The sequence below is a fragment of the Bradyrhizobium sp. KBS0727 genome (genome assembly GCF_005937885.2).
GTDB lineage: Bacteria > Pseudomonadota > Alphaproteobacteria > Rhizobiales > Xanthobacteraceae > Bradyrhizobium.
The window spans coordinates 57,672-115,342 of record NZ_CP042176.1; the positions used below are offsets into that span (position 1 = coordinate 57,672).

Here is a 57,671-nt window from a genome sequence, read left to right on the forward strand (position 1 = left end):
ACTGCTGCAGATTGCGGATGCGGTCGCCCGCGAAAAATCGATCGATCGCTCGATCGTGATCGCCGCGATGGAAGACGCCATCGCCAAGGCGGCCCGTGCCCGCTACGGCAGCGAGACCGACGTTCACGCCGAGATCGACGCCAAGAAGGGCGAGCTGCGGCTGTCGCGCCACATGCTGGTGGTCGAACTGGTCGAGAACTCGTCGAACCAGATCTCGCTGGCGGACGCGCAGCGCGCCAATCCCGGCGCCCAGGTCGGCGACACCATCGCCGACACCCTGCCGCCGCTGGAATATGGCCGCATCGCCGCGCAGTCGGCCAAGCAGGTGATCGTGCAGAAGGTGCGCGAGGCCGAACGCGACCGGCAATATCAGGAATTCAAGGACCGCATCGGCGACATCGTCAACGGCGTCGTCAAGCGCGTCGAATATGGCAGCGTGATCGTCGATCTCGGCCGCGGTGAAGCCATCGTGCGCCGCGACGAAATGCTGCCGCGCGAAGTGTTCCGCAACGGCGACCGCGTTCGCGCCTACATCTTCGACGTCCGGCGCGAAACCCGCGGACCGCAGATTTTCCTCTCCCGCACCCATCCGCAGTTCATGGCAAAACTGTTCGCGCAGGAAGTGCCGGAAATTTATGACGGCATCGTCGAGATCAAGGCGGTGGCCCGCGATCCCGGCTCGCGCGCGAAAATCGGGGTGATTTCCCGGGATTCCTCGGTCGATCCGGTCGGCGCCTGCGTCGGTATGCGCGGTTCGCGCGTGCAGGCAGTGGTCAATGAACTGCAGGGCGAGAAGATCGACATCATTCCGTGGTCGCCCGACATCGCGACTTTTGTCGTCAACGCGCTGGCGCCTGCCGAAGTCGCCAAGGTCGTGATCGACGAAGAACGCGAGCGGATCGAGGTCGTGGTGCCCGACACCAACAACCAGCTTTCGCTGGCGATCGGCCGTCGCGGCCAGAACGTGCGGCTGGCCTCGCAGCTGACCGGCTGGGACATCGACATCCTCACCGAGCAGGAAGAATCCGAGCGCCGCCAGGCCGATTTCGAGAACTCCACGCGGGTGTTCATGGAAGCGCTGAACGTCGACGAAGTGGTCGGCCAGCTGCTGGCCTCGGAAGGCTTCACCTCGGTGGAGGAACTCGCGCTGGTCGACGCCAAGGAACTGGCCGGCATCGAGGGTTTCGACGACGAAACTGCCAACGAGCTGCAGAGCCGGGCAAAAGAATATCTGGAACAGCTCGAGACGGAGCTGGAAAACAAACGTAAGGAACTCGGTGTGGATGACGCTTTGAAGACAGTGCCCGGCGTAACCTCGAAAATGCTGGTGAAATTCGGCGAGAACGACATCAAGTCGGTCGAGGATCTGGCGGGCTGCGCCACCGACGATCTGGTCGGCTGGACCGAGCGCAAGGAAGGCGGCGAGCCGACCAAGCACCCCGGCATTCTCGATGCCAACGAGATCTCGCGCGACGATGCCGAGCGCATGATCATGCAGGCGCGCGTCATTGCCGGCTGGATCACCGAGGCCGACCTCGCCAAGCAGGCCGAGACGGCCGAAGCCGCTGAAGACGAAACGGCGTAGGGCGGGTGTTCCGCAACGCCATATACCGTTGCTGCGCACAGCCCGTGCGCAGATGACTGGAGTGACCAGACAGGCATGCTCGCTTTGGCTGACCCCGATCTCGACAATGGGCCGCGGACCGACAGGTCCGCGACCATGCGGATGTGCGCGGTCAGCCGCGAGGTACGCCCGATCGACGAGCTGATCCGGTTCGTCGTCTCGCCCGCGGGCGACGTGATCCCCGACCTCAAGCGCAAACTGCCCGGCCGCGGCCTGTGGGTCTCGGCGTCGCGCCGGACCGTTGCGGAAGCGGTGCGGCGTAACCAATTTAGCAAGGGGTTCAAGCGCCAGGTCCGGGCGGCGCCGACCCTCCCCGCCGATACCGAGGCGTTGCTGGTCCGCAGCTGCACCGATGCGCTGGCCATGGCCGCCAAGGCCGGTCAGGTGGTTTCCGGCTTCAGCAAGGTCGAGGGCGCGCTCCAGCATGGGCAAGCCGCGGCCCTGGTCCACGCTTCCGACGGCGCCGCCGACGGAATCCGCAAATTGGACGCGATCGCCGGGCAGAGAGGCGGAAATTCCGGTGAATCGCCGGTTTTCCCGATCGTTACTGTTTTAGCGTCCGAACAATTGGATTTGGCACTGGGGCGGTCAAATGTGATACATGCTGCCCTGCTCGCGGGCCCGGCGAGCAAGACGTTCCTGTCGCGCTGCCAAATCCTGGTCCGATACCGGATGGCCGATGACGACAAGACCGCCAATGCGGCCAGAAATTCTGACTAACGAAGACAGCTTCAAAGACTGTGCGGATACGCACAACGCAACAAGATTAGGACTGCTGAATGGTTGATACCAAAACGCCTGGCGACAAGACTTTGAGTGTCAGCAAAACCTTGACGCTCAAGCCGCGTGTCGAGACCGGCACCGTCCGCCAGAGCTTCAGCCACGGCCGGACCAAGCAGGTCGTGGTCGAAAAGCGCGGCAAGCGCCGCGTCGGCGGCGACGCGCCGGCGACCGAAACCCATGCGCCCGAGCCGGTCGCGGCCGCTCCGAAGCCCATGCCCGCCAAGGCCCCGCTCTCCCGCCCCGCGGCACCGGCCGCGCCGCGCGGCGGTTCCGGCGTCGTGCTGCGCACCCTGACGGAAGACGAGCGTTCGGCGCGCGCCAGCGCGCTGGCCGACGCCAAGCTACGTGAAATCGAAGAGCGGCGGATTGCCGAGGAAGAGGCCAAGCGCCGCAGCAGCAAGGAAGGCATCGAGCAGGCCGAGCGCGAAGCCGCCGAAGCCCGCCGCAAGGCCGAGGAAGAGCGGCACCGGCTGGAAGAGGAAGCCAAGCGCAAGGCGGAAATCGAGGCCAAGAAGCGATTCGGCGAGGCCGAAGCCAAAACGGCCGCGGCCGCCGCTCCGGCGACCGCCCGTCCCGGCGCGCCCCGCCCGGCCGGCGCCCGGCCGGCCACGACCGCGGCAACGCCGCCGGCGCGCGCCCCCGGCGTCGCAGCCGACGCCTCCGACGAGGATGAAGGTCCGCGCCAGATCCGTCGCGGCCCCGGCGGCGCCATGCGCCCCGCGGTCCCGCCGAAGACGACCCACAAGCCCGGACCGCAGAAGGACCGCGGCCGCCTGACGCTGGTCACCGCGCTCACTGCCGACGACGTGCGCGAGCGTTCGATCGCCTCGTTCCGTCGCCGCACCCAGCGCCTGAAGGGACACGCCGCCAACGAGCCGAAAGAAAAGCTCATTCGCGAAGTGACGATCCCGGAAGCCATCACGATCCAGGAACTCGCCAACCGCATGACCGAGCGCGCGGTCGACGTCATCCGCCTGCTGATGAAGCAGGGCGCGATGCACAAGATCACCGACGTGATCGATGCCGACACCGCGCAACTGATCGCCGAGGAAATGGGCCACAGCGTCAAGCGCGTCGCCGCCTCCGACGTCGAAGAGGGCCTGTTCGACATCGTCGAAGATGCCAGCGATACCGAGCCGCGTTCGCCTGTGGTTACCGTGATGGGCCATGTCGACCACGGCAAGACCTCGTTGCTCGACGCGCTGCGCCACGCCAACGTGGTCTCCGGCGAAGCCGGCGGCATCACCCAGCATATCGGCGCCTATCAGGTGACCTCGCCGGAAAGCGGCAAGAAGATCACCTTCATCGATACGCCCGGCCACGCCGCGTTCACCGCGATGCGTGCGCGCGGCGCCAAGGTCACCGATATCGTGATCCTGGTGGTGGCGGCCGATGACGGCGTCATGCCGCAGACGATCGAGGCGATCAACCACGCCAAGGCGGCGAAGGTTCCGATGATCGTGGCGATCAACAAGATCGACAAGCCCGACGCCAAGCCGGAGCGCGTACGCACCGAACTGCTGCAACATGAAGTGCAGGTCGAATCGTTCGGCGGCGACGTCGTCGACGTCGAGGTGTCCGCCAAGAACAAGACCAATCTCGACAAGCTGCTCGAGATGATTGCGTTGCAGGCCGAACTGCTCGACCTCAAGACCAATTCGGAACGTCCCGCCGAAGGCACCGTGATCGAAGCCAAGCTCGATCGCGGCCGCGGTCCGGTCGCGACCGTGCTGGTCCAGCGCGGCACACTGAAGGTCGGCGACATCATCGTCGCCGGCGCCGAAATGGGCCGCGTCCGCGCGCTGATTTCCGACCAGGGCGAGAACCTCACCGCGGCCGGACCGTCGGTCCCGGTCGAAGTGCTCGGCTTCAACGGCCCGCCGGAAGCCGGCGATCGCCTGGCGGTGGTCGAGAACGAAGCCCGCGCCCGTCAGGTCACGAGTTATCGCGCCCACCAGAAGCGCGAAAACGCCGCCGCCTCGATTTCCGGCATGCGCGGCTCGCTCGAACAGATGATGTCGCAGCTCAAGACCGCGGGCCGCAAGGAATTCCCGCTGATCGTCAAGGCCGACGTGCAGGGTTCGCTCGAAGCAATTTTGGGATCGCTGGAGAAGCTCGGCACCGACGAAGTCGCCGCGCGCATCCTGCATGCCGGCGTCGGCGGCATCTCCGAGTCCGACGTCACGCTGGCGGAAGGTTTCAACGCCGCGATCATCGGCTTCTCGGTTCGAGCCAACAAGGAAGCCGCGGCCGCCGCCAAGCGCAACGGCATCGAGATCCGCTACTACAACATCATCTACGATCTCGTCGACGACATCAAAAAGGCGATGTCGGGCCTGCTCGCGCCGACGCTGCGCGAAACCATGCTCGGCAATGCCCAGATCCTGGAAGTGTTCAACATTTCCAAGGTCGGCAAGGTCGCCGGCTGCCGCGTCACCGACGGCACCGTGGAACGCGGCGCCAATGTGCGCCTGATCCGCGACAACGTCGTCGTGCACGAAGGCAAGCTCTCGACGCTGAAGCGCTTCAAGGACGAAGTGAAGGAAGTGCAGTCCGGCCAGGAATGCGGCATGGCGTTCGAGAATTACGGCGACATGCGTCCCGGCGACGTTATCGAGTGCTATCGCGTGGAAACCATCCAGCGCAGTCTGTAAGTCCAAATCTTACGGGCGCTGGATATTTCGAACTAAACCGTCATGCCCCGCGAAAGCGGGGCATCCAGTAGTCACCGCAATTAATTTGAGCCCGGAATGCTGGATCACTCGCTTTGGCGGGTGATGACGACAATTGGGATTTTGACAATGCCCCGTCACCACAACAAGAGTTCCGCCCCCGGCGGCTCGCAACGGCAATTGCGCGTCGGCGAGACCGTACGCCATGCGGTCGCCGATATTCTGTCGCAGGGTAACGTCCACGACCCCGATCTCGAAGGCCACATTATTACGGTTCCCGAGGTACGAATGTCGCCCGACCTGAAACTCGCCACCGTTTACGTGATGCCGCTCGGCGGCCGCGACACCGACGTGGTGCTGGCCGCGCTCGAACGCAACAAGAAGTTCCTGCGCGGCGAGATCGCGCACCGCGTTAACCTGAAATTTGCCCCTGATCTTCGCTTCCGCACCGACGAACGATTCGACGAAGCGGAACGTATCGAGAAATTACTGCGAACACCTGCGGTGCAAAGAGACCTCGCACCCGATTCGGACGACGAATGATGATTGTGACGACCGCCGACAGCGTGATCGGTTCGGAAAACGCCGAATCGCATGACGTCTCCAAAAATATTTTTACCGATCCATCGCGCGGCGACGAGGCGCGCCGCGGCAACAACGATCCGCGCCAGGATTCCCGTCAAGGCAAGCAGCCGCGCCAGAACAACCAGCCGCGGCGCGACAAGCGCGACGTCCATGGCTGGGTGATCCTCGACAAGCCGATCGGCATGACCTCGACGCACGCGGTGGCCGTGCTCAAGCGGCTGTTCCAGGCCAAGCGGGCCGGACATGCCGGCACCCTCGATCCCTTGGCCTCCGGCGGCCTGCCGATCGCGCTGGGAGAAGCCACCAAGACGGTTCCCTTCGTGATGGACGGCCGCAAACGCTACCGCTTCACGGTCGCCTGGGGCGAGGAACGCAATACCGACGACACCGAAGGCCGGGTCACCCAGACCTCTGCCGAGAGACCGTCCGCGGACGCGATCCGGGCACTCCTGCCGCGCTTTACCGGCCTGATCGAGCAGATCCCGCCGCAATATTCCGCGATCAAGGTGCAGGGCGAGCGTGCCTACGACCTGGCGCGGGACGGCGAAACCGTGGAGCTGAAGCCCCGGCCGGTCGAGATTCACGAATTAACCCTTGTGGAACACGGAGATAACGGCCAGTCCGTGTTCGAAGCCGAGTGCGGCAAGGGAACCTATGTGCGGGCCTTGGCCCGCGATATGGGCCGGATTCTGGGCTGTTTCGGCCATATCTGCGCGCTGCGGCGGACCCTGGTCGGGCCATTCCGCGAGGCGGACATGATTCCGCTGGAACAGTTGGAGGCTTTATGCAATAGAGCCGCGTCGGGCGAGGGCAGCCTCGCCGACGCGCTTTTGCCCGTTGAGACCGCGCTGGACGACATCCCGGCACTGGCCGTCACACGGGCTGATGCGGCAAGGCTCCACAGGGGCCAGGCCGTTTTGTTGCGCGGACGGGATGCGCCCAATAGTAGCGGCACAGTCTATGTCACGGTGGCAGGCCGGCTTCTGGCCCTCGCCGAAATTGGCAATGGCGAACTCATCCCCAAGCGCGTGTTCAACCTGACCGGACTGACTGCCAGTTCCGGTCGCAACAACGAGAGAGTTTGACGATGTCGATTACCGCCGAACGCAAAGCGGAAGTCATCAAGACGAATGCCAACAAGGCCGGCGACACCGGCTCGCCCGAGGTCCAGGTTGCGATCCTGTCGGAACGCATCAACAACCTCACGGGCCACTTCAAGACCCACGTGAAGGACAATCATTCACGCCGCGGCCTACTGAAGCTCGTGTCGACGCGCCGTTCCCTTCTCGATTACATCAAGAAGAAGGACGAGGCGCGGTACAAGGCGCTGCTCGAAAAGCACAATATTCGTCGTTGATCAGTTCACGCGCGCAAGGTTTGCGCGCGTTTTCGCGTGGTCTTCCGGAAACCGGACTCCAGATTTCCTGGAGACGATCATGCGCAAGAACGTCCAGCAGCAATCCGGCCGCTGGGCGGGGCAAGATGCCCGTGACTACCGAGAGGATGGACGCCATCCGAAATATAAAGACCATGGCAGGATCGCCGGACGCTGATCTCGATAATCGCGATCAGCGCCCCGCAATCTTGCGCATGGTCTTTGTGTTTTGAGGGCGCCGGTCTCTCGTGAACCCATGAAAGAAGACCACTATGTTTAATGCTCATTCAGTCGAAATCGACTGGGGTGGACGTCCCCTCAAGCTTGAAACCGGAAAGATCGCGCGTCAGGCCGACGGTGCCGTGATGGCGACCTACGGCGAGACCATCGTGCTCGCGACCGTGGTTGCCGCCAAGTCGCCGCGCGAAGGCGTCGACTTCCTGCCGCTCACCGTCGACTATCAGGAAAAGACCTACGCCGCGGGCCGCATTCCCGGCGGCTATTTCAAGCGCGAAGGACGGCCGACCGAAAAGGAGACGCTGGTCTCCCGCCTGATCGACCGCCCGATCCGTCCGCTGTTCGTCGACGGCTGGCGCAACGAAACCCAGGTGATCGTCACCGTGCTGTCGCACGACATGGAGAACGATCCCGATATCGTCGCACTGGTGGCGGCGTCCGCCGCGCTGACGATTTCCGGCGCCCCGTTCAAGGGCCCGATCGGCGCCGCCCGCGTCGGCTTCGCCAATGACGAATACGTGCTCAACCCGACGCTCGACGAAATGGTCGACACCCAGCTCGACCTGGTCGTCGCCGGCACCGCCGATGCCGTGCTGATGGTGGAATCGGAAGCCAAGGAACTCAACGAAGACATCATGCTCGGCGCCGTGATGTTCGGCCACCGTCACTTCCAGCCGGTGATCAAGGCGATCATCGAACTGGCCGAGAAGGCCGCCAAGGAGCCGCGCGAAGTCAAGGTCATCGACGAAAGCGCGCTGGAAAAGGAAATGCTCGGCCTGATCGAGCAGGACCTGCGCGCGGCCTACGCCATCCCGGTCAAGCAGGACCGCTACGCCGCGGTCGGCAAGGCCAAGGAAAAGGTGATGGCGCACTACTTCCCGGAAGGGCAGGAGTCGAGCCACAACAAGCTGCGCATCGCCGCCGTGTTCAAGGAACTCGAAGCCAAGATCGTTCGCTGGAACATCCTCGACACCGGCAAGCGCATCGACGGCCGCGACAGCAAGACCGTGCGCAACATCGTCGCCGAAGTCGGCGTGCTGCCCCGCGCCCACGGTTCGGCGCTGTTCACCCGCGGTGAAACCCAGGCGATGGTCGTGACCACGCTCGGCACCGGCGAGGACGAGCAGTACATCGACGCGCTGTCGGGAACCTACAAAGAGACGTTCCTGCTGCACTACAACTTCCCTCCCTACTCGGTCGGTGAAACCGGTCGCCTCGGCGGCACCAAGCGCCGCGAGATCGGCCATGGCAAGCTGGCCTGGCGCGCGATCCATCCGGTCCTGCCGCCGCACCACGAATTCCCCTACACGGTGCGCGTGGTGTCGGAGATCACCGAATCCAACGGCTCGTCGTCGATGGCGTCGGTCTGCGGCGCCTCGCTGGCGCTGATGGATGCGGGCGTTCCCTTGAAGCGGCCGACCGCGGGCATCGCGATGGGCCTGATCCTGGAAGGCTCGCGCTTTGCGGTTCTGTCCGACATTCTCGGCGACGAGGATCATCTCGGCGACATGGACTTCAAGGTGGCCGGCACCGAACAGGGCATCACCTCGCTGCAGATGGACATCAAGATCGAGGGCATCACCGAGGAGATCATGAAGGTCGCCCTCGGCCAGGCCAAGGATGGGCGTATCCACATCCTCGGCGAGATGTCGAAGGCGCTCACCAACGCGCGCGCCGAGCTCGGCGAATACGCGCCGCGCATCGAGACCTTCAAGATCCCGACCGACAAGATCCGTGAAGTGATCGGCACCGGCGGCAAGGTGATCCGCGAGATCGTCGAGAAGACCGGCGCCAAGGTCAACATCGAGGACGACGGCACCGTCAAGGTCGCCTCCAACGATGGCGAGGCGATGAAGGCCGCGATCAAGTGGATCAAGTCGATCGCCTCCGATCCGGAGATCGGCCAGATCTACGAGGGCACCGTGGTCAAGGTGATGGAGTTCGGTGCGTTCGTGAACTTCTTCGGCGCCAAGGACGGCCTGGTCCACATCAGCCAGCTCGCTTCGGCGCGCGTGCAGAAGACCTCCGACGTCGTCAAGGAAGGCGACAAGGTCAAGGTCAAGCTGCTCGGCTTCGACGATCGCGGCAAGACGCGTTTGTCGATGAAGGTGGTCGATCAGGCGACCGGCGAGGACCTCGAAGCCAAGCAGAAGGCGACGGAAGCTTCCGCCCCGCGCGAAGCCGCCGGCGAGTAAACCTCAACGTCATCAAGAATAGAGAACAGCAAAGGGCGGCCGAAAGGCCGCCCTTTTTGTTTGTCGTCTTGCGCACGCCAGGTGGAGCGCGACCGTAGCAGCCGATTGAAATTGAGAGAGCCCTCGCGATAGGATCGCGAGGGAATCTTACTCGCGCCGTGGACCTGCCGATGCCGCCGCCGACCATCCGCCCCGCCCGCTCGGACGAATACGACGAGGTCGCCCGGATCTGGATGGAAAGCTGGGCATCCACCGGGCTTGAGGCCGCCAGCAATTTCCTGCTGGCCAAATTGCGCGCACGGGTCCCGATGGAGGTCGAAAACGGCTGGAGCCTCTACGTCGCCGACGACAACGGAAAGTTGGCGGCGATGCTCGCGATGCATCTGCCCAAGCGCTATCTCGACCAGTTGTTCGTCGCGCCGCAATATCAGGGCCGCAGCGTCGGACGCCAGTTGCTCGCCTTCACGCGGCAACACCTTCCCGATGAAATCTTCCTGCGCTGCGTGCGCGAGAATGAAAAGGCCTGGCGCTGGTACGAGCGCGAGGGGTTTGTCTTCGAGCAGGAGCAGGTCGAGCCGATGACTGGCTTTACGATGAAGTATTATCGCTGGAAGAAAGACCGCGCGCACGAAGCATCTTCGTCTTGCACATGACAGTCTTGCACATGACAACGGCACGCTCTAGTTTCAAATATTATTGATACCTCCCGTACAGTTCCCGAGTCCCATGCACCGAGTCTTCGCCGTCGCAATTTTCCTGTCATGCTTCGCCATTTCCGCAACGGCGCAAACCCAATCCCCGCCGGGAACGACACCACAGGCCGGAGCCCCGACGGCAAAGCCCGCCGCTAAGAAAGCTGCACCCAAAGCCAAGACGAGCGCCCGGCCGGTGGCGCTCCCCGAGAGCGGTCCCTGCAGGCTCGGCGTGATTTCCGCCGTCGGGGACCGCTTTGCAGTGCAGAAGTTTGGCCTTACGGTTTTTGAGACCGAGGAGAGTGAAGTCCCGATCGACTGGGGGCTCGACGATCTCATCCTCGCGCGGGTCCGCGCAGCGACCGGCGCCGATCCGTCGGTCCGACGGATCGCTTACCCGAAGGATGTATCCGAGCCCTTCTACCATCCGACATCGCGATTCCTGCCCGATCCCCGCGAGGGCCTTCCGACGATAGTCCGAAGCATCACGCCAAATGCGAACTGCGAACGTTATCTCATCGTGACGCGGTTCAAGGGGCAGCTGCCAGGTACCAATCTGATGCTTGACGGCATCGGAACATATAACCGCGGCTTGGGATCTATCATCCGGCATTCGCAGCTTTTTGCTAACATTGCGGTCAGTGTGCTCGACGGAAGGACTTACGAGAGGATTACGCGACCATTCGCAAACTTCGGCGCAAGGCTCGCCGAAGGCTTACGATTGACGGAAGACCCGCTCACCAAGCTCGATAATTCGTTCTTTCCGGAACCTGCGGCGGCCGCGGCGAGCAGCACACCCCTCCGCGAAAGAACCCGCGCGCTGGTTACTGCGAGGGTCGATCAGATGCTGCCAAACTATCTCAAGGAGGATTGAGCCAAGCCGCTCAATTCAACTGGACACTCCCACAATTCTTCGGCCAGTGTGCATGCTGGCCGGACTTCCGGCTCGCAACGGGATATTTCCGATGATGCAACTCTACTGGTCGCCCCGCTCCCGCTCGTTCTCGTCGCTGTGGCTGATGGAAGAAACCGGACAGCCCTATGAACGCGTGCTGACCGACATTTCCACCGGCGCGCAGAAGCGGGTCGAATATCTCGCGATCAATCCGATGGGCAAGGTTCCGGCGCTGAAGGACGGCGACACGGCGCTGGCGGAAGCCGCCGCGATCTGCGCCTACGTCGCCGAGCGTTACCCCGAGGCAAAACTGGCGCCGCCGCTCGGCGATCCCCTGCGCGCAAGGTATCTCTACTGGTTGTTCTTCGGCCCCGGCTGCATCGAGCCGGCGATGGTGCAGATCGCGACCAAGATCGAGATGAACCCGGTCGCCGCCGGCTGGGGCGACGCGCAGCGCGTCATCGACGTGCTCGACAACGCGCTGGAGAAAGGCCCGTGGATTCTCGGCGAGACGTTTTCGGCGGCCGATATCGTGATCGGCTCGGGCCTGAACTTCGCGGTGCGGCTGTTCAAGATGATCCCGTCGCGGCCGTCGTTCGACGCTTATATCGCCCGCTGCGCGGCGCGGCCGGCGTTCCAGCGCGCGGAGAAGATCGCGGCGGGGTAGAGCACGATGGGGTGGCTCTGACACAAAATAACGAAAACAACCCCATGCAAAGTAGAAACGAGCCCCCGCCCAGCGTTGCGTCCGAGCCGCTTTAGCCCGGGACGACGCGGGGATCGACGTCCTGCGCGTAGTCGACGCCGTCGATGCCGAATCCGAACAGGCGCAGGAACTGGCTTTTGTATTCGCCGAGGTCGGCCAATTCACCGAGCGTTTCGGTGGAGAGCAGCGGCCATCGCCGCGACACTTCTTTCTGAACTTCTGGCGAGAGCTCCCAGTCATCAAGCCGCAGCCGCATCGCCTCGTCGATCGCGGCATCTTTACCCAGCCGTGTCCGGAACAGGCGATCGATCTGTTCGATACATCCTTCGTGCAGGCCGAGTTTCTTCATGACCTTGAACAGCACCGTCCCATAGAGCGGCACCACCGGAATCGCCGAACTCGCCTGGGTGACCACGGCCTTCAGCGCCACGACGCGGGCCGCGTCCGCACCGAGCCGGCCCCGGATCGCCTCCGCCTTGCGGTCGAGATCGACCTTGGCGCGACCCAGCGTGCCGTTCCAGTAGATCGGCCAGGTCAGTTCGCTGCCGATATAGGTGTAGTTGAATGTCCGGAAGCCCGGCGCCAAAACACCGGCGTCGGCGAGTTGGTCGATCCAGCGCTTCCAGTCATCGCCTCCCATCACTGCGACCGTGGCCGCCGCTTCGTCCTCGCTCGCCGGCGCAATGGTGGTCTCGAAGACCTCACCGGTTTCAGTGTTGAGCGTCTTGATGTCGACGGGGGCGCCCAGCGGCTTGATCGCCGAGCGATAGGTCTGGCCCGTGTCCGGGTCGGTGCGAACCGGCGCGGCCATGCTGTAGACCAGCATGTCGAGCTGGCCGAACCGTTCGCGCACACGGTCGATGAAGGTTTTCTTCATGTCGTGGGAGAAAGCGTCGCCCTCCAGCGTGAGGGGAGACCGGCCGATCTTCTGAGCCTCGATCTCGAATGCGCGGTTGTTGTACCAGCCGGCGCTGCCCGATTTGGTTGCCGTCGGCTCGCGCTCCAGCGACACGCCGATGGTCTCTGCGCCCCCGGCGAAGGTCGCAACAATGCGGCTCGCGAGGCCGTAGCCGGTCGAACATCCCAGCACGGCGACGCGCTTCGGGCAGTCCGGGATCGATCCCTGACGGAGAACATAGGCGATCTGTTCGCGGACATTTGTGGCACAGCCGACCGGATGTGCCGTCGTGCAGATGAAGCCTCGCACGCGCGGTTCGATAATCATGCCCACCCCATTCCGGATTGTTGCAAAGTCCCCATTCGCTGCCTGCCGACCTCCCGCCGCGAGCGAGGAGGGGTTAAGAGCGAACTACGCATCCATCCGCTTGAACACCAGCGTGGCGTTGGTGCCGCCGAAGCCGAAGGAGTTCGACAGCACGGTACCGAGCTTGGCGTTGTCGATGCGCTTGCGCACGATCGGCATGTCGGCGAACACCGGATCGAGCTCGGTGATGTTGGCGCTCTCGCAGACGAAGCCGTTGTTCATCATCAGCAGCGAATAGATCGCTTCCTGCACGCCGGTGGCGCCGAGCGAATGTCCGGTCAACGCCTTGGTCGCCGAGATCGGCGGGCACTTGTCGCCGGTGCCGAACACTTTTCGGATCGCCTCGATTTCCGGCGGATCGCCGGCCGGCGTCGAGGTCGCATGCGGGTTGATGTAGTCGATCGGCGTCTTCACGGTTTCCATCGCCATGCGCATGCAGCGCTCGGCGCCTTCGCCCGACGGCGCCACCATGTCATAGCCATCCGACGTCGCGCCGTAGCCGACGACTTCGCCGTAGATGCGCGCGCCGCGCGCCTTGGCGTGCTCGAGCTCTTCCAGCACCACCACACCGGCGCCGCCCGCGATCACGAAACCGTCGCGGCTGACGTCGTAGGGGCGCGAGGCGGTAGCGGGCGTCGCATTGTATTTCGAGGACATCGCGCCCATGGCGTCGAACAGCACCGACAGCGACCAGTCGAGTTCCTCGCAGCCGCCGGCGAAGATGATGTCCTGCTTGCCGATCTGGATCGTTTCATAGGCATTGCCGATGCAATGATTCGAGGTCGCGCAGGCCGACGAGATCGAGTAGTTCACGCCCTTGATCTTGAACCAGGTCGCCAGCGTCGCCGACGCCGTCGACGACATCGCCTTCGGCACCGCGAACGGTCCGACTCGCTTCGGTCCCTTGCTGCGCGTGATATCGGCGGCCTCGACGATGGTGCGCGCCGACGGTCCGCCCGAGCCCATGATGATGCCGGTGCGAACGTCGGATACTTCGGTCGGCGTCAGTCCGGAATCCTGGATCGCCTGCTCCATCGCGATGTGATTCCACGCCGCGCCCTCGCCGAGGAATCGCATCGCGCGCCGGTCGATGACATCGGCGGGATTGAGCGTCGGCGCACCCTGCACCTGCGAACGGAAGCCGAGCTCCGCGTATTTTTCTGCCCGCGTGATGCCGGACTTCGCCTCGTGAAGGCTCGCCAGCACTTCCTGGGTGTTGTTTCCGATGGACGAGACAATCCCCATCCCCGTGATGACAACCCGCCTCATGATCGCCTCGCCTTGCAGTTATGTTCTTCTGTGATGAAGTGGTTGACCGCGCTGCTCAATCGGGAGCGGAGCCCTGCTTGAACAGCCCGACCTTCAGGTCCTTCGCCCGATAGATAATCTCGCCATCCATGGAAAGCCAGCCGTCGGCAACGCCGAGCACCAGCTTTGAGCGCATCACCCGTTTCATGTCGATGTTGTACACAACCTTGCGGGCTTGCGGCAGCACCTGGCCGGAGAACTTCAATTCACCGAGACCGAGCGCCCGGCCGCGTCCCTCGCCGCCGATCCACCCCAGATAGAAGCCGACCATCTGCCACATCGCGTCGAGGCCGAGACAGCCCGGCATGACCGGATCGTTCTTGAAATGGCAGCCGAAAAACCAGAGGTCCGGCTTCACATCGAGTTCGGCGCGGATCAGGCCCTTGCCGAACTCGCCGCCTTTCTCGGTAATTTCGGTGATGCGGTCGAACATCAGCATCGGCGGCAGCGGCAATTGCGCATTGCCGGGGCCGAACATCTCGCCCCGGCCGCAGGCCAGCAAATCCTCGTATTCGTAACCGCTGCGCCGCTCCAACATCGTATTCAGCCTCTGTTAGATATCCCGATGGAGCGCTTTCGAGTGAACCGGACCCGTTTTCCCACGGGAAGCTTCCTTGTTTCCCGCAAATTGGCGCTACTTAGGGTGCTATCGGCTATTGTCCCTGCCGAAATCGCATATGTGGTCCGCGCGCTCTGTAACATAGGCCTTGCCGGGCGGCAAAGCGCCGGAAACGGCTAAAACGCCGCGTCGCCATGCGGTTCCTGCCTTGACCTTGGGCTCGTTCTAGTTGCGAAAAACTTGCATCTACTGCGTTTCCCCTTATATTGCCTAAGAATATTACCCGAGTTAGCGCGTAACGGTGCCCGAAGTGGACATGAACGACCAGGCCTCGACCTTGAATGACGACACCATTGACCCTGCCGCCCGCGGCGTGGGTCACCAGCCGGCGCTGACCGGCTGTCCCTGGCATGACGTCAACGAAATGCTGCAGGCGGCCGGCCTGCGGCCGACCCGGCAGCGCATGGCTCTCGGCTGGCTGTTGTTCGGCAAGGGCGCGCGCCACCTCACCGCGGAAATGCTGTACGAGGAAGCGACGCTAGCCAAGGTCCCGGTCTCGCTCGCCACCGTCTACAACACCCTCAACCAGCTCACCGATGCCGGTCTGCTGCGCCAGGTCAGCGTCGACGGCACCAAGACCTATTTCGACACCAACGTCACGGCACATCATCACTTCTATCTCGAGAACAATCACGAGCTGGTCGACATTCCGGATCCGCACCTGGTGCTGACCAAGATGCCGGATGTGCCCGAAGGCTACGAGATCGCCCGCGTCGACATGGTCGTGCGGCTGCGCAAGAAGCGCTGAGCGCTTTACATTTCCGGAAAATTCGTAGGGTGGGCAAAGGCGCATTTGCGCCGTGCACACCATCTATCCCGAACGGCGCTTGTAGGTGGTGGGCACGCTTCGCTTTGCCCACCCTACGAATGACGTGCGAGTGTTACCTCACTCCACCTTCTCGTCCGCATAAACGCCCCACAGCCGCTGCTGCTCGATCCAGCCGTCAAAGCCGTTGCCGATGACGCGGCACCAGCCGCTGGTGCATTTCTTGACTTGGGCGACGACGCCGGCCTGAAGGCGGGCCGCGACCGCGCTGCCGGGATCGGCGCGATCGTAGAGCGGCGCGAGCTCGTCCTTGGTCTTCATGGTGACGACAGCGGTGCGGCGGCCGGACAGCAGGGAATGATAGACCCAGCCCTCGGCGCCCTCGGAGTCGCGTACGCGGCGCCAGTTCTCGAATTCGGCGGTGATTTCGACCGGCAAGCCCGAACGGGTGTAGACCCAGGCGACGTCGTTGTCCTTGGTCGGGCCGGCCCTCACATTCACATGATCGGATTTGAGGCTGACGTAGCGCGGCACCGGCAGGCCGCTGCTGGTCGTGGCCGTATCCTTGGCCGCAAATCCTGTGCTGACCGATGCGCCCAGCCAGCACGCCGCCAGCACCGCCACCGAACAGAAACGCCCCAACGCCATCAACCCGTCTCCTGCCGCGATATTCCCAACTCGATTCTTCGAGTTGAAACGCCCTGCTTATGCCCGAAAACCCCAGACCCCCGTGCCTCGCTTGGTCGTTCCCCGGACTGTGTTTCCGAGGGGTTCTTGTCTTGGCCCGGCCTTCTGATAGAGAGGACGGAACGATCTAGAACCAGAACGCCCGGATTTTCCCTTGGAAACCCCAGGAAACCCAAGAGAACCTGGAGGCTTCGGGGGAACCCAGGGAAACCGGGATCGCGCGGCAACCGCAGTGTCGAACAACCGGGTTAATGAGGTCTGAACGGCTGACCCAAGACCGACTACAAGACCACCAGTTACAAGAGCTCCAAGAGCTAAAGGTCTGAAGAGCCATCCCCTCATGAGAGCACAACATGTCGGCTAAGAAAAAACCGCTCGTCGTCGTTACCCGCAAGCTGCCGGACTCGATCGAGACCCGGATGCGCGAGCTGTTCGACGCGCGGTTGAACCTCGACGATACGCCGATGACCCCGGAACAGATCGCCGAAGCGGTCCGCACCGCCGACGTGCTGGTGCCCACCGTTACCGACTTGGTCAACGAAGAGATCCTCAAGCAGCCCGACTGCAAGCTGCGCATGATCGCCAATTTCGGCAACGGCGTCGACAATATCGACGTCACCGCAGCGCATGCGCGCGGCATCACCGTGACCAACACGCCGAAGGTTTTGACCGAAGACACCGCCGACATGACCATGGCGCTGATCCTCGCCGTGCCGCGGCGCATGATCGAGGGCGCGGCGATTCTGACCGAGGGCAAGAACTGGCCGGGCTGGTCGCCGACCTGGATGCTCGGCCATCGCATCGGCGGCAAGCGCCTCGGCATCATCGGCATGGGCCGTATCGGCCAAGCCGTGGCACGCCGCGCGCGCGCCTTCGGGCTGCAGATCCACTATCACAACCGCCGTCCGGTCGCGCCTGTTATCGCCGAAGAACTCGGCGCAACCTACTGGGAAAGCCTCGACCAGATGCTGGCGCGGATGGACATCATCTCGGTGAACTGTCCGCACACGCCGGCGACCTATCATCTGCTCTCGGCGCGACGTCTGAAGCTGATCCGCAAGGAAGCCTACATCGTCAACACCGCGCGCGGCGGCGTGATCGACGAGGACATGCTGATCAAGTTGATCGAGGCCGGCGAGATCGGCGGCGCCGGTCTCGACGTCTACGAACACGAGCCCGCGGTCAATCCGAAACTGGTGCGGCTGGCCAGGGCCGGCAAGGCGACGCTGCTGCCGCATATGGGCTCGGCCACCATCGAAGGCCGCGTCGAAATGGGCGAGAAGGTGATCATCAACATCCGCACCTTCCTCGACAACCACAAGCCGCCGGATCGCGTGCTGCCGAGCATGCTGTGAGACTGGAGCGCTGACGCTTACCCTTCCCTGGAGGGCCCGCAAGCGGGAGAGGGGGTGGGGGCAGCCACACGGGGACTCTATGCTGCGTGCGCGCTCAGATCGGTGATGGTGGGCGCATCGCCATTGAGCGGGTTGGCGGGATCGCGCGCATAGCGCAGGGTTTCGAACCGCATCGCGCGCGCATCCACCATCACCAGCCGCCCGACCAGGCTGTCGCCGAAGCCGACGATTTCGCGGATCGCTTCCAGCGCCATCATCGACCCCAGAATGCCCGCCAGCGCGCCCATCACGCCGGCTTCGGCGCAAGCCGGCACAGTGCCCGGCGGCGGGGCTTCCGGAAACAGGCAACGATAGGTCGGATTGAACCCGCCGTCGGCGCCGCGCTCATGCGCGCGGATCGTCGTCAGCGAGCCGTCAAACTGGCCGAGTGCGGCCGTGATCAGCGGCTTGCCGGCGAGATAGCAGGCATCGGACACCAGATAGCGGGTTTCGAAATTGTCGGAGCCGTCGAGCACGAGGTCATAGCCGCCGATCAGCGACATCACATTCTTTGCATCGAGACGCACCGCATGCGCCTCGAAATGGACATGGGGGTTGAGCGCGTGAATCTGATCGGCCGCGCTGTCGACCTTGCGCCGGCCGATATCCGGCGTGGCATGAATGATCTGGCGCTGCAGATTGGACAGCGACACGATATCGTCATCGACAGCGCCGAGCCTGCCGACGCCGGCAGCCGCCAGATACATCAGAACCGGCGCGCCAAGCCCGCCGGCGCCGATCACCAGCACAGAGGCCTCCTTCAGCGCCGCCTGGCCGGGGCCACCGACGTCGCGCAGCACGATATGGCGGGCGTAGCGTTCGAGTTCGTCGGCCGTCAGCATGGTCCGTCTCGTCCTTGCGTGGTTCCGTGAACCGGCGCGCTGTTGTTGCCGACCAAGCAGATGTGCTTAGTTGGCCCGAGGTCAATGATCGCTCCAAACATCTGCCGGGATTTGTCATGAGATCGGTGCTTTCAGCAACATGGATGATCGCGGCCTCGATCTTGACGGTCTCGGCGGTATCCGCGCAGGCGCAGTTGACGCCGCCAACGACCGCCGGCGCCAAGCCGAAATCGGTCACGACCGTGCCGATCCGCCCCGCGCTGCAAAAGCCCGAGGACACCGCGAATGCGATGGCGCAGGCCGAGCGGCTGGCGCTGCAGTCGGACCTCGCCTGGGTCGGGCAGTATAACGGCGCCATCACCGGCGACGTCAGCGAGCGGATGGTCAACGCCATCAAGGAATTCCAGAAGTCCCTCGGCGGCAAGCAGACCGGCGTGCTCAATGCGCAGGAGCGCGGCGTCCTCGCCGACACCGCGAAACGGCGGCAGGAGAATGTCGGCTGGAAGATCGTCGCCGATCCCGGCACCGGCGTCCGGCTCGGGATTCCGACCAAGCTCACACCGCAGCAGACCAGCGACGCCAATGGCGCCAAATGGACGTCCCCCACCGGAACGATCCAGATCCAGCTGGCGCGGCGCAAGGAAGCCGATCCCACCACGGCCAAACTCGCCGAGCGGGAAAAGAAGGAGACCGGCCGCAATATCGACTACACGGTCGTGAAGCCGGATTTCTTCGTACTGTCCGGCCTGCAGGGCCTGAAGAAGTTTTATCTCCGCGGCACCTTCAGGGGTGACGAGGTTCGCATCCTCACCATCCTCTACGACCAGGCGACCGAAAATACCGTGGAGCCGGTGGTGATCGCGATGTCGAGCGCGTTCAACGCGTTTCCATCCGCCGCGCAGGCTGCGGGGCCGCCGCCGCGCAAGGCCGTGGAATACGGTACCGGGGTCGTCGTCAGCGACGACGGCACGATCATTGCCGACCGGCAGATCACCGATGGCTGCGTTGCGGTCACGATCGCGGGCTTCGGCAATGCCGATCTGGTCGCCGTGGACAAGGATCATGATCTGGCGCTGCTGCGCATCTACGGCGCACGCGGGCTGAAGGCGCTCGATCTCGCCAACGCCGCGACCACGACCGCGCTCGATCTCACCGGCATTTCAGATCCGCAGAACCAGGGTGGCAATGCCGCGGTGAGCACCGTCAAGGCCTCGGTGGCCCAGCTCGGCGGCGGCAGCGACGTCGCGCTCTCGCCGCCGCCGTCGCTCGGCTTTTCCGGCGCGGCCGCGCTCGACAGCGACGGCAAGTTCGCCGGCATCGCGCTATTGAAACCGGTGCTGGTCGCGGGGCCCGCGAATGCCACACCCGGAGCGCAAGCTGTGCTTGTGACGTCGGACACCGTGCGTGATTTCCTCAAGGCCAATGGCGTCAACGCGAGCGGCGGATCGCCGGATGCGAAATCATCCGTGGTGCGGGTGATCTGCGTGAGGAAGTAGCTCCAGCTGTCGTCACCCGCCTTGTGCGCAATTGCGCACTGGGGCGGATGATCCAGTATTCCAGAGACGACAGCGATTCAGCGGAGGGGTCGCGGCGTACTGGATACCCGCTTTCGCGGGTATGACATTTGTCGGTTTGGCGCAGCGCTATGGCTTCACGCCAGCCCAAATCTCACCCCGGCGCGCGCGAGGCCGCCGGCGATGGCGACCGGCGTGCCGTCGGCGCGCCAGCAGGCCGCGCCCGACATGCGGCCATCGTCGTGAAACTGGATACCGTTCATGCCGCCGGCGATGGTCGGCACCGCCAGCACCTTGTGGCCCATTGCCGTGAGCTTGGCGCGAACGCCTTCGGGCACGGCGAGTTCAACCTCGAGCGCATTGCCCTCGGTCCAGACCCGCGGCGCCTCGACCGCTTCCTGCAGGCTCATGCCGTAGTCGATCAGGTTGACCAGCGCCTGCATGGCGCTTGGAAAGATCCGCTTTCCGCCGGGCAGGCCGAGCGCGTAAACCAGTTTGCCGTCGCGCAGCGCCATCATGGGCGACATCGAGGTGGTGACGCGCTTACCCGGCGCCAGCGACAGCGCGTGGCCCGGCCGGGGATCGTACAGGTTCATGTAATTGTTCGGCACGGTGCCGAGGCCGGGGATCAAGATCTTGGCGCCGAACAGGTTGTTGATGGTCTGCGTGGTCGCGACCACGTTGCCGAACGCATCCGCCGCCGTCATGTGCGTGGTGTGGGCGCTTTCGAGCTGGGCAATGCCGGCGCCCCATTTCTGCGCGCGGTTGGAATCGATCGCGCGGCGGCGTTCGTCGGCATAGGCCTTCGAGGTCAGCCGTTCCACCGGCACGTTGATGAAATCCGGATCGCCGCTCGCGGCCGCGCGATCGGCAAAGGCGATCTTGAGCACTTCGGCGAGATAATGGATCGTCTCCGCCGAGCCGAAGCCGAGGCCGGTGATGTCGTAGCCTTCGAGAATGTTGAGCATCTGCGCGATGTGGACGCCGGATGCCGCCGGCGGTGGCGGCCCCAGGATTTCCCAGCCGCGGTAGTCGGCGCGGATCGGCTGGCGCTCGACGGTCTTGTAGGCTGTGAGATCTTCGCGGGTGATGAAGCCGCCGTTCGCTTTCATGTAATCGACCAGGATGTCGCCGAGTGGCCCCTGATAGAGCGCCGCCTCGCCATGCTGCGAGATGGATTTGAGCGTTTCCGCATATTCCGACTGCACCACGCGCTCACCGGCTTTCAGTGGCGCACCGTCAGGCAGATAGATCGCCGAGATTGCCTTGTCCTTCAGCATCTCCTCCGCGCCGTCGCTGATGCATTCGTGCAAATACGGCGTCGCCGCGTAGCCGCGCGAGGCGTGCTTGATCGCGGGCTGCATGACATCGGCGAGACTCATGGTGCCGAACCGCTGCAGCGTCTCGCACCAGGCCTTGAGCGAGCCCGGCACCGCGACCGCTTTCGGGCCGTTCAGATTTTCATCGCCGACGGTGTCGAACACGTCATGCGCCGAGCCCGGTTTCGATGTGTAGGTGTCGGGGCGAACCGCCGCCGGCACCGTGCTCTGGCCGTCGATGAAACGATGGCTGCCATCGGCGAGCCTGATATGCGCCATGCCGCCGCCGATGATGCCGACCATCATCGGTTCGACCACCGTCAGCGTGAACAGCGTCGCGATCGCCGCATCGACGGCGTTGCCGCCGGCCGCCAGCATCTCGGCGCCCGCAGCGGAAGCCAGCGGATGATTGCTGACGACCATGCCGCGGCTCCCGGACGCCGGCTGCTTCAGACATTGAAAGGTGGTGGCCGCGCGATCCCGCCAGTTGCCGCTCATGTTTGTTCTCCCGATCGTTTTTCTATTTCTGGCATTTCGGGCACCAGAACGTCGAGCGGCCGTTCTGGACGAAGCGCCGCACGATGCCGCCGCAGCCGGCGGTCTGGCAGGTCTCGCCCTCGCGGTCGTAGACCCTGAACGAGTGCTGGAAATAGCCGAGTTCACCCGAGGTCAGGCGATGATCGCTGATCGAGGAGCCGCCGGCCTTGATCGCCTGGTTCAGCACAGTGTGGATCGCGCTCACCAGACGTTTGGCGTGATCGGTGGGTTCGGCGGTTTTCTTGGCGGCCAGCGTCGCGGCCAGCCGGCGCGGCGACAGTTGGGCGCGAAACAGCGCCTCGCAGACATAGATATTGCCGAGACCTGCGACCACGCGTTGGTCGAGCAGCGCCGCTTTCAGGCTGGTCTTCTTGTTGGCGCAGGCGCCCGCCAGCATCGCCGCATCGAATTCGTTGCCGAGCGGTTCGGGGCCGAGACCGCTGAGCAGCGGCTCGTCCTCCAGCGCGTTGCGGGCGATGATCTTCATGTAACCGAAGCGGCGCGGATCGTTGAAAACCACCGCCGCTCCCGACGACATGTGGAACACGACGTGGTCATGGGCGCGGTCTTCGCTGCGCGGATGGTGGAATTGGCCGGGCGTGTTGCCGGTTTTGCCTTCAGGCATCCGGCCCTCGATCACCCGGAACGAACCGGACATGCCGAGATGCATCAAGAGCACGTCGCCGGAAGCAAGATCGGCCATCAGATATTTGGCGCGGCGGCCGAGGCCGGTCACAACCTGGCCTTCCAGCCGCGCGATAAAGTCTTTTTGAAAGGGAAACCGCAAATCCTTGCGCCGGGCTTCGGCTTTGAGGATTTTTGACCCCTCCATGGCGGGCTGCAGGCCGCGGCGGACGGTCTCAACTTCGGGCAATTCAGGCATGCAGGTATTCACCTTATGAAGGTGACGTGATAGCGCCATTGCGGCGGGCGCGCTATGGTCCGGTATGGAGTTGAGTTGATGGATCGGCCGGACCAAACTACGCATTTTGGCTTCAGGGACGTGCCCCTCGGGGACAAGCAGACGCTGGTCAACGACGTGTTTCACAGCGTGGCCGGACGCTACGACCTGATGAACGACCTGATGTCGGTGGGCCTGCACCGGATCTGGAAGGACATCATGATCACGGCGCTCAACCCGCCAAAGAACGATGCGCCGTTTGCGCTGCTCGACGTCGCCGGCGGCACCGGCGATATCTCGTTTCGCGCGGCCAAGGCGGCCGGCGCCGGCTTCCATGCCACCGTCTGCGACATCAACACCGATATGCTCGAGGTCGGCCGCAATCGCGCCGCCGCCCGTCATCTCGATCAGCAGGTTTCGTTCGTCGAGGGCAACGCCGAAGCGCTGGCCTTTCCGGATCGTGCCTTCGACGCCTACACCATCGCCTTCGGCATCCGCAACGTGCCGCGGATCGACGCCGCGCTGCGCGAGGCCTATCGCGTGCTGAGGCCCGGCAGCCGTTTTCTGTGCCTGGAATTTTCCACCGTCGACGTGCCCGGGCTTGACCGGATCTACGACCTGTTCTCGTTCAAGGTGATCCCGCCGCTCGGCCGCGCCGTGACGGGGGATGCCGAGTCCTATCAATATCTCGTCGAATCGATCCGCAAGTTTCCCAGACCCAATGCCTTCGCCGAGATGATCCGCGATGCCGGCTTTTCGCGGGTGAAGTGGGAGAGCCTCTCCGGCGGTATCGTGGCGCTGCATTCGGGTTGGCGTTTGTGATTTCTGCGGCGACCCACATCGCGCGATTGGTCCGCGCCGCCTACGTGTTCGCACGCGAAGGCGTATTCGGCGTCGTTGATCCGAGCCTGGTGCCGCCGCCCGGCCAACTCGCGTTGCAGCTGGCGCGCCTGATCGAGCGGCCCGGCGCCAAATCCGGCCCGCGGCTGTCGCGGGCGCTGACGCGGTTGGGTCCGGCCTATCTCAAGCTCGGGCAGTTTCTGGCGACCCGGCCCGACGTGGTCGGCGTCGCGATGGCGCGCGATCTCGAAAGCCTGCAGGACCGGCTGCCGCCGTTCTCGCAGGCCGCGGCCGAAGCCGTGATCGCGCAATCGCTGGAACGCCCTGTGGCGCAGGCCTTTGCCAACCTCGGCCCGCCGGTTGCCGCTGCCTCGATCGCGCAGGTGCATCGCGGCGAGACCGAACGCGATGGCGTGCGCAAATCGGTCGCGGTCAAGGTGCTCCGACCCAATGTCGCCGCGCGTTTCCGCCGCGACCTCTCCGATTTCTTCTTTGTCGCGCATAATGCCGAAGCGCATTCCGCCGAGGCGCGACGGCTGCGGCTGATCGAAGTCATCAATACGATGTCGCGCTCGGTCGCGATGGAAATGGACCTGCGGCTGGAAGCGGCGGCAATGTCCGAGATGGCGGAGAACACAAGCGACGATTCGGACTTCCGCGTGCCTGATGTCGACTGGGACCGCACCACCCACAACGTGCTGACGATGGAGTGGATCGACGGCATCGCGCTGAACGATCACGCGCGGCTCGCACAGTCGCAGATCGACCTGCCTGACCTGGGCCGCAAGGTAATCCAGAGCTTCCTGCGCCACGCGCTGCGCGACGGCTTCTTTCATGCCGACATGCATCCGGGCAACCTGTTCCTCGACGATACCGGCCGGCTGGTGGCGGTCGACTTCGGCATCATGGGCCGGCTCGGGTTGAAGGAGCGGCGCTTCCTCGCCGAAATTCTCTTAGGCTTTATCACCCGCGACTACCGCCGCGTGGCGGAAGTGCATTTCGAGGCCGGCTATGTGCCGGGCCATCACTCGGTCGAGAATTTCGCGCAAGCGATTCGCGCCATCGGCGAGCCGATTCACAACCGCACCGCCGAAGAAATCTCGATGGCGAAGCTGTTGACCTTGCTGCTCGAGGTCACCGGCCTGTTCGACATGCAGACCCGGCCCGAACTGATCCTGTTGCAAAAGACCATGGTGGTGGTCGAAGGCGTGGCGCGGGGCTTCGATCCCAAGCTCGACATCTGGAAAGTCGCCGATCCCGTGGTGCGCGAATGGATCGAGCGCAATCTCGGCCCCATAGGGCGCATCCAGGGCGCGCTGTCGGGCGCCGGCGAACTCGGCCGGGTGGCGGCAAGCCTGCCGGCGATTGCCTCGCGGGCGATCGCGGTACTGGAGAATCTGGAGCGGATGACGCGCGAGGGCGTTACGCTGTCGCCGGAGACGATTGCGGCGATGGCCCGGACCGAGGCCCGCAAGAGCCGCTGGCGCACCCTCGCGCTGTGGATCATCGCGGCGACTTTCATCGGAATTTTGATCGCCGTGCGTCAACTTTGATTGCATTGATATCACATTTTTGATATCAATGCTGTCAGTTCTTGCCGGGAGCCGCCCATGGCCAGCCTGACCATCCGAAAACTCGACGAGGCCGTCAAAGCCTATCTGCGGCTTCGGTCGGCCGGAAATGGCCGCTCCGTCGAGGAGGAGGTGCGGGTCATTCTCGGGGAGCTGATCCAGGGGCGCCCCGAACCATCCGGCGGCCCTTTAGCCTCCACGGCACCGCCACGGGCGGTCAGCGCCACCGGCGAGGCCCGCGTCACCCTGATCATCGGCGGCGGCATCGCCGCCTACAAGTCGCTGGACCTGATCAGGCGGCTCAAGGAGCGCCATATTCACGTCCGCTGCGTACTGACCAAGGCGGCGCAGCAATTCATCACCCCGCTTGCGGCCAGCGCACTGTCGCATGAGCGCGTCTATACCGATCTGTTCGATGCCGAGAGCGAGTTCGACGCCGGGCATATTCGCCTGGCGCGGGAGTGCGACCTGATCGTGGTGGCGCCGGCAACCGCCGACTTGATGGCGAAGATGGCGCAGGGCCATGCCGACGATCTCGCCAGCGCCATCCTGCTCGCCGCCAACCGCCAGATCCTGCTCGCGCCGGCGATGAACCCCCTGATGTGGAACAACGCCGCCACCCGCCGCAACGTGCTGCAGCTTCGGCGGGATGGGGTCGCCATGATCGGTCCCAACGCCGGAGAGATGGCCGAGGCCGGTGAGGCCGGCGTCGGACGGATGTCGGAAGCGGCTGAAATCGCTGCCGCGGCCGTCGATATCCTGCGTCCGCCGCGACCCCGGCCGCTCACAGGCAAGCGCGTGCTGATCACCGCGGGGCCGACGCATGAGCCGATCGATCCCGTGCGCTATATTGCCAACCGTTCCTCCGGCAAGCAGGGTTTTGCGATCGCCGCCGCGGCCCAGGCCGCCGGCGCCGACGTCACGCTGGTTTCCGGTCCGGTCGAATTGCGCGATCCTCCAGGTGTCTCGGTGATCCGGGTGGAATCGGCGCGCGACATGCTGCACAAGGTCGAAGCCGCCCTGCCGGCGGATATTGCTATTTTTGCCGCAGCGGTCGCCGACTGGCGCGTTGCCAATGAAGGCGAGCAGAAGCTGAAGAAAACCTCTGCCGGCATGCCACCGCTGCAACTGGTCGAGAATCCCGACATCCTGGCGACGATCTCGAAGCTCAGCGACAAGCGCCCGCCGCTGGTGATCGGCTTTGCCGCCGAGACCGAACATCTGATCGACAACGCCAAGGCCAAGATCGCGCGCAAGGGCTGCGACTGGATCGTCGCCAACGACGTCTCGCCGGCGTCAGGCGTGATGGGCGGCGACCGCAACACCGTGCATCTCCTGACGCGCGAGGGCGCGGACAAGATTGGCGTTGACAGCATTGAAGTGGAGTCTTGGCCGGTCATGACCAAGGAACAGGTCGCGACCGAACTGGTGGCGCGGATAGCAAAGACGGTGGAGAGAAAGTCGTGAGCGCAACAGTCAAGGTCGACATCCGCCAACTGCCGCACGGCGAAGGTCTGGCATTGCCGGCCTATCACAGCGCCGACGCGGCCGGGCTTGATCTCCTGGCAGCGGTTCCAACTGAGACGCCCCTGATCCTGTCGCCGGGAAAATACGCGATGGTGCCGACCGGCCTTACGATCGCGCTGCCACGTGGCTTTGAGGCGCAGGTGCGGCCACGCTCCGGGCTTGCCACCAAACACGGCGTCACGGTGCTGAATTCGCCCGGCACGGTGGATGCGGATTATCGCGGCGAAATCAACGTGCTCCTGATCAACCACGGCGATGCGCCGTTCCCGATTCGGCGCGGCGAGCGCATCGCGCAAATGGTGATCGCGCCGGTGACCCAGGCGCAGCTTGTCGCCGTTGCCACGCTTTCGGAAACCGACCGCGGCAGTGGCGGCTTTGGCTCGACCGGGCGCTGATCCGTCAAACTGGAATGGTGCCTTGGCGGTAATCCGCTCATTTTTTCACAAGCCAATTCACGTTCACGGTCTGGACTCTTACCGGCCGACTCCCGAAGCAGATAATGTCAGTCGATTCGTGCACGGCGGGGGTTCGCGCCGCGCGCTGGAGTCGTGCGTTCTGGGGCAAATTATGTCGGGCGTAGTCGCGGCGATGCGTCGAAACCTGCTGTCGTGCACCTCACTGGCGCGCCACGGCCTGCTCGCGCTCGCCACCGCGCTATCGACCGCGCCGGAACCCGCTTTTGCCGCCGATTTGACGCTGACGCAGGCGCTTTCGGCCTGGTTCGACTTCAATCATCAGGAATTCGCCGTGCTGACGACGGCGCTGGCGCTACTCGGCTTTACCGTGGTGGCGGCGATCCTGTTGATGCGCACCCGGGTTCGGGCCACCCGCACCGAGCTCCGCCTGCGCGCCGACGTCGCCGGATTGCAGGATCAGGCCGACCGGCTGCGCGCGCTGCTGTTCGCCGAGCCGCAAATCCTGATTGCCTGGGCCGCGGGCGAAAACCGACCGCAGATCTCTGGCGATACCTCGCTGTTGATCTCGCCGGACGCCGCACAGAATTCGCCGCAGCGAATCCTCGCCTTTGGAACCTGGCTGCCGCCGGAACCGGCGTTGCAAATGGACCATGCCGTCGACGCGCTGCGCGAGGCCGGCGAGGGCTTTCTGCTCAACCTCTCCACCTCGAACGGCCGTGCCATCGAGGCCATGGGCCGCGCCATCGGCGGCCAAGCCATTGTCAGGATTCGCGAACTCGGCGGACTCCGCCGCGAACTCGCCGAATCCAACCTCCGCTACAAGACGCTTCAGGAAGAGACCGAGCTGTTGCGCGACTTCGCTGCCGCTGCCCCCTGGCCGATCTGGGCCAAGAGCACGGAAGGCAATCTTCGCTACGCCAATACGGCCTATGTGCGGGCCACCGAGGGGGCCGGCGTCGCCGACGCGATCCAGCGCAACCTCGAACTGCTCGAAACCGACCAGCGTACCGACATGAGCCGAACGTTGAACGGCAATTCCACCTTCAGCGCGCGGCTGCCGATCGTGGTCGGCGGCGAGCGGCGCATCTACGACGTACAGGCCGTGAAGCTGGCGGGCGGCAGCGCCGGCATCGCGATCGACGCCAGCGAGGCCACCTCGCTCCGCGCCGCCATGGATCGGATGACGGAAGCGCATCGCCGCACCCTCGACCAATTGTCATCGGGCGTGGCTGTTTTCGACGGCCAGCGGCGGCTCGCCTTCTACAACGAATCCTACCGGCGGCTGTGGGGCCTCGATCAGGCGTTCCTTGACGCCAACCCTGATGATTCCAGCGTGCTCGACCGGCTGCGCGCTGCGCGCAAACTGCCGGAGCAGCCGGACTTCCGGGCCTGGAAGGCGAAACTGCACGAGGCCTATCGCGCCGTCGAACCCGAGACCTACACCTGGTTCCTGCCGGACGGCCGCGCGGTCAGCGTCGTCACCACGCCGAATCTCGAAGGCGGCGTCACCTATCTGTTCGACAATGTCACCGAAAGCCTCGACCTCGCGCGGCGCTTCGACGGCCTCACACGTGTCCAGCACGAAACGCTCGACAACCTCAACGAGGCGGTCGCGGTGTTCGGCAGCAACGGCCGCGTGCAATTGTTCAACCCGGCCTTTGCCAAGATCTGGAAGCTCTCCACCGAGTCCCTCAGCGAACAACCGCATATCGAGACGGTGGAGACGCTGTGCAGGCCGCTGTTCGATGACGACCTGGCGTGGCGAACGCTGCGCGAGGCGATCACCGCGATCGAGAACCGGGCACAGGTAGCGCTGAAGCTCGAGCGCAAGGACGGCAGCGTGCTGGACTGCATGACCATGCCGCTGCCCGACGGCGCGACCATGCTGACGTTCCAGGACATCACCGACACCGAGAACGTCGAACGGGCGCTGCGCGAACGCAACGAGGCGCTCGAGACCGCCGACCAGATGAAGGTCGATTTCGTCCACCACGTGTCCTACGAATTGCGGGCGCCGCTCACCACCATCATCGGCTTCGCGCATTTCCTCAGCGATCCCTCGACCGGCCCGCTGACGGCAAAGCAGGCCGAATATCTCGACTACGTCACCAAATCGACCAACGCGCTGCTGGCGCTGACCAACAACATTCTCGACCTCGCCACCATCGATGCCGGCGCCATGAAACTGGAGCTCGGCCCGGTCAACATCGAGAAGGCGATCCACGACGCCGCCGAAGGCATCCAGGACCGGCTCGCGACCGATCGCATCGAGCTCAAGGTCGACATCGACCCCAATATCGGCGTTTTCATCGGCGACGAACGCCGCGTCGTGCAGGTGCTCTACAACCTGCTCGCCAATGCGGTCGGTTTCTCGCCGCATGATGCCGCCGTCACGATCAGCGCGCGGCGCAGCGAGCATCGGGTGACCTTCACCGTCACCGATTCCGGCCCCGGCATTCCGCCCGACGTGAAAGACAAGGTGTTCGACTGGTTCGAGAGCCATTCCAACGGCTCGCGTCACCGCGGCGCCGGCCTCGGCCTGTCGCTGGTGCGCTCCTTTGTCGAACTGCACGGCGGCAAGGTGCGGGTCGATTCGGCGGTCGGCCAGGGCACGATGGTCTCGTGCGACTTCCCGATCGACCAGAACGCCCATCGCAACGCCGCCGAATGACCGCGACCGCGACATTCTCGGCCGCGCTGGCCAACGAGACGGCCACCGCGCATTTGATGGCGGACCTCGCGCTCCTGGTCGGTCCCGGCGATGTGATCACGCTGTCGGGCGATCTCGGCGCCGGCAAGACCGCCGCGGCCCGGGCGATGATCCGCTATCTCGCCGGCGACGCCGCGCTGGAGGTGCCAAGCCCGACGTTCACGCTGGCACAGAGCTACGACCTGCCGTTTCCGATCATTCACGCCGACCTCTATCGCATCAATGATGCCAGCGAGCTGGAGGAAATCGGGCTGTCGCCGCTGCCGGAAGCCACGCTGGTGCTGATCGAGTGGCCGGAACGTGCGCCGGACGCGCTTCCCGCCGATCGCATCGACCTTGCCTTCAGCCATCGTCCGGCGTTCGGATCCTCCGCGCGCGCCGTCGAGATCACCGGTTACGGCAAGGCCGTAGCGCAGGTCGAAAGGCTGGGCGCGATGCGCGCGTTCCTCGACGGCGCCGGCTTCATGAATGCCGAGCGCGAGCGCATGCCCGGCGATGCCTCGACGCGCTCCTATGCGCGGCTCGTTCTGGACGGCGGCTCTGCTATCTTGATGAATTCGCCGCGGCGTCCGGACGGACCGGCAATCTATGACGGAAAATCCTACAGCGCAGCGGTGCATCTCGCCGAAGACGTCAAGCCGTTCGTCGCCATTGCCAATGGCCTGCGCCAGCACGGCTTCTCGGCGCCCGCGATCCGTCACACCGATCTCGATTCCGGCTTCCTGATCACCGAGGATTTCGGCGGCGCGGGTGTGATCGAAGGCGAGCCGCCGCGGCCGATCGTCGAGCGCTACGAGGCCGCCACCGACATGCTGGCGGCGCTGCACCGCGAGACGCTGCCCGAAACCCTGCCGCTGACGCGAGAGCTCGACTACGCGATTCCCGTGTTCGACGTCGATGCGTGGCTGGTCGAGATCGGGCTGATGACGGAATGGTATCTGGCCGATCGCGGCGCCGAACTGAGCCGCGAAGGCCGCGAAGAATTCGAGGCGATGTGGCGCCAGGTGCTGGAGAAGGCGGCAGCCGCGCCGCGGACGTGGGTGATGCGGGATTTTCATTCCCCCAACATCATCTGGCGCGGCGAACGCACCGGCATCCTGCGCGTCGGAATTATCGACTTCCAGGACGCCGTGCTGGGACCGGCGGCCTACGACCTGGTGTCGCTGCTGCAGGATGCCCGGATCGACGTCCCGGAGCAGCTCGAACTGACGCTGTTGACCCGCTACATCAAGGCGCGGCGCGCGGCAGACAGCCATTTCGACGCCGCCGATTTCGCCGAACTCTACGCCATCATGTCGGCACAACGAAACACGCGCCTGCTCGGCACCTTCGCCCGGCTCAACCGCCGCGACGGAAAGCCGCAATATCTGCGTCACCAGCCCCGGATCTGGACTTACCTGAACCGCTCGCTGGCGCACCCGACCCTGGCAGGGTTTCGCGACTGGTACGCCGCCAACGTCCCCCCGCCGGTTGCCTGATTTACCACTTGTTAGCCACCCCGCCTTTAAACTGGGAAAGGCTGTGCTCGGTATATGGGGCAGCCGTCTTGGAAGCGGGAATCGGCCATGGCGACAGCGGAACGGCGCAAAGGTGATCGCGTCACATTCGAGCGCGGCTTTGCCGCGCACATGATGGGCATCGACGGCACCTGGCGGCGCGACTGTGTGATGGAAGACGTATCCGAGACCGGCGCCAAGCTGACGGTCGATGGTTCCGTCGAGGGCTTGCATCTGAAGGAATTCTTCCTGCTGCTGTCATCGACCGGGCTCGCCTACCGCCGCTGCGAACTGGCTTGGGTCAATGGCGACCAGATCGGTGTCAATTTCCTGAAGCAGACCGACAAAAAGAAAAAGGCGGCGGCCAAGCGCGCCGAAGCCGAGGCCTGAAGTCTGGTGTGCCGGTGCCGTCGTACTGCCGTCATGTCCGGCGACTATGGCCTCACAGTCGCTGTAACCGGCGAATCACCGTGATATGATCCTTGAAATGATCCTTGGCGCGTTGGCGCGCCGTTGATGGCTAGAGAAATTCCCGACATGTCCGTTATGCCCACCAAAGCCATGGTCCTCGCCGCCGGCCTCGGCCTGCGCATGCGGCCGCTGACCGACCACATGCCGAAGCCGCTGGTGCGGGTAGCCGGCCAGCCCTTGCTCGATCATGTGCTGGACAAGCTCGCCGATGCCGGCGTCAGCGAAGCCGTGGTCAACGTGCATTATCTGCCCGACCAGATCATCACGCATACCGCGACCCGCAGCCGCCCCCGCGTCATCATCTCCGACGAGCGCGACCAGGTGCTCGGCACCGGCGGCGCCGTGGTCAAGGCGCTGCCTCTGCTGGGCCGGCAGCCGTTCTTCCATCTCAACGCCGACACGATGTGGATCGACGGCGTACGGCCCAACCTGACGCGGCTGGCCGAAACCTTCGATCCCGCGCGGATGGACATCCTGCTCCTGATGGCACCGACCACGACCAGCATCGGCTATGCCGGCCGCGGCGACTACGCGATGCTGCCGGACGGCGCGCTGCGCAAGCGTCGGGAGCATCAGGTGGTGCCGTTCGTCTATGCCGGCGCGGCCGTCATGTCACCGTCGCTGTTTGACGGTGCACCCACGGGCGAATTTTCACTGACGAAAATGTTCGATCGCGCCAACGAACAGGAGCGGCTGTTCGGCCTGCGCCTCGACGGCGTCTGGATGCATGTCGGCACCCCCGATGCGGTCGCGGCCGCGGAAGAGGCGTTTTTGGAGAGCGTGGCGTAGGGAGATCTGACGGCAAGTCAGCTCGTCATGCTCCGCGAAGGCGGGGCATCCAGTACGCCGCGGCCTCTCGTTTCAGCCACAGCGGCTCTGGAATACTGGATCACCCGCTTTCGCGGGTGATGACAGTGAGTAAATGGCAGCAGCCGTTCTCGCCCCATGACCAACCCTGAATCGCTCCCTATATTGGCCCCTGACCTCGAATCAGGAAGCCCATGCGCGTTTTCAGCGTTCCCGTCTCCGTGCCGCTGTTGCGCACCGTCATCGCTGCTCTGGTCGATGGCCGGCTGGTCGATGGGTTCGAAGCGCGCCACAATCCGTTGAACCTGGCGCGGGCGACGCTCTATCTGCCGACCCGGCGCGCCGGGCGGCTGGCGCGGGAAATCTTTCTCGATGAGTTGAAGACCGAGGCCGCGATCCTGCCGCGCATCGTAGCCCTCGGCGACATCGACGAGGACGAACTGGCGTTCTCCGAGAGTTCGGAACAATTCGGTGGTGTCGCGCCGCTCGACATTCCGCCGCGACTGGGCGAACTCGAGCGCCGGCTGACGTTGGCGCATCTCGTCGCGGCGTGGGCGAAAGGTCCGGTGCTGGCGCCGCTCGTGGTTGGCGGCCCGGCTTCGACACTGGCGCTGGCCGGCGATCTGGCGCGGCTGATGGACGACATGGTGACGCGCGGCGTCGCCTGGGAAGCGCTCGACAGCCTGGTGCCTGATCAGCTTGACCAGTACTGGCAGCACTCGCTGGAATTCCTGCGCATCGCACGCAAGATATGGCCGGATCATCTGAAGGAAATCGGCAGGATCGAACCCGCGGAGCGGCGCGACCGCCTGATCGACGCGGAAGCCGCCCGCCTGACCGCGCATCACGACGGCCCCGTGATCGCGGCGGGTTCGACCGGCTCGATGCCGGCGACCGCGAAATTCCTCGCCGTTGTCGCCGGCCTGAAGCAAGGCGCGGTGGTGCTGCCGGGGCTCGATACCGATCTCGACGACGAAGCCTGGCAAATCATCGGCGGCGTCAGGGACGCGCAAGGCAAATTCACCACGCAGCCCTCGTCGAACCATCCGCAATTCGCGATGCAGGGATTGCTCGACCGCTTCGGCATCCGGCGCAGCGATGTCGAAATCCTCGGCACGCCGGCGGCTCAGGGACGCGACGTGCTGGTCTCGGAGACGATGCGGCCGTCGAGCGCGACCGAGCAATGGCATGACCGGCTGGCGCAGCCGGACGTATCCGCGAAGATTTCCGCCGGGATGGCCAACCTCGCGGTGGTCGAAGCGCCGAATTCCGAAATGGAGTCGCTGGCGATCGCGATCGCGATGCGCGAGGCGCGACATCTCGGCAAATCGGCAGCCCTGGTGACGCCGGACCGCGCACTGGCGCGACGGGTGATGGCGGCGCTGACCCGCTGGAATCTCGAATTCGACGATTCCGGCGGCGACGCCCTGACGGATACGTCCGCTGGGATTTTTGCGCGCCTCACCGCGGAAGCCGCCGCCAAGGGGCTGGAGCCGCCGACCTTGCTAGCGCTATTGAAGCATCCGCTGTTCCGGCTTGGCGGCGCGCATGGCACGCCCAAGCGCGCTATCGAAGTGCTCGAACTGGCGGTGCTGCGCGGCACCCGACCGCAAGCCGGCAGCAGTGGCCTCGCCCGCGACTTCGATCGTTTCCGGAGCGAACTCAAAAAGCTGAGAGGCAATGAGACGTCCTCGCTGCACGCCTCCGAGCAGCGCGCGAAGCTGAAGGAAGACGAACTCGATCTGGCCCAATCGCTGATCGCCTCGCTGCAGAAGGCGTTTGCACCGCTGGAGAGCATGGCGCCGTCAAGGCCCTATGATTTTGCCGAACTGGCGCAACGCCACCACGAAGTGCTGACCGCGCTTTCCTGCGACCAGGGCGGCGTGGCCGTGGTGTTCGAGGGCAGTCAGGGATTGGCGCTCGCGGCGGCGTTCGACGATCTGCTCGGCGAGGGCAAGCCGAGCGGGCTGATGGTTAAGCTCAGTGACTATCCCGAAGTGTTTCAGACCGCCTTTGCCGACCGCATGGTGCGCCGGCCGGAGCATGCCGATGCGCAACTGCAGATCTACGGCCAGCTCGAAGCACGGTTGACGGAAACCGATCGCGTCATCCTCGGTGGACTGGTCGAAGGCGTGTGGCCGCCGGCGCCGCGGGTCGATCCATGGCTGAGCCGGCCGATGCGGCATGAACTCGGCCTCGATCTGCCGGAGCGCCGCATCGGCCTCTCCGCGCACGACTTCGCGCAACTGCTCGGGGCCGGCGAGGTGATTCTCACCCACTCGGCGAAGGTCGGCGGCGCGCCGGCGGTCGCCTCGCGCTTCCTGCACCGGCTCGAAGCCGTCGCCGGCGAAGCGCGCTGGAACGCGGCGAAGCTTGCCGGTGCAAACTATGTCCGCTTCGCCGACGAACTGGACCGGCCGGACAAGGTCGAGCCGATCAAGCAGCCTGCACCCAAGCCGCCGCTTGCAACGCGGCCGCTCAAGCTGTCCGTCACCGCGATCGAGGACTGGCTGCGCGATCCCTACACCATCTACGCGAAATATATTTTGCGGCTCGATCCGCTCGATCCCGTCGACATGCCGCTGTCGGCGGCCGATCGCGGCTCGGCGATCCATGATGCGCTCGGTGAATTCACCCAGACGTTTGCCGAAGCACTTCCCCGTGACGTCGTCCAGGCGCTGCGCGGCATCGGCGCCAAGCATTTTGCGCCGCTGATGGAACGGCCGGAAGCAAAGGCGCTGTGGTGGCCGCGGTTTCAGCGCATCGCCGGCTGGTTTGCCGATTGGGAGCTGGCGCGCCGCGACAGCATCGACAACATCAAGGCCGAGACCAGAGGCGAAATCGGAATTCCGCTCGACAACGCGCGGACCTTCATTCTCTCCGCGCGCGCCGACCGCATCGAACGGCGTCACGACGGCAGCTTTGCGATCCTGGATTACAAGACCGGGCAACCGCCGACCGGAAAGCAGGTCCGCATGGGCCTGTCGCCGCAACTGACGCTGGAGGCCGCCATCCTGCGCGAAGGCGGATTCAAGAATATTCCGGCGGATTCCTCTGTCGGCGAACTGGTCTATGTCAGGCTGAGCGGCAACAATCCGCCCGGCGAGCAGCGGACGCTGGAGCTGAAAATCCGCAACAACGATACGCCGCAACCGCCGGACGCTGCGGCTGACGAGGCGCGGCTAAAACTCGAGGCCTTGATCCGGGCGTTCGAGAACGAGGATCAGGCCTACACCTCCCTGAACCTGTCGATGTGGTCGAACCGCTACGGCGCCTATGACGACCTCGCCCGCATCAAGGAATGGTCCGCGGCCGGCGGCCTGGGGATCGAGGAATGGTGAAGGCCCCGCGCACGATTCCATCAGCGGTGCGCGCGACGCAAGCGCGCGCCTCCGATCCGGCAGCGTCCGCCTTCGTCTCGGCGAATGCCGGGTCCGGCAAGACGCATGTGCTGGTGCAGCGGGTGATCCGGCTGCTGCTGGACGGCGTGGCGCCGGAAAAAATCCTCTGCATCACCTTCACCAAGGCCGCCGCCGCCAACATGGCGGAACGGGTATTTACGACGCTCGGTCATTGGGTCACGCTCGACGACACAGAGCTGGACGCGGCCATCCGGGAGTCCGGCATCGCCGATCCCAGCGCAAAGCTGCGAAGAGATGCGCGCAAACTGTTCGCCTGTGCGCTGGAAACGCCGGGTGGCCTGAAGGTGCAGACCATCCACGCCCTGTGCGCGCGGCTGCTGCAGCAATTCCCGTTCGAGGCCAACGTGCCGGCGCGGTTCGCCGTGCTCGACGACCGCGACCAGAACGAGATGATGGAGCGGGCCAATCTCGGGGTATTTCTCGAGGCGTCGCGCCATCCCGACAGCGCCACCGGGCGCGCGCTGATGACGGCGATGGCAAGCGCCGCCGACGTGACGTTCAAGGACGTGGTGCGCGAGGCCTGCCTGAGCCGCGATCATTTCATGGCCTGGACCGATGCCGCCGGCAGCGCGGATGCCGCCGCGGCGCAGATTTCCGCGGCCCTCGGCGTCGATCCGAATGACCGTATCGAGGAGGTCGAGCGCGCCATCGTCGATGGACCGAACCTGCCGCGATCGCGCTGGCCGGAGATCGCCGGCGTTCTGGATACCGGCAGCAAATCCGATCAGGAGCAGGCGCGCCGGTTGCGCGACGCGCTGGTGTTCTCCGGCGCCGCGCAGGTCGATGAATATTTCGGCGTGTTTCTCACCGAGGCCGACCGCACGCCGCGCAAATCCGTCGTGACAAAGAAGTTCATCGACAACAATCCAGCGATCGGCCGGCTGTTCGACGCGGAGACCTCCCGCATTGCGCCGCTGATCGAACGCCGCCGCGCGGTCACGGCGCGCGACCGTACCGAGGCGCTGCTGCATATCGCGACCGCGGCGGCGGCGAATTACCGGCGCGAGAAGCAGGAGCGCGGCCTGCTCGACTATGACGACCTGATCGACAAGACGCTCGCCATGCTCGATCGCGTCTCCTCCGGCTGGGTGCATTACAAGCTCGACCGCGGCGTCGACCATGTGCTGATCGACGAAGCGCAGGACACCAGCCCGCGACAATGGGACATCGTCGCCCATATCATTTCGGAATTCACGTCCGGCGCGGGCGCGCGCGACGGCCTGGTGCGAACGGTGTTCGCGGTCGGCGACGAAAAGCAGTCGATCTTTTCGTTTCAGGGCGCGGCTCCGCGCGAATTCGATTTGCGACGCCGGGCGCTGAAGAAGAAATTCGAGGACGCCGGGCTGAAGTTCGATCCGGTATCGTTCACCTATTCGTTCCGGTCAGGGCCGGCGATCCTGAAATCGGTCGACCACGTATTCCGCGACCAAGATATCTACCGAAGTATCCATTCGGTCGAGACCGGTCATCCCGTCCACAACTGGCTCGCCGACGCCGGTCCCGGCCAGATCGATCTCTGGGAATTGGCAGAAGCCGACGACCGGCAGGACATTGAGGGCTGGCGCGCGCCGTTTGACGGCGTCTCGCTGACCAGCCCGGAAGTGAAACTCGCGCGGCGCATTCAGGCCGAGATCAAGTCGCTGGTCGACGGCGGCACCATGACCGGCAGCACAGGCGCCCGGCGGCCGCTGCGCTATGGCGACGTGCTGGTGCTGGTGCGGCGGCGCGGCAACGCCTTCGACGCCGTCATCCAGGCGCTGAAGCACGCCAATATCCCGGTCGCGGGCGCCGATCGGCTCAAGCTGACCGAGCATATCGCCATCATCGATTTGATGAACCTGGCCGATGCGCTGCTTTTGCCGCAGGACGATCTGGCGCTCGCGGTGGCGCTGAAGAGCCCGCTGTTCGGCCTCACCGACGACGACCTGTTCAAGCTGGCGCGGGATCGCAAGGGTTCGCTGCGCGCGGCGCTGACCGCCCGCGCCGCGACCGACGGCCTGTTACGGGATGTGCTTTGGCGGCTCGAGCAATGCGAGCGCCGCGTCGTCCACGAGACGCCGTTTGCGTTCTACGCCTGGCTGCTCGGCGGCGACGGCGGCCGCGCACGAATCCTGCAACGGCTCGGCCATGAGGCCAACGACGCGCTCGACGAATTTCTCGAACTGGCGCTGAACTATGAACGCAAGGCGCCGGCCTCGCTGCAGGGTTTTATGGCGTGGCTGCGCGCGGCCGACACCGAAGTGAAGCGCGACATGGAAATCTCGCGCGACCAAGTCCGCGTCATGACGGTGCACGGCGCCAAGGGCCTGGAAGCTTCCGTCGTGTTCCTGGTCGACACCACCACGTCGCCTTCGGATACGCAGCGGCTGAAACTGATCAACCTGCCGCAAGGCAATGCCGGTCCGCACGCGCCCGGCGTCGTGGTGTGGGCCGGCCGCAAGGCCGAGGATCCCTCCTCCGTCGTCGCCGCGCGCGCGGCCATGATCGCCGATACCGAGGATGAATACCGCCGCCTGCTGTACGTGGCGATGACGCGCGCGGCGGACAGGCTGATCGTCGGCGGCTGCCTGCCCGGCAACATGAACGCGGTGCGGAAATCATCCTGGTACGACCTGATCAGCAAGGGTCTCGCGCGCTCAGACTTGCAGGTGCAGGAGCTCGAAACGCCGAATGGCAAGGTGACGCGCTATACGCTGGCGGAGGAAGCCGCTCCCGCGACAGGCTCCGCTCCTGCAACGCCTGCGGCCGCACCGATCGCGCTGCCGACCTGGCTGCTGACGCCGGCGCAGCCGGAAACGTCGACGGAAAGCGCGTTGCGGCCTTCCGAACCCGCCAATGGCGACAGCCATCCGGTTCGCACCGGCGAATCCATTGCGCAGCGGGCCCGTGCGCTCCAGCGCGGGACGCTGGTGCACCGGCTTCTGCAGTCGCTGCCCGATATCGCGGCTTCAAGCCGCGGCGATGCCGCGCTCGCTTATCTTGCGCGCAACGCCGATGGCTGGACCGAAGACGAACGCAAGCAGCTTGCGGAAAGTGCACTGGCATTGATTGCCGACGTACGCTTCGCGCCGGTATTTGCGCCCGGTAGCCGCGCCGAGGTCTCGATCGTCGGCCGTCTGGAGCGGCCGCACCGGCGTCCGGCACTGGTTTCCGGGCAGATCGACCGGCTGGTGGTGACCGATAGCGAAGTTTTGATCGTCGATTTCAAGACCAACCACGCGCCACCAGCGCAGGCAGCCGAGGCGCCGAAGGGATATATCCGCCAATTGGCGCTGTATCGGGCGGTGCTCGGCAAACTTTATCCCCAGCGGCCGGTGCGCGCCGCGCTGCTTTGGACCGAAACGCCTGAATTCATGGAGATTTCAGCCCCTGCGCTGGACGCGGAGCTGGCCGCCCTAATCCAAAGGGATGACCGTGCTTGACCCGGCAAGGTCGCGTTCATAGGTTTGCCCCATCATCCGACGCGCGATTCTCCAGACCGCGCCCCAATCCAAACGAACGAGGTACTCCCATGGCCGTTGGCAAGGTTTCAGACGCCGATTTCGAAGCCGAAGTGCTCAAGGCGACCGGCCCGGTCGTGGTCGATTTCTGGGCTGAATGGTGCGGACCCTGCCGCATGATCGCACCCGCGCTCGACGAGATTTCCGGCGCGATGGGCGACAAGGTCAAGATCGTCAAGCTGAACGTCGACGAGAGCCCGAAGACGGCCTCGAAATACGGCGTGATGTCGATCCCGACCCTGATGATCTTCAAGGGCGGCGAGATGGCCTCGCGCCAGGTCGGTGCCGCGCCGAAGCAGAAGCTGCAGCAGTGGATATCGGCTGCGGTGTGATGGCTCACACAATCGTTGTGATGAAAACGGCCGGCTCATCGCCGGCCGTTTTGTTTTACCCGATCCATCCCGTCGCCAGCGCGTTCGCCAGTTCCGCCTGACCCCTCTGCCGCGCCAGATCGGCCATTGCAGCGTGATCGTAGGGCACATGCCGGAACGTCACGCGCCATTCACCGCCGATCCCTTCAAGGATCGCGTAGCGCGCGTCCGGCGTGCCGGCCTCCATGACATGCGGATACGGATGGGTGTCGCGATAACCGGGCGAGCCGACGCTGCCGGGATTGACGATCAGGCGGCCGTCGCGAAGCCGGACCGCGCGGGCGACATGGGTGTGGGCACAGAGGATCAGCGATTGCGTGATCCCCTTGGCCCGCTCCTCGATCGCGTCGAGCGGCGACATCCGCACGGCGCCGTCGGGCTGCACCGTCTCCAGCCAGTAGATCTCGTCATGGTTGGGCGTGGCGTGGCAGAGAAACACCCGGTCGCGAAACACGGCTGTCTTCGGCACCGCGCGCAGCCAGTCGAGATGACCGGCATCGAGCTGCGCGTGGGCCGGCCGGTCCCATGACCCCATCTTCTCCGGCGGCCGGTCGATCAGATAGCGGTCATGGTTGCCGAGCACGTGCACGGCGCCGAGCGCCATCAGGATGTCCATGGTGCGCCGCGCGTCGAGCGGGCCGCTCGCCATGTCGCCGAGGTTGACGATGTCGTCGATACCCTGTGCGCGAAGATCGGCCAGCACGGCTTCCAGCGCGAGATAGTTTCCGTGCACGTCGGCAATCGCGGCAAAACGCATGGTGATTCCAGTCATTGAAAGGGCGAACGCGCCCCGGGTGCGGCGCCGATATCCTATGCAGGCGGCGTGCCGTTCAATGCCAGCACGTGGCCCGCGAGGTAGAGCGAGCCCGTGATCAGGATACGCGGCGGAATTTCATAGGCGAGGCGCGACAGCGTCTGCAAAGCGGCTTCGATGCTGGCGGCATTCTCCACGCGCATGCCGAGCGCGCGCGCGGCATCCGCCAGCCGGTCCGGCGGCATCGCGTTGCCGCGGCCGGGAATCGGCACCGTCATGATGTGGCGCGTCAGCCCGGCGAAATTGGCAAGGAAGGCACCGGCATCCTTGTTCGCCATCATGCCCGCGATCACGACGAGCGGGCGAGACACCCGTTCCTCGAGATCGCCGAGTGCTGCGGCCGTGACGCGGCCGCCCTCGGCATTGTGGCCGCCGTCGAGCCAGATCTCGCAACCCGGCGGTCCCTGATCGGCCAGCGCGCCCGCGACCAGGCGCTGCATCCGCGCCGGCCATTCGGCGTTGACGATACCGGCCTCGAACGCCGGCATCCCGATCTTGAACGCATCGATCGCACGCAAGGTCGCAATCGCGAGCCCGGCATTGTCGAACTGATGCCGCCCGAACAACTTTGGCGCCGCCAGATCCATCAGGCCGCGCTCGTCCTGATAGACCAGCCGGCCGCGCTCGACGCTGACATGCCATTGCTGGCCGGCCGCGTGCAGCGGCGCGCGCATGCGGTTAGCCTGCGCTTCGATTACCGCCATCACTTCCGGCGCCTGCTCGGCGCAAACCACCGGCACGTTGCGCTTGATGATGGCGGCCTTCTCGCCGGCGATCGCGGTCAGCGAATTGCCGAGAAACTCGGTGTGATCCATGCTGACCGGCGCGATGACGGCAGCCAGCGGCGCCTCGATCACATTGGTGGAATCGAGCCGGCCGCCGAGCCCGACCTCCAGCAACACGACATCGGCCGGATGCCGCGCAAACAGACAAAATGCTGCGGCGGTCTCGATTTCGAAGATCGTGACCGGCTCGCTTTTGTTGGCCCGCTCGCAATGTTCGAGCGTCCCGCGCAACTCGTCATCGTCCACCAGCACGCCGCCACTGTGGCGACCCAGGCGAAAGCATTCGTTGATCCGCACCAGATAGGGCGACGTGAAAACGTGGACGCGCAAGCCGGCGGCTTCGAGGATCGCGCGCAGATAGGCGACGGTCGAGCCCTTGCCGTTGGTGCCCGCGACATGGATGACCGGCGGCAGCCGGCGCTCGGGATGATCGAGCGCCGCCAGCAGCCGGTGCATGCGATCGAGGCTGAGATCGATTTGCCGCGGATGAAGGGCCGACAGCCGCGCGATCAACTGATCGAGCGGTTGGGATTTGGCGGCAGGCACGTTCACGCGTGGGGGGCGGCCGGCACCGCATCCGGCGCATGGACGATCTGGGCCGGATCGGTGACCTGCGGCGTGGGTTTGGAGACCACTTCGATCGCCGGCGATTTGGTCAGCAGGCGGCAGAGCCTGGCCAATGTGGGACGCATTTCGTGGCGATGCACCACCATGTCGACCATGCCGTGGTCGCGCAGATATTCGGCACGCTGAAAACCTTCGGGCAATTTCTCGCGAATGGTCTGTTCGATCACGCGCGCGCCGGCGAAACCAATCAGCGCGCCGGGCTCGGCGATCTGCACGTCGCCGAGCATGGCATAGGACGCGGTGACGCCGCCGGTGGTCGGATTGGTCAGCACCACGATGTAGGGCAGCTTCGCCTCACGCAGCATCTGTACGCCGACGGTACTACGCGGCATCTGCATCAGCGACAGGATACCCTCCTGCATCCGGGCACCGCCGGAGGCCGCAAACACGATGAACGGCGATTTCTTTTCGACCGCGAGCTCCATCCCGCGCACGATCGCTTCGCCCGCGGCCATGCCGAGCGAGCCGCCCATGAAATCGAAATCCTGCACGGCGACAACGACACCGGCGCCTTCCAGCTTGCCGTAGCCGACCTTGACGGCGTCGTTCAGCCCGGTCTTGGCGCGCGCATCCTTGATGCGGTCGGCGTATTTGCGTTCGTCACGGAATTTCAGCGGGTCGGCGGTCACGTCGGGCAGCGCGATGTCGTACCAGGTCTCGTTGTCGAACACCGATTTCAGCCGCGCCGCCGCGCCCATGCGCATGTGGTAGTTCGAGCCGGGGATCACGAACTGGTTGGCCTCGACGTCCTTGTAGAAGACGAGCTGCCCGGAATCCGGGCACTTGATCCACAAATTTTCCGGCGTCTCGCGCCGCAGGATGCTGCGGATTTTCGGCCGGACGACATTGGTGAGCCAATTCATGTTTCGCTCCGAAATGCGGTTGGACGCATCAGTGAGAGTATATGGCGGCCCGGACCGAGCCCGGCAAGCCGCTGATTAACGCCTGTTTCCACGCAATTGGGCTTATTCTGCGGCCTGCTTCGCTCCCCGCACGCCCTGCGCCAGCGCGGCAACGAGGTCGGCAACCGCGGTGACGGTTTTGGAGGTTGCGCGGCCCTCAGCGTCGAGGCTGCCGCACAAGGCATCGACCAGCGCGGTGCCGACCACGGCGCCATTGGCGTTCTCGGCGATCGCCCGCGCCGCTTCCGGGGTGCGGATGCCGAAGCCGACACAAACCGGCAGCTTGGTATGCCGCTTGATACGGGTGACGGCTTCGCCGACGACGCCGGAATCGGCGCTGGCGCTGCCGGTGATACCGGTGATCGCGACGTAATAGACAAAGCCCGACGTGTTTGCGAGCACCGCGGGCAGGCGCTTGTCGTCGGTGGTCGGCGTCGCCAGGCGGATGAAATTGAGTCCCGCCTTCATCGCCGGCAGGCAGAGTTCGGTGTCTTCTTCCGGCGGCAGGTCGACGATGATCAAACCGTCGACGCCGGCGGTCTTTGCATCCACCAGGAATTTATCGACGCCGTAGATATAGATCGGATTGTAATAGCCCATCAGCACCAGCGGCGTGGTGTTGTCGTCCTTGCGGAACGCACGCACCATCTCCAGCGTCTTCTTCAGGGTCATGCCGGCCTTCAACGCGCGCAAGCCCGCCGCCTGGATCGACGGTCCGTCGGCCATCGGATCGGTAAACGGCATGCCGATCTCGATGATGTCGGCGCCGGCCTTCGGCAGCGCCTTGATCACGTCGAGCGACGTCTTCGGATCGGGATCGCCGGCCATCAAAAAGGTAACGAAAGCCGAGCGGCCCTGCTTGGCGAGTTCGGCAAAGCGTGCGTCGATACGGGTGGTCATGGAGCGATACCTGAAATGCTGTGGCTCTTGCCGAGGCCTTCATGCGCGGAGAGACCCCCACCCCACCCCTCCCCCGCAAGCGGGAGAGGGGGCAGAGCTTGCCGTGTCGATAGTCTGTGCAAAACACCCGGCCGCCATGTAACCGAGACTCGCGCAACATACTCGGTGGATCCCCTCTCCCGCTTGCGGGGGAGGGTTAGGGTGGGGGTGCTCAATCCGAACTCGATGCCAGTTGCGACCCTCACTTCTTCTTGCCCTTCAGGATGTCGCCGACCTGCGGCACGTCCTTGTCGCCGCGGCCGGAGAGGTTGACCACCATCAGATGATCCTTCGGCCGCTTCGGCGCGAGATCCATGACTTTGGCGATGGCGTGCGCCGGCTCCAGCGCGGGGATGATGCCTTCCAGCCGCGACAGCAGTTGAAACGCCGCCAGCGCCTCGTCGTCGGTCGCCGAAAGATAAGTGACGCGGCCGGTCTCGTGCAGCCAGGAATGCTCGGGGCCGATGCCGGGATAATCCAGCCCCGCCGAGATCGAATGCGCGTCCTGGATCTGGCCGTCGTCATCCATCAAGAGATAGGTGCGGTTGCCGTGCAGCACGCCCGGCCGGCCGCCCGCGATCGACGCCGCATGCAGTTGCGTCAGGCCATGACCGGCGGCCTCGACGCCAAAGATTTCGACGGAGGGATCGTCGAGGAAGGGATGAAACAGGCCCATCGCATTGGAGCCGCCGCCGATGCAGGCGATCAGCGAATCCGGCAAGCGCCCCTCGGTCTCCTGCATCTGCTTGCGGGTCTCGATGCCGATGATCGACTGGAAGTCGCGCACCATCATCGGATAGGGATGCGGGCCCGCGACGGTGCCGATGCAGTAGAAGGTGTTGTGCACATTGGTGACCCAGTCGCGCAGCGCGTCGTTCATCGCGTCCTTTAGCGTGCGCGAGCCCGACTGCACCGGTACCACCTTGGCACCCAGCATTTCCATGCGGATGACGTTGGGCTGTTGCCGTTCGACGTCGACCGCGCCCATGTAGACGATGCATTCGAGCCCGAACCGCGCGCACAGCGTCGCGGTCGCGACGCCATGCTGGCCGGCGCCGGTCTCGGCGATGATGCGCTTCTTGCCCATGCGGCGCGCGACCATGATCTGGCCGAGCACGTTGTTGACCTTGTGCGAGCCGGTATGATTGAGCTCTTCACGCTTGAAGTAGATTTTTGCGCCGCCGAGATGCTCGGTCAGGCGCTCGGCGAAATAGAGCGGCGACGGCCGGCCGACATAGTCCTTGAGATAGCCGTTCATCTCCGCCTGGAATGACGGATCGGCCTTGGCGTCGGCATAGGCCTTTTCGAGATCGAGGATCAGCGGCATCAGCGTTTCCGCGACAAAGCGGCCGCCGAAGATGCCGAAATGCCCGCGTTCGTCGGGACCGCTGCGGAAGGAATTGGGCAGGTTTGGATTCATCGGACCATCAGTTCTTCGCTTGAGCGCGCGGCGCGAATAAATTTGAGGATCATCTCGGGATCCTTGTGACCCGGCGACCTCTCGACGCCGGAGGATACGTCAACGCCGCCGGCGCGGGTGACGCGAACGGCCTCCGCGACATTGTCGGGGTTAAGCCCGCCCGAAACCATGAAGGGCAGCTTGAGATCGAGCTTTTCCAGCACATGCCAGTCGAACACGGCGCCCAGCCCGCCGGGACGGGTGGCGTCCTTTGGCGCGCGGGCGTCGAACAGGATGCGGTCGGCAACCCCGGCAAAGCCCGGCAGCACGGCGAGGTCGGCGGAGGTCTCGACCGCGATCGCCTTCATGACCGGCAGGCCGAACTTCGCCTTGACGTCGCGCAGCCGCGCGATGGTTTCCTTGCCGTGCAATTGCAGCAGATCCGGTTGCAGGGTCTCGACGATATTGGAAAGCGTCGCATCGTCGGCATCGACCGTCAGCGCCACCTTGGCGGCCCGGCCCTTGGCTTGCTTGCCTAGCTCACGCGCGGTTTCGAGGCTGAGGTGCCGCGGCGACGGCGGGAAGAACACGAAACCCACCATGTCGGCGCCAGCCCCGAGCGCGACGTCGAGCGTCTCGCGCGTGGACAGGCCGCAAATTTTGACAAGCAGGGACATGGTCTCTCGGGGGCGGATTTCGGGCCGCCATTTTAAGGGCTTGGAACGGAGCTCAGGGGGCGGGTTCTACAACGTCGCGCCCTGCTTGTCTCGCCCGGAAGCCCCGTAAATCCCGCGCTGGGCCGGCGCCGGAAGCTGCTGCGGCTGGCCCCGGGAAGCCGCCGCCGCAGCCCGCAAATCGGCTGTTTCGGCCCGGGCCCTGCGGGCATCGGCCTCGTATAGACGCGCCGCGCGGCGCCAGTGGCGCTGCCGGAACCAGGTCGCGACGCCGCCCGCCGCCACCCCCAGAATGGCGACCACAATGATCACCACGAACAGCGGCAGCGTCACCGCGAGCGAGGGGTTGACGGAATTGAACGGATCGAACGACACCGTCACCAGGTGGCGATTGGCGACCGCGAAGACGATGAAGATGAGACCTAAGGGTATGACGACCAGCGCCGTGAAAAACTTTCGCATGACCATCTCTCGTCGTGATGGAGATCGGCGGGCCCAAGTCTCGTAGGGTTCACTCGTAGGCTTCGTCTCGCAGGGTTCGTCAGGTTCCGCAACACGGCTTCAGATCGTCTGGGCCCCAAGGAAGCTTTACGGGAGCCTTACGCGCCGGCCTCCGGCGAGCCCCCGTCGCGGTTCAGCCGCTCACGCATTTCCTTGCCGGTCTTGAAGAACGGGACGCTCTTCTGGTCGACCGGCACATGCGCGCCGGTACGCGGATTGCGCCCCGCACGCGCCGGACGATGCTTGACCGAGAAAGCGCCGAACCCGCGCAGCTCGACACGGTCGCCGCGCGCCAAAGCCGCCACGATCTCATCGAGGATCGCGTTCACAATGTTCTCCACATCCCGCTGATAGAGATGCGGGTTGTGCTCGGCGATGCGCTGAACAAGCTCGGATTTGATCATCGAAATTGGGATCCACGGTCGTGCGAGTATCCATTTCCGTGAAAATGCCTTGAACTGTCAAGACGCTAAATCAATTTAGAGCATCGCGAAATGACGTGACAAACCGTCCGGAAGGGGATTTGGGCGATGCTCGCAATGCGGGAGAACCGTGCCGGGCGGCTCCCACAGGTTCAATTGGAGCCGGCGGGCCGCCACAAGGCCAGCATCCCGTCGAGCCTGAGCTGATCGACCGCCTGCGCGACGCCGGCCTGCTCGATTTGCCGCGCGACGGAGCCCAGGCCGAGGGCATCGAGCGTAATGGAAGCGGCGGTTCGCAGGAACGTCAGGTCGCCAAACCGGGGGCTGAGCTTGTAGTCACGCACCGGCAGATCGCTTTTGATCTTCTTTTCGGCGACCAGCCAGGCAACGGCGGCTTTTTCATCGCCAAGCTGATCGATCAGCTTCAGTTCCACCGCCTGGCGGCCGGTGAAAACACGCCCGTCCGCGACTTTTTCGAGCAACGCGTCGTCCATGCCGCGTCGTTCCTTCACGAGGCCGCGGAACCAGGCGTAGGAGTCCTTCACCAGCGAGTCGAGAGCGGCACGCGCTTCCGGGCTGGTCGGCTCAAACCCGTTGGGCGCAGCCTTTAGCGGGGAGGATTTCACTTCCTCGACCTTGACGCCGACGGTCTTCAGCAGCTCGCTGAAATTCGGGAATTGAAACAGTACGCCGATCGAACCGACCAGCGAACTCTGCTGGGCGATGATGCGATCGGAGGCCATCGCCGCGATATAGCCGCCGGACGCGGCCAGCCCCTCCACCACCACGACCAGCGGCTTCTTGGCCTTCAGGCGCACCAGCGCGTCATACAGTTGCTCGGAGCCGGCCGTGGTGCCGCCGGGCGAATTGATATGCACGATGACGGCAGCGGCCTGCGACTTCTCCAGCCGCTCCAGCGCCTCGACGCGTTCCAGGTCGCTGCGGATCAGCCCCTCGATGTTGATGCGCGCGATCGAGCCCGACGAGGTCAGCGAAGCGCGACCGCCCGGCGTCGCGATCACGCCGACGGCGGCGACCGCCGCGATCGCGACCACGGCGGCGAAGACGCGCCAGAAGGTCAGCTTGCGGCGGATTCTGCGGCGATCGACGATCACATCCGAATCGAGCGACATCGAAATTCTCCTGAAATATCCCGCGCGTTTTGCATCCGCAGCGCTAGCGAACCGTTATCCAGATACATCAATTGCGATGCAATATGAAGAAAACAAGACCCCTTCGTCTTCCTTCTCCCATCGAAGTCGGATCTATCCGACTTCGACATATTAGGATGCCCAACTCGGGTATACCCGAGTTGGGATGGGAGAAGGTGGCATAGGCGGCCAAGGCCGCCGTTCTTAAGAACGCCGATGCTTTGCATCGGCTATGGACGCGAAGCGGCAGCGAGACGGATGAGGGGTCTGTCTCCGCGGATAGAGACCCTCATCCGGCGCTACGCGCCACCTTCTCCCACAAGGGGAGAAGGGAAGATGGCACCACCACTCCCCCCAAACAAAAAGGCCCCGGTCGAAACCGGGGCCTGATGGTTGGACAATAAGCCTTACGCTTACTTGTCGCGGTTCTTGAGGGCGGTGCCGAGAATGTCGCCCAGCGTCGCTCCCGAATCGGAGGAGCCGTACTGCGCGATGGCTTCCTTCTCTTCGGCAACTTCCAGCGCCTTGATCGAGACCTGCACCTTGCGGGCCTTCTTGTCGAACTGGATCACGCGGGCATCGACCTTCTCGCCGACGGCGAAACGTTCGGCGCGCTGATCGTTGCGATCACGGGCGAGTTCGGAGCGCTTGATGAAGGTGGTGAAGTCGGTGCCCGAGATCTTCACCTCGATGCCGGCTTCCTTCACTTCGAGCACTTCGCAAGTCACGACCGCGCCCTTCTTGACGTCGCCAGGCTCCGCGAAGGGGTCGCCTTCGAGCTGCTTGACGCCGAGCGAGATGCGTTCCTTTTCGACATCGACGTCGAGCACCACGGCCTTGACCATGTCGCCCTTCTTGAAGTTGTCGATGACCTGTTCGCCCGGAAGCTTCCAGTCGAGGTCGGACAGATGGACCATGCCGTCGACGTCGCCTTCGAGGCCCAAGAAAAGTCCGAACTCGGTCTTGTTCTTGACTTCGCCTTCGACGGTCGAGCCGACCGGGAACTTCTCGACGAAGACTTCCCAGGGATTGCGCATGGTCTGCTTGAGACCGAGCGAGATACGGCGCTTGACCGAATCGACTTCGAGAACCTGCACTTCGACTTCCTGCGAGGTCGAAACGATCTTGCCGGGGTGCATGTTCTTCTTGGTCCACGACATTTCCGAGACGTGGATCAGGCCTTCGATGCCCGGCTCCAGTTCGACGAACGCGCCGTAGTCGGTGATGTTGGTGACGCGGCCGGTGAAGCGCGCGTTCAGCGGGTACTTCGCCTCGATGCCCTGCCACGGATCGTCCAGCAACTGCTTCATGCCGAGCGAAATGCGGTGGGTCTCGTGGTTGATCTTGATGATCTTGACCTTCACGGTCTGGCCGATGGTGAGCACTTCGGTCGGGTGATTGACCCGGCGCCAGGCGATATCGGTGACGTGGAGCAGGCCGTCGATGCCGCCGAGATCAACGAACGCACCGTAATCGGTGATGTTCTTGACCACGCCGTCGATCACCTGACCCTCTTCGAGGTTCTGCACCAGCTCCTGGCGCTGCTCGGCGCGGGTCTCTTCGAGAACCGTGCGGCGCGACACCACGATGTTGCCGCGGCGGCGATCCATCTTCAGAATTTGGAACGGCTGCGAGTTGTTCATCAGCGGCGCGACGTCGCGGATCGGCCGGATGTCGACCTGCGAGCGCGGCAGGAACGCAACGGCACCGTCGAGGTCGACCGTGAAGCCGCCCTTGACCTGGTTGAAGATGACGCCGTGAACCTTCTCGTTGTTGTTGAAGGCCTTCTCGAGCTTGCCCCAGCTTTCCTCGCGGCGCGCCTTGTCGCGCGACAGCACGGCTTCGCCGAGCGCATTCTCGATCCGGTCGAGGAATACCTCGACTTCGTCGCCGACCTTGAGATCGCTTTCGCGGCCGGGTCCTGCGAACTCGCGCAGCGCCACGCGGCCTTCGGTCTTCAGGCCGACGTCGATGACGGCCATGTCCTTTTCAATTGCAACTACCTTGCCCTTGATGACGGAGCTTTCCTGCAAATTGCCGCCGGCGAAGGACTCGTCCAGCATCGCAGCGAAATCGTCGCGGGTAGGATTATAAGAAGCAGCAGTCGAAGCCATTTGTTCTCCAGATGCGGGGATCGCCGGCCATTCGGGTTAAGGGGCATATCGCGCGTGAAGTGTCAGGGATCCGCAAACCCTGACGACCGCTGTTTGCGGGAGGCGCAAAAGCGGGCCGGCAGCTTGCCTGCACGTTCGATACGTTGATTTATCCGGAGCCTGAAATACCGACTTCAAGAACCTGGAGCGGGACATTCCTCCAATGACGGCAGGGGCTAAAACCGCCTGCCGGCCCGCTCGGACAGCCCTGATCTCATCGATGGCGGCGCCGGATGGCGTGGATATAGCGCCAAGGCCCATTTTCGGCAAGCTGGAAATGGCCGATTCACGGGCCTTCAAGGCTGCCAGGGATCGGGCCGCCCGAGCATTAACCGCCTGTTTCAACGGCTTGTTGACCGCATTCCGCAAAAGCCCACGCCCCGGGCTGTTGCGGAACCCGGCCTTAAGCACGGCCCCACACAATGGCACCGTTATAAAAACAGGGGGAGTACCGCTATGAAGAGCTTTATCGTGCTGACGGCGATCGCCGTCCTGACCGTCGGAAATGCCATTGCCGCGATGCCCGGCGCCGCCGGCTCCATGCGCACCATCTCTGCCGACCAGCCGATCGTGAGCATGGCCGAACAGGAACTGCCGTTCGACCGCTACTGGTCCAAGAATTGATCAAGAATTGATCGGGCACTGATCCCGCGCGGGCGCCTAGCGCCTGGCGAGCACAGCCTCGACGATCGCGATGGCGGCGCGAACGCCGCCTTCGATGTCGAGATTTGAATTATCCAGGATATGCGCGTCGGCGGCCGCCTTCAGCGGGGCCGCCGCGCGATTCCGGTCCCGCTCGTCGCGGCGGATGATATCGGCCAGCACCAATGCCTCGTCGGCGGCTTCGCCCCGCCCGCGCGCTTCGAGCGTGCGACGGCGGGCGCGCACCTCTGGGTCCGCGACGACAAAAATCTTCACATCGGCGTTCGGGCAGATCACCGTTCCGATATCGCGCCCGTCGAGCACGGCGCCGGGCGGATCGGCCGCGAACTGGCGCTGAAAGCTGACCAGCGCCTCGCGCACGCCGGGAATCGCCGACACCACCGACGCGGCATCGCCGATCCGTTGCGACTTCAGTTCGGGATGGCCGAATTTCGTGGGGTCGAGCGCCATCGCGGCGGCCACTGCCCGCGCTTCGTCGGTCAGCTCGAACCCCTGATCCAGCAACATCTTGGCGACCGCGCGGTAAATCACGCCGGTGTCGAGGTGGCGATACCCGTAATGCTGGGCGAGCCGCTTGCCGAGCGTGCCCTTGCCGGACGCCGCCGGTCCGTCGATGGCGATGATCATGCTGACCTATGAATGAGATGGACGAAGGCCGCGCGCCCGTCGCAGCGGCCGTTCTTCGGTGAAAATATTGCGCGACGCAAACTCGGCGGGACTGCTGAAGCTCAGAAACTCCCGCACGGCGTCAGTCGGATTGGCCACGGTAAACCACGGCTGATCAAGGTACCGCGCGCGATCGCAAACCCAGTGTGGCACACGACCCAGCTTTCGCTGTTTTGCCAGATATTCAGCCATCGCGCCGACCAAGGCATCCAGTTTTTTATCGCCCGTCAACGCTGGCTCCTGCTCGATTGTCATGTAGCGCGTCTCACTCGTAGGTGCGAGGTCGAATGTCTCGACAAATTGCGCTAGCGAAACGTCCTGCAAAGCTCCGCCCTGAATTCTCGCAACGGCCTCGGCGAGCGTTTTCGGGCGCATCAAATTCTCCGTTGCTAGGAAAACTCGGCCCCGAGCGATCGCATCATCGGGATGAAATCCGGGAAAGAAGTGGCGATGAAGGCGGTGTCGTCGACCTTGACCGGCTTGTCGGATGCAAGTCCCATCACCAGCGCCGACATCGCGATGCGGTGATCCATGTGGGTGGCGACGATGCCGCCGCCCGGCACATGTCCGCGGCCCTCGACGATCAGATCGTCACCGGAAACCTCGACCTTGACGCCGTTGACGCGCAGCATGTCGGCGGTCGCTTCCAGACGGTCGGATTCCTTGACGCGCAATTCCTGCAGGCCGCGCATGATGGTGGTGCCTTCGGCGAACGCGGCCGCGACGGCCAGCACCAGATATTCGTCGATCATCGAGGGCGCACGCTCCGGCGGCACCTCGACGCCGCGCAGTTTGGAAGCGCGCACGCGCAATTGCGCCATCGGCTCGCCGGCATCGCCGCGGACCTCGCTTTCCTCGATCGACGCGCCCATCTCGCGCAGCGTCGTAAAGAGTCCGGTGCGCAGCGGGTTGGTCATGACGTCGGAAAACACGATGTCGGAGCCTTCGACAATCAGCGCCGCCACGATCGGGAACGACGCCGACGACGGATCCGCAGGCACCACGACCTCGGCGCCGTGCAGCTCGGGCTGGCCGGTGAGCGCGATTCGGCGACCGTGGCTGCCTTCATTGGTCGAGACGATCTGCGCGCCGAAATGCTTCAGCATCAGTTCGGTGTGGTCGCGACTGGCTTCCTGCTCGATCACGGTGGTGACACCCGGTGCTGCGAGCCCCGCCAGCAGCACCGCCGATTTGATCTGGGCGGAGGCGACCGGCGTCCGGTACAGGATCGGCAGCGGATCCCGGGCGCCATGCAGCGTCAGCGGCAGGCGGCCGCCCTCCCGGGCCTCGCCGGTTTTGGCGCCCATCAGTTCGAGCGGATCCAGTATCCGCCGCATCGGACGGGTGCGGAGCGAGGCGTCGCCGTCAAAAACCGCCGTAATCGGGCAGCCGGCCACCGCCCCCATCACCAACCGGCATCCGGTGCCGGAATTGCCGAAATCAAGCGGGGCGACCGGCTGGGCGAAGCCCGCGACGCCAACGCCCCGCACCGACCAGGCAAACGGGCCGGTCCGCTCCACCTTGGCGCCCAGCGCCTGCATCGATTTGGCGGTATTGAGGACGTCTTCGCCCTCAAGCAGCCCTGAAATCCTGGTTTCGCCGACCGACAGCGCCCCCAGGATGAGGGCCCGGTGCGAAATCGACTTGTCGCCGGGAACGCGGACTTTACCGGTGAGGGCGCCACTGGAGCGGGATTCCAGCGGGGTTGGGGCGGTTGAATGGGTCAAGATTGTGTCCTCTGCGCCGGGGGCAGTATCACATGGGCCACACGGCGTCACGCGGCCGTCAAATGCTTCAAACCGCTATTGACACCAGCCCCTCAACTAGCCAAGTGAAGCACCGTTTTTCAGAATTTCCCAGGATCCACACGTGGCCAAATCCGATCTCGGAACCAAACGTATTTGCCCGACGACGGGTAAGAAGTTCTATGACCTGAACAAGAGTCCGGTGATTTCGCCGTACACCGGCGAGGTTGTGCCGATTGCACCGGTGGCACCGCCGCGGGCTGCCCGTGGCGATGCCGCGCGCGCCGCGGCTGCGGCCAATGCCGCCGCCGATACGCCTGAGCCCGCAGAGGCCGAGGAATTGGTGTCGCTGGAAGAGGCCGACGCCGAGGAGAACACCGGCAAGGTCAAGGCCGTGGTTCCCGAATCGGAAGACGATATCGAGATCGACGAGACCATCGAAGACGATGACGACGACGATTCCACCTTCATTGCCGACGAGGAAGAGGGTGACGAGGACGTTACCGACATCATTGGTGATGTCGGCGGCGACGAAGAGACTTGAGATCGGCCCTGAACTGTGGTTGAGGGTCATGCCCGCACGCTGATTTGAGGCGCTGCGATTCTACGGGGCCATAGCTCAGCTGGGAGAGCGCTTGCATGGCATGCAAGAGGTCGGCGGTTCGATCCCGCCTGGCTCCACCACGCTTCGCCCTTCGGGCTTCGCGTGGCGCAGCCACGAGATGCCCGAAGGGTGAAGCGTGGTGCCCGGCGTAGCCCAAAGGGCGAAGACGGGCTGGTAATCCCAACAATCCCGTTTAGTCTCGCTGACGGTTTCAGTCAGTGCGGCTTCGCGCGGCGCCGCGGAAACGTAAGCTGATTTCGCCTTCGAACATGCACGGACGCAGATGTGGTACGTCTACATCATCCGAAGCGTCAATTTCCCCGATCAGGAATACGTTGGCGCCACCGCGGATTTGAAGCGGCGGCTACCGGAACACAATGCCGGCAAATCCGCGCACACGGCCAAATTCAAGCCCTGGGAATTGGTGTGGTACTGCGCCTTCCCGGACAAGTACAAAGCGCTGGCCTTCGAAAAATACCTGAAATCGCACTCCGGGCGCGCCTTCGCCAAAAAACGCCTCTGAGACGCCCCCCCTATTCCCCCAGCGCCGCATTCAACCGGTCGCGCAGTGCGACGATATCATTCTTGATCGCCGACAATTCCCCGAGCGAGCAGGCCGACCTCGCGAGGATTCCTTCCGGCACCGCCCTGGCTTTTTCCTTGAGCGCCTGCCCCTTCGGCGTCAGCGCGATCAGCACCTGGCGTTCGTCCTCGGTGCTGCGGGTGCGCTTGATGAGTTCGGCCGCCTCCAGTCGCTTCAGCAGCGGCGTTAGCGTCCCCGAATCCAGAAACAGCCGCTCGCCGATATCCTTCAGCGGCACGTCATCGCGCTCCCACAGCACCAGCATGACCAGATATTGCGGATAGGTGAGGCCGAGGCGATCGAGCAGCGGCTTGTAGACGCGGTTGAACGCATGGGCGGTCGAATAGACCGCGAAGCAGATTTGATTGTCCAGTTGCAGCGGCCAGTCCGCCGCCTGTTTCCGTGCCATGTATAGTCCTCGAGCAGCCGATCAGCCTTGCGCCCCATTCTGGGGCAGGTCGCCCCGGTATTCAATTGCGAACAATTAAATGTGAGCCAACTGATTTTTACATTGCACACAATCTAATTGTCTGCAATATATATCTCACCGAAACGGCCAACCAAAGGGAGACCCACCATGTCCGTGAACGTGCTCTACAAGACCAGCGCCAAGGCAACCGGCGGCCGCGATGGCAGCGCCGCGACCCTCGACGGATCGCTCAACGTCAAGCTCACCACCCCGAAGGAACTCGGCGGCGGCGGTGGCGTCGGCAACAATCCCGAGCAGCTGTTCGCGGCCGGTTACGCCGCCTGCTTCATCGGCGCGATGAAATTCGTCGCCTCCCAGGGCGGCCCCAAGGTACCTGCGGACGCCTCGGTGACCTCCACGGTCGGCATCGGCCCCCGTTCGGCCGGCGGCTTTGGCCTCGACATCGACCTCGCCGTCTCGCTGCCCGGCCTCGCTCGCGCCGATGCGGAAGCCCTGGTCGAGAAAGCCCATCACGTATGCCCCTATTCCAACGCCACGCGCGGCAATGTGGATGTGCGCCTGACGGTTGTGTAACGACATCCGGGATGGCCCGCCGCAGATAGCGGCGGGCCATTTTCCGCGCGGCGGGCACGCCCGTCATGCGCCCGTGCGCGCGAAGCCATTGCCGCCACGCGCGAAGACCGCTAGCTCAGGAATTCCATTCTCACCTTGAGCGAAGGTTCTTTCCATGAGTTCTGAAGCGGCTCCCGGCGCGATGACCGGACTGCGCGTGATCGATCTCACGCGCGTCCTGGGCGGCCCCTATTGCACGCAAATCCTGGCCGACCACGGCGCCGACGTGATCAAGGTCGAACCGCCGGCCGGCGACGAAGTGCGCGACTGGGGCCCTCCGTTCCACGACGAAGACGCGGCCTATTTCGTCGGCATCAACCGCAACAAGCGTTCGATCGGGCTCGACCTCGCTTCCGAGGGCGGACGCGCGGTGCTGATGAAGATGCTGGAGACCGCCGACGTCCTGATCGAGAATTTCAAGCCGGGCACGCTCGACAAATGGGGCATCGGCAACGACGTGCTGCGCGCGAAATTTCCAAAGCTGGTGCACTGCCGGATTTCCGGCTTCGGCGCCGACGGCCCGCGCGGCGGCAATCCCGGCTATGACGCGATCATCCAGGCCATGACCGGCATGATCGCCGCGACCGGCTCGCCGGAAAGCGGCCCGATGCGCATCGGCGTTCCCCTCGTCGACATCACCACCGGGCTCTACGCGGCGATCGGCATCCTGATGGCGTTGTCGGAGCGGCAGCGATCCGGCCTCGGACAGTTTCTCGAAACCACGCTGTATGAAACCGGCCTTGCGATCATGCATCCGCATGCCGCGAATTATTTCATGCACGGCAAGCCGCCGGGCCTGACCGGCAACGAGCATCCCAACCTGGTGCCGTACGCGATCTTTCCGACCAAGACCGACAACATCTTCATCGGCGTCGGCAATGACGGCACCTTCCGCAAGCTGGCCAAGGAGGTCGGCAAGCCCGAACTCGGCACCGATCCGCGCTTTGCCCGCAACAAGGACCGCATCGCCAACCGCGACGCGCTGCGCGCCGAACTCGCGGCGGTGTTCAGCCAGTACGAGGCCGAACTGCTGTGCAATCGCCTGCTGGCGGCGGGACTGCCGGCAGGTCCGGTGCAGAAGATCGATCAGGCCCTGACCAATCCGCACACCGTCCACCGCGGCGACGTCATCGCCAAGGATTGGTACAAGGGGGTCGCCTCCCCGATCCGGCTCGACCGGACCAAGGCGAACCTGCGCCGCACACCGCCGAAATTCAGCCAGCACACCGCCGAGGTTCTGGGCGAATTCGGCTACTCCAAAAGCGAGATCGAGGCCCTGGTTACCAAGGGCGCGGTCTGTGGTGCCGAGCGCAAGCGCTGATGTATCCTCGTCCCGGCCTTATGCGCAATTGCGCATCGGGAGCCGGGACGAGCGGGATAGCGTCCCCTGCCCTTCGCCTATTTGACGGCTTCCCTTGCCGCACGCTTTCCCAATACCATCGTTTCGCTTATACGGTCATTTGTACGTCATCCGGCGCTGTTATCGCGCGAAACGAAGGTGGCGACCCCAACCCGGAGGAATTTGATGGCACTTCGACAATTCAGCGCAGCCGCGGCAGTCACTGTTGCGCTGGCGCTCGCAACGCCTGCTTACGCTGTGACCGAGATCCAGTGGTGGCACGCGATGACCGGCGGCAACAACGACGTCGTCAACAAGCTCGCGGAAGACTTCAACGCCAGCCAGACCGAGTACAAGGTCGTCCCGTCCTTCAAGGGCAGCTACGCTGACACCATGAATGCCGGCATCGCGGCGTTCCGCGCCGGCAACGCACCGCATATCATGCAGGTGTTCGAGGTCGGCACCGCCACGATGATGAGCGCCACCGGCGCCATCAAGCCGGTCTATCAGCTGATGAAGGACGCCGGCGAACCGTTCGACCCCAAGGCCTACCTGCCGACGATCACCGGCTACTACTCGACCTCGAAGGGCGACATGCTGTCGTTTCCCTTCAACT

Annotated in this window: 50 protein-coding genes, 1 tRNA gene and 1 pseudogene (2 of these 52 cut by a window edge); 31 read left to right on the plus strand and 21 right to left on the minus strand. The window is 64.4% G+C overall.

Annotation, left to right across the window (positions count from 1 at the left end; genetic code table 11):
• From nusA to FFI89_RS00295, 10 genes are all read left to right on the plus strand, one after another.
• Positions 1-1,585 carry the 3' portion of a transcription termination factor NusA gene (nusA, locus tag FFI89_RS00250; protein WP_138831875.1) on the plus strand. It extends 26 nt beyond the left edge of the window, so the window shows 1,585 of its 1,611 coding nt (coding positions 27-1,611); its start codon lies beyond the left edge, outside the window; the stop codon is at positions 1,583-1,585.
• Positions 1,586-1,660: 75 nt separating this feature from the next.
• Entirely contained in the window at positions 1,661-2,344 is a 684-nt protein-coding gene (locus FFI89_RS00255; RefSeq protein ID WP_138831876.1) for an RNA-binding protein, read from the plus strand.
• 59 nt (positions 2,345-2,403) lie between these two features.
• Complete coding sequence (infB, locus tag FFI89_RS00260) at positions 2,404-5,061, plus strand: translation initiation factor IF-2 (RefSeq protein ID WP_138831877.1); 2,658 nt, start codon at positions 2,404-2,406, stop codon at positions 5,059-5,061.
• Between the two features lie 147 nt (positions 5,062-5,208).
• Positions 5,209-5,622 (plus strand): 30S ribosome-binding factor RbfA, encoded by a 414-nt coding sequence (rbfA, locus tag FFI89_RS00265; protein WP_138835973.1) that lies wholly within the window; start codon positions 5,209-5,211, stop codon positions 5,620-5,622.
• Positions 5,622-6,749, plus strand: coding sequence for a tRNA pseudouridine(55) synthase TruB (truB, locus tag FFI89_RS00270; protein WP_138835975.1), 1,128 nt, complete (start codon positions 5,622-5,624; stop codon positions 6,747-6,749). Before rbfA ends, truB begins: the two co-directional genes overlap by 1 nt.
• A gap of 2 nt (positions 6,750-6,751) precedes the next feature.
• Positions 6,752-7,021: a 30S ribosomal protein S15 gene (gene rpsO, locus FFI89_RS00275; protein WP_079540211.1), complete on the plus strand. Its 270-nt coding sequence runs from the start codon at positions 6,752-6,754 to the stop codon at positions 7,019-7,021.
• A gap of 290 nt (positions 7,022-7,311) precedes the next feature.
• Positions 7,312-9,471 carry a polyribonucleotide nucleotidyltransferase gene (gene pnp, locus FFI89_RS00280; protein ID WP_138831878.1) on the plus strand — a complete coding sequence of 720 codons (2,160 nt, stop codon included), beginning with the start codon at positions 7,312-7,314 and terminating at the stop codon, positions 9,469-9,471.
• A 170-nt stretch (positions 9,472-9,641) separates the two neighbouring features.
• Positions 9,642-10,124 (plus strand): GNAT family N-acetyltransferase, encoded by a 483-nt coding sequence (locus FFI89_RS00285; RefSeq protein WP_138831879.1) that lies wholly within the window; start codon positions 9,642-9,644, stop codon positions 10,122-10,124.
• Positions 10,125-10,197: 73 nt separating this feature from the next.
• Entirely contained in the window at positions 10,198-11,037 is an 840-nt protein-coding gene (locus tag FFI89_RS00290) for a hypothetical protein (RefSeq protein ID WP_138831880.1), read from the plus strand.
• 91 nt (positions 11,038-11,128) lie between these two features.
• Positions 11,129-11,725 (plus strand): glutathione S-transferase family protein, encoded by a 597-nt coding sequence (locus FFI89_RS00295; protein ID WP_138831881.1) that lies wholly within the window; start codon positions 11,129-11,131, stop codon positions 11,723-11,725.
• Positions 11,726-11,816: 91 nt separating this feature from the next.
• Here the strand turns inward: FFI89_RS00295 and fabV are convergent, their stop codons facing one another.
• The 3 genes from fabV to fabA all read right to left on the minus strand — a co-directional run bounded on the left by fabV (position 11,817) and on the right by fabA (position 14,874).
• The gene (gene fabV, locus FFI89_RS00300; RefSeq protein ID WP_138831882.1) at positions 11,817-12,989 is read right to left on the minus strand and encodes an enoyl-ACP reductase FabV; all 1,173 of its coding nucleotides are present in this window, start codon (positions 12,987-12,989) and stop codon (positions 11,817-11,819) included.
• An 84-nt stretch (positions 12,990-13,073) separates the two neighbouring features.
• Positions 13,074-14,297, minus strand: a complete 1,224-nt coding sequence (fabB, locus tag FFI89_RS00305) for a beta-ketoacyl-ACP synthase I (RefSeq protein ID WP_138831883.1) — start codon at positions 14,295-14,297, stop codon at positions 13,074-13,076.
• 55 nt (positions 14,298-14,352) lie between these two features.
• Positions 14,353-14,874, minus strand: a complete 522-nt coding sequence (gene fabA / locus FFI89_RS00310) for a 3-hydroxyacyl-[acyl-carrier-protein] dehydratase FabA (RefSeq protein WP_138831884.1) — start codon at positions 14,872-14,874, stop codon at positions 14,353-14,355.
• A gap of 337 nt (positions 14,875-15,211) precedes the next feature.
• On the opposite strand from fabA, the gene irrA reads away from it, so the two are divergent.
• Entirely contained in the window at positions 15,212-15,703 is a 492-nt protein-coding gene (irrA, locus tag FFI89_RS00315; protein ID WP_138831885.1) for an iron response transcriptional regulator IrrA, read from the plus strand.
• A 138-nt stretch (positions 15,704-15,841) separates the two neighbouring features.
• On the opposite strand, the gene FFI89_RS00320 is transcribed toward irrA, so the two are convergent.
• Positions 15,842-16,369, minus strand: a complete 528-nt coding sequence (locus FFI89_RS00320) for an SH3 domain-containing protein (protein ID WP_138831886.1) — start codon at positions 16,367-16,369, stop codon at positions 15,842-15,844.
• A 392-nt stretch (positions 16,370-16,761) separates the two neighbouring features.
• On the opposite strand from FFI89_RS00320, the gene FFI89_RS00325 reads away from it, so the two are divergent.
• Positions 16,762-17,763: a D-glycerate dehydrogenase gene (locus tag FFI89_RS00325; protein WP_138831887.1), complete on the plus strand. Its 1,002-nt coding sequence runs from the start codon at positions 16,762-16,764 to the stop codon at positions 17,761-17,763.
• Positions 17,764-17,840: 77 nt separating this feature from the next.
• Here FFI89_RS00325 and FFI89_RS00330 read toward each other — a convergent pair whose 3' ends face one another.
• A complete protein-coding gene (locus FFI89_RS00330) occupies positions 17,841-18,644 on the minus strand; it encodes a molybdopterin-synthase adenylyltransferase MoeB (RefSeq protein ID WP_138831888.1) in 804 nt (267 codons plus the stop codon).
• A 116-nt stretch (positions 18,645-18,760) separates the two neighbouring features.
• On the opposite strand from FFI89_RS00330, the gene FFI89_RS00335 reads away from it, so the two are divergent.
• Positions 18,761-20,140: a serine protease gene (locus FFI89_RS00335; RefSeq protein ID WP_138831889.1), complete on the plus strand. Its 1,380-nt coding sequence runs from the start codon at positions 18,761-18,763 to the stop codon at positions 20,138-20,140.
• 155 nt (positions 20,141-20,295) lie between these two features.
• On the opposite strand, the gene ggt is transcribed toward FFI89_RS00335, so the two are convergent.
• Both ggt and mutM read right to left on the minus strand, forming a co-directional pair.
• Positions 20,296-21,975: a gamma-glutamyltransferase gene (gene ggt, locus FFI89_RS00340; RefSeq protein ID WP_138831890.1), complete on the minus strand. Its 1,680-nt coding sequence runs from the start codon at positions 21,973-21,975 to the stop codon at positions 20,296-20,298.
• A gap of 22 nt (positions 21,976-21,997) precedes the next feature.
• Positions 21,998-22,897: a bifunctional DNA-formamidopyrimidine glycosylase/DNA-(apurinic or apyrimidinic site) lyase gene (mutM, locus tag FFI89_RS00345; RefSeq protein ID WP_138831891.1), complete on the minus strand. Its 900-nt coding sequence runs from the start codon at positions 22,895-22,897 to the stop codon at positions 21,998-22,000.
• Between the two features lie 78 nt (positions 22,898-22,975).
• On the opposite strand from mutM, the gene ubiE reads away from it, so the two are divergent.
• The 11 genes and pseudogenes from ubiE (at position 22,976) to trxA (ending at position 40,007) form a co-directional block, all read left to right on the plus strand.
• On the plus strand, positions 22,976-23,737 hold the full coding sequence (gene ubiE, locus FFI89_RS00350) for a bifunctional demethylmenaquinone methyltransferase/2-methoxy-6-polyprenyl-1,4-benzoquinol methylase UbiE (protein WP_138831892.1): 762 nt from the start codon (positions 22,976-22,978) through the stop codon (positions 23,735-23,737).
• Positions 23,734-25,308: a 2-polyprenylphenol 6-hydroxylase gene (gene ubiB / locus FFI89_RS00355; RefSeq protein WP_138831893.1), complete on the plus strand. Its 1,575-nt coding sequence runs from the start codon at positions 23,734-23,736 to the stop codon at positions 25,306-25,308. The genes ubiE and ubiB overlap by 4 nt, the downstream gene beginning before the upstream one ends.
• 57 nt (positions 25,309-25,365) lie before the next feature.
• Positions 25,366-26,793: a bifunctional phosphopantothenoylcysteine decarboxylase/phosphopantothenate--cysteine ligase CoaBC gene (gene coaBC, locus FFI89_RS00360; protein WP_138831894.1), complete on the plus strand. Its 1,428-nt coding sequence runs from the start codon at positions 25,366-25,368 to the stop codon at positions 26,791-26,793.
• Complete coding sequence (dut, locus tag FFI89_RS00365; RefSeq protein ID WP_138831895.1) at positions 26,790-27,248, plus strand: dUTP diphosphatase; 459 nt, start codon at positions 26,790-26,792, stop codon at positions 27,246-27,248. Before coaBC ends, dut begins: the two co-directional genes overlap by 4 nt.
• A 172-nt stretch (positions 27,249-27,420) precedes the next feature.
• Positions 27,421-29,940: a PAS domain-containing sensor histidine kinase gene (locus FFI89_RS00370; RefSeq protein WP_138831896.1), complete on the plus strand. Its 2,520-nt coding sequence runs from the start codon at positions 27,421-27,423 to the stop codon at positions 29,938-29,940.
• The gene (gene tsaE / locus FFI89_RS00375; RefSeq protein WP_138831897.1) at positions 29,937-31,457 is read left to right on the plus strand and encodes a tRNA (adenosine(37)-N6)-threonylcarbamoyltransferase complex ATPase subunit type 1 TsaE; all 1,521 of its coding nucleotides are present in this window, start codon (positions 29,937-29,939) and stop codon (positions 31,455-31,457) included. The genes FFI89_RS00370 and tsaE overlap by 4 nt, the downstream gene beginning before the upstream one ends.
• Positions 31,458-31,544: 87 nt before the next feature.
• Positions 31,545-31,865, plus strand: a complete 321-nt coding sequence (locus FFI89_RS00380; protein WP_138831898.1) for a PilZ domain-containing protein — start codon at positions 31,545-31,547, stop codon at positions 31,863-31,865.
• Between the two features lie 147 nt (positions 31,866-32,012).
• The gene (locus FFI89_RS00385) at positions 32,013-32,735 is read left to right on the plus strand and encodes a nucleotidyltransferase family protein (RefSeq protein ID WP_138831899.1); all 723 of its coding nucleotides are present in this window, start codon (positions 32,013-32,015) and stop codon (positions 32,733-32,735) included.
• 212 nt (positions 32,736-32,947) lie between these two features.
• Positions 32,948-36,094 (plus strand): double-strand break repair protein AddB, encoded by a 3,147-nt coding sequence (addB, locus tag FFI89_RS00395; RefSeq protein WP_138831900.1) that lies wholly within the window; start codon positions 32,948-32,950, stop codon positions 36,092-36,094.
• Positions 36,088-39,619, plus strand: a pseudogene (gene addA, locus FFI89_RS00400) (double-strand break repair helicase AddA). Before addB ends, addA begins: the two are co-directional and overlap by 7 nt.
• A gap of 67 nt (positions 39,620-39,686) precedes the next feature.
• A complete protein-coding gene (gene trxA / locus FFI89_RS00405) occupies positions 39,687-40,007 on the plus strand; it encodes a thioredoxin (RefSeq protein WP_138831901.1) in 321 nt (106 codons plus the stop codon).
• 55 nt (positions 40,008-40,062) lie between these two features.
• Here trxA and FFI89_RS00410 read toward each other — a convergent pair whose 3' ends face one another.
• The 10 genes from FFI89_RS00410 to rpsA all read right to left on the minus strand — a co-directional run bounded on the left by FFI89_RS00410 (position 40,063) and on the right by rpsA (position 50,374).
• Complete coding sequence (locus FFI89_RS00410) at positions 40,063-40,803, minus strand: metallophosphoesterase (RefSeq protein ID WP_168212731.1); 741 nt, start codon at positions 40,801-40,803, stop codon at positions 40,063-40,065.
• A gap of 53 nt (positions 40,804-40,856) precedes the next feature.
• Positions 40,857-42,197, minus strand: a complete 1,341-nt coding sequence (locus FFI89_RS00415) for a folylpolyglutamate synthase/dihydrofolate synthase family protein (protein WP_138831902.1) — start codon at positions 42,195-42,197, stop codon at positions 40,857-40,859.
• On the minus strand, positions 42,194-43,135 hold the full coding sequence (gene accD, locus FFI89_RS00420) for an acetyl-CoA carboxylase, carboxyltransferase subunit beta (RefSeq protein ID WP_138831903.1): 942 nt from the start codon (positions 43,133-43,135) through the stop codon (positions 42,194-42,196). Before accD ends, FFI89_RS00415 begins: the two co-directional genes overlap by 4 nt.
• Positions 43,136-43,237: 102 nt before the next feature.
• A complete protein-coding gene (gene trpA, locus FFI89_RS00425) occupies positions 43,238-44,074 on the minus strand; it encodes a tryptophan synthase subunit alpha (RefSeq protein ID WP_138831904.1) in 837 nt (278 codons plus the stop codon).
• A 241-nt stretch (positions 44,075-44,315) separates the two neighbouring features.
• Positions 44,316-45,533 (minus strand): tryptophan synthase subunit beta, encoded by a 1,218-nt coding sequence (gene trpB / locus FFI89_RS00430; protein ID WP_092512896.1) that lies wholly within the window; start codon positions 45,531-45,533, stop codon positions 44,316-44,318.
• Positions 45,530-46,189 carry a phosphoribosylanthranilate isomerase gene (locus FFI89_RS00435; RefSeq protein ID WP_138831905.1) on the minus strand — a complete coding sequence of 220 codons (660 nt, stop codon included), beginning with the start codon at positions 46,187-46,189 and terminating at the stop codon, positions 45,530-45,532. Before FFI89_RS00435 ends, trpB begins: the two co-directional genes overlap by 4 nt.
• 66 nt (positions 46,190-46,255) lie before the next feature.
• Positions 46,256-46,648 (minus strand): lipopolysaccharide assembly protein LapA domain-containing protein, encoded by a 393-nt coding sequence (locus FFI89_RS00440; RefSeq protein WP_168212732.1) that lies wholly within the window; start codon positions 46,646-46,648, stop codon positions 46,256-46,258.
• 137 nt (positions 46,649-46,785) lie between these two features.
• Complete coding sequence (locus tag FFI89_RS00445; RefSeq protein WP_138831907.1) at positions 46,786-47,091, minus strand: integration host factor subunit beta; 306 nt, start codon at positions 47,089-47,091, stop codon at positions 46,786-46,788.
• A 170-nt stretch (positions 47,092-47,261) separates the two neighbouring features.
• Positions 47,262-48,242 (minus strand): signal peptide peptidase SppA, encoded by a 981-nt coding sequence (gene sppA / locus FFI89_RS00450; protein ID WP_138831908.1) that lies wholly within the window; start codon positions 48,240-48,242, stop codon positions 47,262-47,264.
• Between the two features lie 431 nt (positions 48,243-48,673).
• Positions 48,674-50,374: a 30S ribosomal protein S1 gene (gene rpsA / locus FFI89_RS00455; RefSeq protein WP_074272187.1), complete on the minus strand. Its 1,701-nt coding sequence runs from the start codon at positions 50,372-50,374 to the stop codon at positions 48,674-48,676.
• Between the two features lie 495 nt (positions 50,375-50,869).
• Here rpsA and FFI89_RS34180 point away from each other — a divergent pair, with 495 nt between their 5' ends.
• Positions 50,870-51,037 carry a hypothetical protein gene (locus FFI89_RS34180; RefSeq protein ID WP_168212733.1) on the plus strand — a complete coding sequence of 56 codons (168 nt, stop codon included), beginning with the start codon at positions 50,870-50,872 and terminating at the stop codon, positions 51,035-51,037.
• 36 nt (positions 51,038-51,073) lie between these two features.
• Here the strand turns inward: FFI89_RS34180 and cmk are convergent, their stop codons facing one another.
• The 3 genes from cmk to aroA are packed head-to-tail and all read right to left on the minus strand — an operon-like array spanning position 51,074 to position 53,469.
• Entirely contained in the window at positions 51,074-51,703 is a 630-nt protein-coding gene (gene cmk, locus FFI89_RS00460) for a (d)CMP kinase (RefSeq protein WP_138831909.1), read from the minus strand.
• 6 nt (positions 51,704-51,709) lie between these two features.
• The gene (locus FFI89_RS00465) at positions 51,710-52,117 is read right to left on the minus strand and encodes a hypothetical protein (RefSeq protein WP_138831910.1); all 408 of its coding nucleotides are present in this window, start codon (positions 52,115-52,117) and stop codon (positions 51,710-51,712) included.
• A 14-nt stretch (positions 52,118-52,131) separates the two neighbouring features.
• The gene (gene aroA / locus FFI89_RS00470; protein ID WP_168212734.1) at positions 52,132-53,469 is read right to left on the minus strand and encodes a 3-phosphoshikimate 1-carboxyvinyltransferase; all 1,338 of its coding nucleotides are present in this window, start codon (positions 53,467-53,469) and stop codon (positions 52,132-52,134) included.
• Between the two features lie 142 nt (positions 53,470-53,611).
• Between aroA and FFI89_RS00475 the strand changes: the two genes are divergently transcribed.
• From FFI89_RS00475 to FFI89_RS00485, 3 genes are all read left to right on the plus strand, one after another.
• Positions 53,612-54,031 (plus strand): TIGR02300 family protein, encoded by a 420-nt coding sequence (locus tag FFI89_RS00475; RefSeq protein WP_138831912.1) that lies wholly within the window; start codon positions 53,612-53,614, stop codon positions 54,029-54,031.
• A gap of 64 nt (positions 54,032-54,095) precedes the next feature.
• A tRNA-Ala gene (locus FFI89_RS00480) sits at positions 54,096-54,171 on the plus strand.
• 203 nt (positions 54,172-54,374) lie between these two features.
• The gene (locus FFI89_RS00485; RefSeq protein ID WP_138831913.1) at positions 54,375-54,614 is read left to right on the plus strand and encodes a GIY-YIG nuclease family protein; all 240 of its coding nucleotides are present in this window, start codon (positions 54,375-54,377) and stop codon (positions 54,612-54,614) included.
• A 10-nt stretch (positions 54,615-54,624) separates the two neighbouring features.
• Here the strand turns inward: FFI89_RS00485 and FFI89_RS00490 are convergent, their stop codons facing one another.
• Positions 54,625-55,083 (minus strand): MarR family winged helix-turn-helix transcriptional regulator, encoded by a 459-nt coding sequence (locus FFI89_RS00490; protein ID WP_138831914.1) that lies wholly within the window; start codon positions 55,081-55,083, stop codon positions 54,625-54,627.
• Between the two features lie 168 nt (positions 55,084-55,251).
• On the opposite strand from FFI89_RS00490, the gene FFI89_RS00495 reads away from it, so the two are divergent.
• The 3 genes from FFI89_RS00495 to ugpB form a co-directional block, all read left to right on the plus strand.
• Entirely contained in the window at positions 55,252-55,677 is a 426-nt protein-coding gene (locus tag FFI89_RS00495) for an organic hydroperoxide resistance protein (protein ID WP_138831916.1), read from the plus strand.
• A 154-nt stretch (positions 55,678-55,831) separates the two neighbouring features.
• Positions 55,832-57,037, plus strand: coding sequence for a CaiB/BaiF CoA-transferase family protein (locus FFI89_RS00500; RefSeq protein WP_138831918.1), 1,206 nt, complete (start codon positions 55,832-55,834; stop codon positions 57,035-57,037).
• A gap of 204 nt (positions 57,038-57,241) precedes the next feature.
• Positions 57,242-57,671, plus strand: the start of a protein-coding gene (ugpB, locus tag FFI89_RS00505; protein ID WP_138831920.1) for a sn-glycerol-3-phosphate ABC transporter substrate-binding protein UgpB. 884 nt of this gene lie beyond the right edge of the window; the window shows 430 of its 1,314 coding nt (coding positions 1-430); it begins with the start codon at positions 57,242-57,244; its stop codon lies off the right edge, out of view.

Coding starts and splice junctions, on each gene's coding strand:
- ubiE (WP_138831892.1), top strand. CDS start 22,976: ATGGATCGGCCGGACCAAACTACGCATTTTGGCTTCAGGGACGTGCCC.
- FFI89_RS00410 (WP_168212731.1), bottom strand. CDS start 40,803: ATGCGTTTTGCCGCGATTGCCGACGTGCACGGAAACTATCTCGCGCTG.
- FFI89_RS34180 (WP_168212733.1), top strand. CDS start 50,870: ATGAAGAGCTTTATCGTGCTGACGGCGATCGCCGTCCTGACCGTCGGA.
- FFI89_RS00435 (WP_138831905.1), bottom strand. CDS start 46,189: ATGTCCCTGCTTGTCAAAATTTGCGGCCTGTCCACGCGCGAGACGCTC.
- fabB (WP_138831883.1), bottom strand. CDS start 14,297: ATGAGGCGGGTTGTCATCACGGGGATGGGGATTGTCTCGTCCATCGGA.
- rbfA (WP_138835973.1), top strand. CDS start 5,209: ATGCCCCGTCACCACAACAAGAGTTCCGCCCCCGGCGGCTCGCAACGG.
- FFI89_RS00370 (WP_138831896.1), top strand. CDS start 27,421: ATGTCGGGCGTAGTCGCGGCGATGCGTCGAAACCTGCTGTCGTGCACC.
- infB (WP_138831877.1), top strand. CDS start 2,404: ATGGTTGATACCAAAACGCCTGGCGACAAGACTTTGAGTGTCAGCAAA.
- rpsO (WP_079540211.1), top strand. CDS start 6,752: ATGTCGATTACCGCCGAACGCAAAGCGGAAGTCATCAAGACGAATGCC.
- FFI89_RS00285 (WP_138831879.1), top strand. CDS start 9,642: ATGCCGCCGCCGACCATCCGCCCCGCCCGCTCGGACGAATACGACGAG.
- FFI89_RS00320 (WP_138831886.1), bottom strand. CDS start 16,369: ATGGCGTTGGGGCGTTTCTGTTCGGTGGCGGTGCTGGCGGCGTGCTGG.
- irrA (WP_138831885.1), top strand. CDS start 15,212: ATGAACGACCAGGCCTCGACCTTGAATGACGACACCATTGACCCTGCC.
- rpsA (WP_074272187.1), bottom strand. CDS start 50,374: ATGGCTTCGACTGCTGCTTCTTATAATCCTACCCGCGACGATTTCGCT.
- sppA (WP_138831908.1), bottom strand. CDS start 48,242: ATGTCGCTCGATTCGGATGTGATCGTCGATCGCCGCAGAATCCGCCGC.
- FFI89_RS00385 (WP_138831899.1), top strand. CDS start 32,013: ATGTCCGTTATGCCCACCAAAGCCATGGTCCTCGCCGCCGGCCTCGGC.
- FFI89_RS00255 (WP_138831876.1), top strand. CDS start 1,661: ATGCTCGCTTTGGCTGACCCCGATCTCGACAATGGGCCGCGGACCGAC.
- cmk (WP_138831909.1), bottom strand. CDS start 51,703: ATGATCATCGCCATCGACGGACCGGCGGCGTCCGGCAAGGGCACGCTC.
- FFI89_RS00325 (WP_138831887.1), top strand. CDS start 16,762: ATGTCGGCTAAGAAAAAACCGCTCGTCGTCGTTACCCGCAAGCTGCCG.
- FFI89_RS00380 (WP_138831898.1), top strand. CDS start 31,545: ATGGCGACAGCGGAACGGCGCAAAGGTGATCGCGTCACATTCGAGCGC.
- fabV (WP_138831882.1), bottom strand. CDS start 12,989: ATGATTATCGAACCGCGCGTGCGAGGCTTCATCTGCACGACGGCACAT.
- addB (WP_138831900.1), top strand. CDS start 32,948: ATGCGCGTTTTCAGCGTTCCCGTCTCCGTGCCGCTGTTGCGCACCGTC.
- FFI89_RS00440 (WP_168212732.1), bottom strand. CDS start 46,648: ATGCGAAAGTTTTTCACGGCGCTGGTCGTCATACCCTTAGGTCTCATC.
- FFI89_RS00490 (WP_138831914.1), bottom strand. CDS start 55,083: ATGGCACGGAAACAGGCGGCGGACTGGCCGCTGCAACTGGACAATCAA.
- coaBC (WP_138831894.1), top strand. CDS start 25,366: ATGGCCAGCCTGACCATCCGAAAACTCGACGAGGCCGTCAAAGCCTAT.
- FFI89_RS00445 (WP_138831907.1), bottom strand. CDS start 47,091: ATGATCAAATCCGAGCTTGTTCAGCGCATCGCCGAGCACAACCCGCAT.
- FFI89_RS00495 (WP_138831916.1), top strand. CDS start 55,252: ATGTCCGTGAACGTGCTCTACAAGACCAGCGCCAAGGCAACCGGCGGC.
- accD (WP_138831903.1), bottom strand. CDS start 43,135: ATGAATTGGCTCACCAATGTCGTCCGGCCGAAAATCCGCAGCATCCTG.
- trxA (WP_138831901.1), top strand. CDS start 39,687: ATGGCCGTTGGCAAGGTTTCAGACGCCGATTTCGAAGCCGAAGTGCTC.
- truB (WP_138835975.1), top strand. CDS start 5,622: ATGATTGTGACGACCGCCGACAGCGTGATCGGTTCGGAAAACGCCGAA.
- fabA (WP_138831884.1), bottom strand. CDS start 14,874: ATGTTGGAGCGGCGCAGCGGTTACGAATACGAGGATTTGCTGGCCTGC.
- FFI89_RS00295 (WP_138831881.1), top strand. CDS start 11,129: ATGATGCAACTCTACTGGTCGCCCCGCTCCCGCTCGTTCTCGTCGCTG.
- trpA (WP_138831904.1), bottom strand. CDS start 44,074: ATGACCACCCGTATCGACGCACGCTTTGCCGAACTCGCCAAGCAGGGC.
- FFI89_RS00335 (WP_138831889.1), top strand. CDS start 18,761: ATGAGATCGGTGCTTTCAGCAACATGGATGATCGCGGCCTCGATCTTG.
- trpB (WP_092512896.1), bottom strand. CDS start 45,533: ATGAATCCAAACCTGCCCAATTCCTTCCGCAGCGGTCCCGACGAACGC.
- FFI89_RS00500 (WP_138831918.1), top strand. CDS start 55,832: ATGAGTTCTGAAGCGGCTCCCGGCGCGATGACCGGACTGCGCGTGATC.
- mutM (WP_138831891.1), bottom strand. CDS start 22,897: ATGCCTGAATTGCCCGAAGTTGAGACCGTCCGCCGCGGCCTGCAGCCC.
- FFI89_RS00465 (WP_138831910.1), bottom strand. CDS start 52,117: ATGCGCCCGAAAACGCTCGCCGAGGCCGTTGCGAGAATTCAGGGCGGA.
- pnp (WP_138831878.1), top strand. CDS start 7,312: ATGTTTAATGCTCATTCAGTCGAAATCGACTGGGGTGGACGTCCCCTC.
- FFI89_RS00485 (WP_138831913.1), top strand. CDS start 54,375: ATGTGGTACGTCTACATCATCCGAAGCGTCAATTTCCCCGATCAGGAA.
- FFI89_RS00330 (WP_138831888.1), bottom strand. CDS start 18,644: ATGCTGACGGCCGACGAACTCGAACGCTACGCCCGCCATATCGTGCTG.
- FFI89_RS00290 (WP_138831880.1), top strand. CDS start 10,198: ATGCACCGAGTCTTCGCCGTCGCAATTTTCCTGTCATGCTTCGCCATT.
- tsaE (WP_138831897.1), top strand. CDS start 29,937: ATGACCGCGACCGCGACATTCTCGGCCGCGCTGGCCAACGAGACGGCC.
- ggt (WP_138831890.1), bottom strand. CDS start 21,975: ATGAGCGGCAACTGGCGGGATCGCGCGGCCACCACCTTTCAATGTCTG.